The organism is Xanthomonas axonopodis, from assembly GCF_001304695.1.
In the GTDB taxonomy this organism is placed as follows: domain Bacteria; phylum Pseudomonadota; class Gammaproteobacteria; order Xanthomonadales; family Xanthomonadaceae; genus Xanthomonas; species Xanthomonas axonopodis.
On sequence record NZ_JFAQ01000054.1, the window covers coordinates 1 to 41,608 of the forward strand.

The 41,608-nt window shown below is 65.0% G+C and carries 27 protein-coding genes and 11 pseudogenes; 20 read left to right on the forward strand and 18 right to left on the reverse strand.

Features of this window, described 5'->3' with window-relative positions; all coding sequences use genetic code 11:
- Positions 1-267 (forward strand): annotated as a pseudogene (locus XAXN_RS20665) (integrase core domain-containing protein); the annotation flags it as partial.
- Positions 268-304: 37 nt separating this feature from the next.
- Here the strand turns inward: XAXN_RS20665 and XAXN_RS05630 are convergent.
- A pseudogene (locus XAXN_RS05630) lies at positions 305-1,104 on the reverse strand (Tle-like phospholipase domain-containing protein); the annotation flags it as partial.
- 36 nt (positions 1,105-1,140) lie between these two features.
- Positions 1,141-1,949, reverse strand: a pseudogene (locus XAXN_RS05635) (ankyrin repeat domain-containing protein).
- A gap of 202 nt (positions 1,950-2,151) precedes the next feature.
- Between XAXN_RS05635 and XAXN_RS05640 the strand changes: the two are divergent.
- Positions 2,152-2,856, forward strand: a complete 705-nt coding sequence (locus XAXN_RS05640; protein WP_054318829.1) for an HAD family hydrolase — start codon at positions 2,152-2,154, stop codon at positions 2,854-2,856.
- Positions 2,857-3,803: 947 nt separating this feature from the next.
- Here the strand turns inward: XAXN_RS05640 and XAXN_RS05645 are convergent.
- Both XAXN_RS05645 and XAXN_RS05650 read right to left on the reverse strand, forming a co-directional pair.
- On the reverse strand, positions 3,804-4,028 hold the full coding sequence (locus XAXN_RS05645; RefSeq protein WP_003488133.1) for a YbdD/YjiX family protein: 225 nt from the start codon (positions 4,026-4,028) through the stop codon (positions 3,804-3,806).
- Positions 4,029-6,101, reverse strand: a complete 2,073-nt coding sequence (locus XAXN_RS05650; protein WP_054318830.1) for a carbon starvation CstA family protein — start codon at positions 6,099-6,101, stop codon at positions 4,029-4,031.
- A 232-nt stretch (positions 6,102-6,333) separates the two neighbouring features.
- Here XAXN_RS05650 and XAXN_RS05655 point away from each other — a divergent pair, with 232 nt between their 5' ends.
- Both XAXN_RS05655 and XAXN_RS05660 read left to right on the forward strand, forming a co-directional pair.
- A complete protein-coding gene (locus XAXN_RS05655) occupies positions 6,334-7,191 on the forward strand; it encodes a pirin family protein (protein ID WP_054318831.1) in 858 nt (285 codons plus the stop codon).
- A 31-nt stretch (positions 7,192-7,222) separates the two neighbouring features.
- A pseudogene (locus XAXN_RS05660) lies at positions 7,223-7,644 on the forward strand (OsmC family protein).
- 404 nt (positions 7,645-8,048) lie between these two features.
- Here the strand turns inward: XAXN_RS05660 and XAXN_RS05665 are convergent.
- From XAXN_RS05665 to nfi, 3 genes and pseudogenes are all read right to left on the reverse strand, one after another.
- Complete coding sequence (locus XAXN_RS05665) at positions 8,049-8,510, reverse strand: hypothetical protein (protein ID WP_054318832.1); 462 nt, start codon at positions 8,508-8,510, stop codon at positions 8,049-8,051.
- 247 nt (positions 8,511-8,757) lie between these two features.
- Positions 8,758-9,641, reverse strand: a pseudogene (locus XAXN_RS05670) (pirin family protein).
- A gap of 148 nt (positions 9,642-9,789) precedes the next feature.
- On the reverse strand, positions 9,790-10,497 hold the full coding sequence (gene nfi, locus XAXN_RS05675; RefSeq protein WP_054318852.1) for a deoxyribonuclease V: 708 nt from the start codon (positions 10,495-10,497) through the stop codon (positions 9,790-9,792).
- 102 nt (positions 10,498-10,599) lie between these two features.
- Between nfi and gpmA the strand changes: the two genes are divergently transcribed.
- From gpmA to XAXN_RS05695, 4 genes and pseudogenes are all read left to right on the forward strand, one after another.
- The gene (gpmA, locus tag XAXN_RS05680) at positions 10,600-11,349 is read left to right on the forward strand and encodes a 2,3-diphosphoglycerate-dependent phosphoglycerate mutase (protein WP_054318833.1); all 750 of its coding nucleotides are present in this window, start codon (positions 10,600-10,602) and stop codon (positions 11,347-11,349) included.
- Between the two features lie 225 nt (positions 11,350-11,574).
- Positions 11,575-11,807, forward strand: a pseudogene (locus XAXN_RS05685) (hypothetical protein).
- Between the two features lie 278 nt (positions 11,808-12,085).
- Complete coding sequence (locus XAXN_RS05690; RefSeq protein WP_054318834.1) at positions 12,086-14,191, forward strand: M13 family metallopeptidase; 2,106 nt, start codon at positions 12,086-12,088, stop codon at positions 14,189-14,191.
- 225 nt (positions 14,192-14,416) lie between these two features.
- Positions 14,417-15,219 (forward strand): annotated as a pseudogene (locus XAXN_RS05695) (hypothetical protein).
- 238 nt (positions 15,220-15,457) lie between these two features.
- Here the strand turns inward: XAXN_RS05695 and XAXN_RS05705 are convergent.
- The 7 genes from XAXN_RS05705 to XAXN_RS05735 all read right to left on the reverse strand — a co-directional run bounded on the left by XAXN_RS05705 (position 15,458) and on the right by XAXN_RS05735 (position 23,809).
- Positions 15,458-16,585, reverse strand: coding sequence for a protein-glutamate methylesterase/protein-glutamine glutaminase (locus XAXN_RS05705; protein ID WP_054318837.1), 1,128 nt, complete (start codon positions 16,583-16,585; stop codon positions 15,458-15,460).
- A gap of 14 nt (positions 16,586-16,599) precedes the next feature.
- Positions 16,600-17,388: a CheR family methyltransferase gene (locus XAXN_RS05710; protein WP_054318838.1), complete on the reverse strand. Its 789-nt coding sequence runs from the start codon at positions 17,386-17,388 to the stop codon at positions 16,600-16,602.
- Between the two features lie 4 nt (positions 17,389-17,392).
- The gene (locus XAXN_RS05715) at positions 17,393-18,676 is read right to left on the reverse strand and encodes an EAL domain-containing response regulator (RefSeq protein WP_054318839.1); all 1,284 of its coding nucleotides are present in this window, start codon (positions 18,674-18,676) and stop codon (positions 17,393-17,395) included.
- Positions 18,677-18,702: 26 nt separating this feature from the next.
- On the reverse strand, positions 18,703-19,218 hold the full coding sequence (locus XAXN_RS05720; protein WP_042823086.1) for a chemotaxis protein CheW: 516 nt from the start codon (positions 19,216-19,218) through the stop codon (positions 18,703-18,705).
- A 10-nt stretch (positions 19,219-19,228) separates the two neighbouring features.
- Complete coding sequence (locus XAXN_RS05725; protein ID WP_054318840.1) at positions 19,229-21,385, reverse strand: methyl-accepting chemotaxis protein; 2,157 nt, start codon at positions 21,383-21,385, stop codon at positions 19,229-19,231.
- 66 nt (positions 21,386-21,451) lie between these two features.
- A complete protein-coding gene (locus XAXN_RS05730) occupies positions 21,452-23,461 on the reverse strand; it encodes a chemotaxis protein CheA (protein ID WP_054318841.1) in 2,010 nt (669 codons plus the stop codon).
- Between the two features lie 18 nt (positions 23,462-23,479).
- Entirely contained in the window at positions 23,480-23,809 is a 330-nt protein-coding gene (locus XAXN_RS05735) for an STAS domain-containing protein (RefSeq protein WP_003488096.1), read from the reverse strand.
- 554 nt (positions 23,810-24,363) lie between these two features.
- On the opposite strand from XAXN_RS05735, the pseudogene XAXN_RS05740 reads away from it, so the two are divergent.
- The 3 genes and pseudogenes from XAXN_RS05740 to XAXN_RS05745 all read left to right on the forward strand — a co-directional run.
- A pseudogene (locus XAXN_RS05740) lies at positions 24,364-24,699 on the forward strand (hypothetical protein); the annotation flags it as partial.
- The gene (locus tag XAXN_RS23595) at positions 24,674-24,814 is read left to right on the forward strand and encodes a hypothetical protein (protein WP_167694758.1); all 141 of its coding nucleotides are present in this window, start codon (positions 24,674-24,676) and stop codon (positions 24,812-24,814) included. The pseudogene XAXN_RS05740 and the gene XAXN_RS23595, both read left to right, overlap by 26 nt.
- Position 24,815: 1 nt before the next feature.
- A pseudogene (locus XAXN_RS05745) lies at positions 24,816-25,475 on the forward strand (hypothetical protein); the annotation flags it as partial.
- Positions 25,476-25,678: 203 nt separating this feature from the next.
- Here XAXN_RS05745 and mfd read toward each other — a convergent pair.
- The 3 genes from mfd to XAXN_RS05760 form a co-directional block, all read right to left on the reverse strand.
- The gene (gene mfd / locus XAXN_RS05750; RefSeq protein ID WP_054318843.1) at positions 25,679-29,143 is read right to left on the reverse strand and encodes a transcription-repair coupling factor; all 3,465 of its coding nucleotides are present in this window, start codon (positions 29,141-29,143) and stop codon (positions 25,679-25,681) included.
- Between the two features lie 567 nt (positions 29,144-29,710).
- On the reverse strand, positions 29,711-30,253 hold the full coding sequence (locus XAXN_RS05755; protein WP_054318844.1) for a GNAT family N-acetyltransferase: 543 nt from the start codon (positions 30,251-30,253) through the stop codon (positions 29,711-29,713).
- Positions 30,254-30,644: 391 nt separating this feature from the next.
- Positions 30,645-31,553 (reverse strand): 23S rRNA (adenine(2030)-N(6))-methyltransferase RlmJ, encoded by a 909-nt coding sequence (locus tag XAXN_RS05760; RefSeq protein WP_054318853.1) that lies wholly within the window; start codon positions 31,551-31,553, stop codon positions 30,645-30,647.
- 179 nt (positions 31,554-31,732) lie between these two features.
- Here XAXN_RS05760 and creB point away from each other — a divergent pair.
- Both creB and creC read left to right on the forward strand, forming a co-directional pair.
- Positions 31,733-32,438 (forward strand): annotated as a pseudogene (gene creB / locus XAXN_RS05765) (two-component system response regulator CreB).
- A 48-nt stretch (positions 32,439-32,486) separates the two neighbouring features.
- Positions 32,487-33,939, forward strand: a pseudogene (gene creC, locus XAXN_RS05770) (two-component system sensor histidine kinase CreC).
- A gap of 126 nt (positions 33,940-34,065) precedes the next feature.
- On the opposite strand, the gene XAXN_RS05780 reads toward creC, so the two are convergent.
- Positions 34,066-34,878, reverse strand: coding sequence for a C1 family peptidase (locus XAXN_RS05780; protein ID WP_054318845.1), 813 nt, complete (start codon positions 34,876-34,878; stop codon positions 34,066-34,068).
- A 390-nt stretch (positions 34,879-35,268) separates the two neighbouring features.
- Between XAXN_RS05780 and XAXN_RS05785 the strand changes: the two genes are divergently transcribed.
- The 7 genes from XAXN_RS05785 to XAXN_RS05815 all read left to right on the forward strand — a co-directional run bounded on the left by XAXN_RS05785 (position 35,269) and on the right by XAXN_RS05815 (position 41,593).
- Positions 35,269-36,405, forward strand: a complete 1,137-nt coding sequence (locus tag XAXN_RS05785) for an inner membrane CreD family protein (protein WP_054318846.1) — start codon at positions 35,269-35,271, stop codon at positions 36,403-36,405.
- Between the two features lie 7 nt (positions 36,406-36,412).
- Entirely contained in the window at positions 36,413-36,835 is a 423-nt protein-coding gene (locus XAXN_RS05790; RefSeq protein ID WP_054318847.1) for a hypothetical protein, read from the forward strand.
- Complete coding sequence (locus XAXN_RS05795) at positions 36,832-37,482, forward strand: GNAT family N-acetyltransferase (RefSeq protein ID WP_174515576.1); 651 nt, start codon at positions 36,832-36,834, stop codon at positions 37,480-37,482. The genes XAXN_RS05790 and XAXN_RS05795 overlap by 4 nt, the downstream gene beginning before the upstream one ends.
- A 123-nt stretch (positions 37,483-37,605) precedes the next feature.
- Positions 37,606-38,490 carry a carbon-nitrogen hydrolase family protein gene (locus XAXN_RS05800; RefSeq protein ID WP_054318848.1) on the forward strand — a complete coding sequence of 295 codons (885 nt, stop codon included), beginning with the start codon at positions 37,606-37,608 and terminating at the stop codon, positions 38,488-38,490.
- A 19-nt stretch (positions 38,491-38,509) separates the two neighbouring features.
- Positions 38,510-39,601, forward strand: a complete 1,092-nt coding sequence (locus tag XAXN_RS05805; protein ID WP_054318849.1) for a DUF3616 domain-containing protein — start codon at positions 38,510-38,512, stop codon at positions 39,599-39,601.
- A 68-nt stretch (positions 39,602-39,669) separates the two neighbouring features.
- On the forward strand, positions 39,670-41,073 hold the full coding sequence (gene gltX / locus XAXN_RS05810) for a glutamate--tRNA ligase (protein WP_054318850.1): 1,404 nt from the start codon (positions 39,670-39,672) through the stop codon (positions 41,071-41,073).
- 13 nt (positions 41,074-41,086) lie between these two features.
- Positions 41,087-41,593, forward strand: a complete 507-nt coding sequence (locus tag XAXN_RS05815) for a transcriptional repressor (RefSeq protein ID WP_054318851.1) — start codon at positions 41,087-41,089, stop codon at positions 41,591-41,593.
- Positions 41,594-41,608 lie beyond the last annotated feature (15 nt).

A 41,608-nucleotide genomic window follows, 5' to 3' on the forward strand; every position in this document is an offset into this window, starting at 1 on the left:
GAGTACATCAGCGGCGCGCTGTTAGCCTGGGCATAGCAGCGCGGCATCCGGATCGAGCACATCCAGCCGGGCAAGCCGCAGCAAAATGCCTACGTCGAACGCTATAACCGCACCGTCCGCTACGCGTGGCTGGCAACAACGTTGTTCGACACCATCGAGCAGGTTCAGGACAAAGCCACGCGCTGGCTATGGACGTACAACCATGAACGCCCCAACATGGCGCTCGGCGGCATCACCCCAGCAATGAAATTGGCGATGGCCGCGTAGCTCCACTTCTGGCGAACGCTAAAAGCGGGGGGATTACCCCGCGCGCCTGGTCCTGCAACTGCATGTCCTGCGCCTTCATCACCGAATCGATGCCGTGCAGATCCAGCCGATGCTTGAGCATCATGCCCGGCACCAGGCGCTGGTCGAACGACAACGGGTCCGGCTCGGGCAGTTCGACCTGATGACCGGCCGCATTGGGCATGGCCCACTTGAGCGGGATGCTGTCTTACTGCAGGTGGGTCAGGATTTCGTTCTTGACGTGGTAGCCGCGGATCAATTCGCTATTGGCGTAATCCTTGGTCGCCGATGCGTCCAGGCCTTGGCGCTCCAGCGTGCGGTCGTTGACGCCGGCGGCGTTATAGGTCACCGTCGGAATGTCGTTGACCATTGCCGATGCCGCGGCCAGACCGCCGCCCAGCGAATGCCCGCTGATCACCACCTGCTCGCCGAATGCCTGTTTGGCCTGGCTGCCAAGCTGGATCGCCGACGCGTATTGCGCATCGTCGAAGCCCAGGCCTTGGCCGATGTTGTGCTTCCAGTCCTTGCCTTCGTCGGTGCCGCAGAAGCCCAGCAGCAGAACGCGGCATCGAAGCCGCTTTTGGCGTCGTGCAGCAGGGCAGGGTTGATGCCTGCCTGCTGCAGTGCGCGGTCGTCCATGCGCGACCAGCCATTGGGCAGGGCGGCAAAGGTTTCGGCGCCGCCTTCGCGTCGTTGCGCGGCGGTGGCGTAGAGGTCTTGCAGCATCGCGGGGAACAGGCGGTCCTCCGGATGCGGGTGTTGCCCGCGCGTCGATTCTGCGAACGGGGTGCACGAAGAAGAGGATTCTGACGGGCTCATGCGCGGCTCCTTGCGTTCGTCATGCGAAAAGCGCGCTTAGCGGCTGCTCTCCACGGGAATGTTGTGGGCGTTCAACCACGCGCGCATCTCCGACCTGACCTGCTGGCCGCTGGCATTGAGCAGGCGATCCGGCGTGGTGAAGAAATACGCCTGGAAAGTCTTCTGCTGGGCATTGCGCACGGTGGGATCGACACCAGCCTTGAGCAAGGTGAGCACTGCAGGGCTAGCTGCACCACTTTGCGCTGTAAGGTGCAGCAGGCTGTTGCCGGTCTGGTCGACGCGCCGTACATGTGCACCGGCCTTGATCAGCAAATCGATCTGCGCATCGCGTTTGCTCTGCACCGCGCGAAACAGCGGAGTCCATCCCGCACGCGCGCTGACGACATCGATCGGCGTCTTGTGCTGCAACAGGATCTGCAGATACTCCGGGTCCTGCGCCATGGCGGCCATGTTCACGACTGTTTCCTGGTCCATGCCGGGCAATGACGGATCTGCGCCTGCATCCAGCAATGCCGAAGGCGCGCGGTTGTTCGTGCCAGATTGCCCATTCGAGCAAGGTGACGTTTTGATCGCCATGCGCGGCGAGATCGACGGTGGGGGCGAGCGCCTTGATCTGGGCAACATCACCGTGCGCAATGGCCTTGGCGATATCGGTCAGGGCGGGGTCGCGGAAGGCGACGGTGTGGCCCCGCAGCATAGCTGACATGGTGGTTTGCTCCTTGGCACCGGGCGAGGCGGTGCATGAGACCGCGAAAAACGAGGTCGCAAAAAACGAGCAGGGCGGGAAATCTCGGTTGCATCGAAATCTCCTTCTCCTGATCGCATTCCTGGTGACGCTGCGGCAAGTCCCGCCGCAGCGGGGCAGATCCTAACAGCTGCAAAAAACGCTTGCGGTAAGATTTCGTGACATGGATTTTCGTGACATGACGGCAGGGCGAGCCGCATGCTCGGGGCCGCCTGGCTTGGTAGCGCGCATGCTGCGAGGCAACGGTATTCATTACGCCAGCCTGTCGTCCCACAGCCGACGGTCACACCCGGGCCGGCATAATGGCGCTTTGCGAGCAGACGGGTGCAATGGCGTACGAGCTACTGATCAGTGACTGTGATGGCGTTCTTGTCGACAGCGAGATATTGGCCGACCGGGTAATGCGTGAGGCGCTGGTGTCTTTCGTGCCAAGCGAGCCGCTGGAACATCTGCTGGAAACCACCTTCGGCCAGACCACACGCGAGGTGTTGCGGCGGGTGGAAGAGCGCTTTGCGCTGCAGTTGCCGGAGACTCTGCTCGCGCAGATCCAGGCGCGCAGCGAGGCATTGATCCAGGCCCAGGTGCAGCCGATCACAGGGGTGCGCGAGGCGCTGGAGCAGATTCCGCTGCCGTTGGCGGTGGCCTCCAATAGCCGGCGCCACAATGTAATTGCGTCGGTGGAACGGGCCGGGCTCACCGCGCGTGCGGCGGGACGTATTTTCAGCGCCGACATGGTGGAGCGGCCCAAGCCGGCACCGGACGTGTATCTGCTGGCGGCACGCACCGCCGGCGTAGCACCGGAGCGTTGCCTGGTCATCGAAGACAGCCCCACCGGTGCGACGGCGGCCGTGACGGCCGGCATGCAGGTGCTCGGGTTTACCGGAGCAAGCCACATTCCACCGGGGCATGGCGACACCTTGCGCCGCATCGGTGTGCTCGAGGTGTTCGACGATATGCGGGATTTGCCTGCGTTGTTTGCGCGGCTGGCGCAAAAGCGGGCAGGGTAAGTCGACAGCGTGGTGAGGGGTGTACGGTGCTCGGGACACGCAGTGAACCCGTCCCGCAAGCATGGCGATGCCATCCAGCTCCGCTTCGACCACGCGTCATGCCGGCAGCTCGCCCGATGCGGCGACCTGGCGCAAGTAACGCGCAGCATCGTGGTAAGGACACCGCGTGGGAGACTTGTTCGGTTGTTATCTCGAAACACGCGTACAGACCAACTTGAGAAGGCCCTGCAGCCAACGCGCGGGCAGTGATTCTGCAATTGATCGATTGGACTTTCCGATCAGTTCAAGTAGTCGCGATTCGAGTCATGGCCCAATGTGGATGCAGTCAAAAGCCTGGGTCGTCGAGTGCGCGGTGCCCTCACCGCTTGCGGGACACGCCGTGAACCCGTCCATGGGGGCTCGATGGCCGCATCCATGCCGCCCACGGTCCCGCAATCGGCGAGGACTCCGCACTCGAGAGTTGACTGGCGGCTGACGAAAGCAGCTCGCAGCCGCCAATAGATTTCTACACGTGTCGATTGGGTTTTGCTGCAGATCGATTGGCCATCACATCCGACAGACGCCGCGACGAAAGCGCATGAGCCATCAAGTGATTCATTTTATCGAGCCGCACAATGCGCTGCTCGTACCGTGCACATCGACCAGCTCGATTGGTCCTTGCCCGCCCACAGTCGCGGGATCTTACGCGGCATGGATACCGCGTAAGAGCCTCCATGGATGGATTTACGGCGTGTCCCGCGATGGCGGGCGGGCAAGGGCCTTGCAGCACGAAATCAGGTCAGCTCCTCTGCAACTGATCGCAGTGCTTGATCACGGCAAGAAACGTTTTTATCAGTCGCTCCTAGCCTGCCCGGTGCCTTGGGTCGAGCCAACGCAACAGGGCGCGATTCGCATCGCGCCCTGTTGCGTTTTCAACTTCTCGATCAACCGATCAACCGATCACCAAATCAACAACACCGAAACCCACTCTTGCCGCCATAGCGCGCATCCTGGCGCTCGCGGAAGAAGGCGGGATAGTCCATCACCGGTTTGTCGGGATGCTTTTCCAGCATGTGGCGCACGTAGTTGTCGTAGTCGGGGATGCCGCAGCACAGCCGCGCGGTCTGGATCAGGCGCCGCCAGATGCGGCGATGCGCCTGATAGTGACTGGCAAGGACGAGTTGCGTGCCCAATTACAGGTCTGCCATCTGATGCGGCTGCAACGCCACGTACGGGGTTTCGCGGTCGGTGCGCTGCGGGCTGCGGCGTGCCACCACGATCGTCTTGATCGAATAGATCAGGATCGAGCCGACCACGAACAGGAACAGCACGGTCAGCCCGGTGTTGACGTAGGCATTGGTGACGATCTGCTGCATCTGCGGCACCGTCTTGGCCGGCGCGGTGATGGTGTTGCTGGAGATGGCCGCCTGGAACTTGTGCGCCTGCGCCAGGAAGCCCTGCGCCGGGTTGCTGTCGAAGATCTTGATCAACCCTGCATAGGTCGTGCACAGCAACAGCCACAGCGCCGGCACGATGGTGACCCACGCGTAGCGGTCGCGCTTCATCTTGAACAGCACCACCGTGCCCAGCATCAGCGCGATCCCGGCCAGCATCTGGTTGGAGATGCCGAACAGCGGCCACAGCGTCTGGATGCCGCCAAATGGATCGATCACCCCGGTGTAGAGCAGATAGCCCCATAGCGCCACGCAACCGGCGGTGGCGATGATGTTGGCGGTCCACGACTCGGTCTTCTTCAAGGCCGGGATGAAGTTGCCCAGCAGGTCCTGCAGCATGAAGCGGCCGGCGCGCGTGCCGGCGTCCACTGCGGTCAGGATGAACAGTGCTTCGAACAGGATGGCGAAGTGATACCAGAACGCCATGGTGTCTCCGCCCGGCAGCAACTGGTGCAGGATCTGCGCGATGCCAACGGCCAGGGTAGGTGCACCGCCGGCGCGCGCCAGGATGCTGTGCTCGCCGATATCGCGTGCGGTGGCCTCAAGCACCTGCGGTGTGATCGAAAAGCCCCACTCGCTGATCTTGGCAGCCACTGCGACGGTGTCGGTGCCGACCAGAGAGGCGGGGCTGTTCATGGCGAAGTAGATGCCCGGCTCGATGATCGACGCGGCCACCAGCGCCATGATCGCCACGAATGATTCCATCAGCATGCCGCCGTAGCCGATGTAGCGCATGTGGGCTTCGTTGGCCAGCAGCTTGGGCGTTGTGCCGGAAGCGATCAAGGCATGGAAGCCGGAGACCGCCCCGCAGGCAATGGTAATGAACAGGAACGGGAAGATGCCGCCTTTCCAGACCGGGCCATCGCCGGTGGAGGCGAACTGCGTGAGCGCCGGCATTTTCAGGTCCGGCATGACAATCAGGATGCCGATCGCCAGCGCCAGGATGGTGCCGATCTTGAGGAAGGTGGACAGGTAGTCGCGCGGCGCCAGCAGCAGCCACACCGGCAGCACCGAGGCGACGAAGCCGTAGCCGATCAGCATCCAGGTGATCGGCTTGGCGGTGAAGGTGAAGGCCGGGCCCCAGGTCGGGTCCGCCGCCACCTTGCCGCCCAGCCAGATCGCGCCCAGCAGCAGGATCAACCCCACCACCGAGATCTCGCCGATCTTGCCGACGCGGATGTAGCGCATGTACACGCCCATCATGATCGCGATGGGCATCGTGGCGATGACGGTGAACATGCCCCACGGGCTTTCCGCCAGCGCCTTGACCACCACCATCGCCAGCACCGCCAGGATGATGATCATGATCAGGAAGGCCCCGAACAGGGCGATGGTGCCGGGCACCTGGCCCATTTCCTCGCGCACCAGATCGCCCAGCGAGCGGCCGTTGCGACGGCTGGACAGGAACAGCACCACGAAGTCCTGCACCGCACCGGCGAACACCACGCCCACGACCAGCCACAGCAGGCCGGGCAGGTAGCCCATTTGCGCGGCGAGCACCGGTCCGACCAAGGGCCCGGCGCCGGCGATGGCAGCAAAGTGATGGCCGAACAGCACGTGCTTGTTGGTGGGCACGTAATCCAGGCCGTCGTTATTGGCGACCGCCGGGGTAGCGCGGGTGATGTCCAGCTGCATCACCTTGTCGGCGATGAACAGGCTGTAGAACCGGTACGCGATCAGATAGATCGATACCGCCGCCACCACGATCCACAACGCGTTGATGTGCTCGCCACGCCGCAGCGCGACGGTACCCAGGCAGAACGCGGCCAGCAGCGCCAATGCGCTCCAGGCCAGCTTCGAGACCCCTTTCATGCATGCCCCTCAGGAACGATTCGTTCAAGGGTCCACCCACGCCCGGCCGCGGTCAATGCCAGCCGGGCGCAAGTGGGTAAAACTTTGGTCGTAGGGTGCTGCGGTCACAGCTCGGTTAGGGATCCTGCCGCGCTGGCGGTTGTTTGGAACGATCGGTTGCAATGGTCGCGGTTGGGCGGCGGCCCGCGTGCACCCATCATTGGCGCTTCGCCACAGAGCACAGGGACAAGCGATGAGCACCACGACCACCACAGCGGCGCACGTGCTGCGCACCATTCGCGGCATGCCGACCTCCGACGGGGCCGGGGTCAGGCTGACCCGCGTCATCGGTACGCAGCAGCTGCCGGAGCTGGACCCGTTCCTGATGCTGGACGAATTCGGCACCGACAAGGCCGAAGACTATCTGGCCGGTTTCCCCAGCCACCCGCATCGCGGTTTCGAGACCGTGACCTACATGCTCGACGGGCGCATGCGCCACAAGGACAACCACGGCAACGAAGGCCTGCTGACCCCGGGCAGCGTGCAGTGGATGACTGCCGGGCGCGGGCTGATCCATTCGGAAATGCCAGAGCAGGAATCCGGGCGCATGCGTGGCTTTCAGTTATGGGTGAACCTGCCGGCGTGCGACAAGATGACCGACCCCAAGTACCAGGAGTACGCCCCCGACCACATCCCGGTGGCGCATCCGGCGCCCGGCGTGACGGTCAAGGTGATTGCCGGTGCGGTGGGCGAGGTGGTCGGGCCGATCGTGCAGCCCGCGACGAGCCCGGTGTACCTGGATATCGCGTTGGAACCGAACGTGGAATGGGAGTACCAGCTGCCCAGCGGACATAACGCGTTCGCGTATGCCTTCGAAGGAGAGCTGACGGTGGGCGAGAGCGACACCGCGCGCGTGTTGCCGGCGCAGCAGTTGGCCGTGTTGGGCGGTGGACAGCGGCTGCGCCTGCACGCCGGTGCCGACGGTGCGCAACTGATCCTGGTCGCGGGCCGCCCGCTCAACGAGCCGGTGATGCGGCATGGCCCGTTCGTGATGAACACCAAGCAGGAGCTGATGCAGGCGTTCGTCGATTTCCAGGAAGGCCGGTTTTGAACTGGCCCGCGTACGACAGCAGGAGCCAGCAATGAGTGAGCGGCCCGTCAGCATGCGCACCGGCACGGTGCCGTACACGGTCAGCATCCACGGTGGGCTGCACACCTGGAGAGGCGATAGGCAGCCGGCCAATGGTGGCAGCGACGCCGGGCCGGATCCGGAGTCGCAGGTGTTGGGCGCACTGGGAGCGTGCACCGCCATTACGGTGTCGATGGTGGCCGCGCGCAAGCAGTGGCCGCTGACGGCGGGGCAGGTGCATCTGCATTACACGCAGCGCGGCGCTGCCGGCAAGGCGATCACCCTGAAGGCGCGCTCGACGACGAGCAACGCGCACGGTTGATGGAGGTGGCCGACAAATGCCCGATCCATCGCCTGCTCACCGGCGAGGTGCGCATCGAGAGCCGGTTGCAGGCGAGTGGCGGCAGTGGAGACACGGCGATTCAACGCGACTGACGGACGCTTGCCGGCGGTCTTCGGGGTCGGTGGATGCGAGAGCGGAATCGGGATGGGCGATCGGTCCATCCCGATTCCGGGCGTACGCCGACGTGCGCCACGGCTCCAGCGTTCGCAACCGTGAGCATTCTCCAACACATCGTCTACGCACGTGGCGGCCGCCGGAATCAAGGCCGTTGAGCTGCTGTACGCATCCGGCGCGCTTGGTGCATGTGCAAGCCGCTTGGTCGTCGCCTCACGCGCGTCGGCGCGACACGCGTGGGGCACAAGCATCAGCGCGCAATGGTGATTCGCGGCGACAGGCCAGCCGCAAATATCGCCAGAATATCTGCAGTGCGCTGCGCAAACTCGCGCGCTGCAAGGCTGTTACAGCAGCGGTGCGCAGCGCTGTGACGCACGCTGCTTCAGCGCTGCAGCGCCAGGCTGGCTGGTTGCAGATCCATGTTCTGCACCATCGACTGCATCGAGGCGAGTTCTTCGGTGCTGGCACCATCGATCCACAGCTGCGCGTAGCGCTTCTTGCCCAGTTCGACCACGGTGACGCGGCGCGATTCCATCCCCGGCACGTTGCTGCTGCCGAGGTCGAGCTTGTACCAGTAGAAATCTTCTTGCTGGATCTGGCCCTTTTCGGCGCGGCGGTCGCGTGCCAGTGTCATCGCCGGGTCGCGGGTGGTCAGCATCACGCCGACCACTTGCCGGCCATCGGCAGTCATGGCCTTGCAGACCAGGTAGTCGGCACCGGCGAGCTCGTTCCACTGCAGGCCGGAGGCCGGTGGCAACGGTGGGCAGACCGGCGAGGTCTGGGCATGGGCGCTGGCAGCGGCCAGCAGCAAGCTCAGGCCAACAAGGCAGGATGCAGACTTCATACACGATTCCCCGGCATTGGATGACGATGCGGGCGCGCCGATTTCGTGCCGCTGCAGTGCCCTAAACTCCCCACTCAAGGACTGCCGTCTACGCAACGCGCTCCGTCTACAGGGTCATCACTACCATAGCTTTGCGAATCAGCTCAAGCGGTGTCGCATATGTGCGTGGCATCGTATGTGCAGCTTGGTACTTCCGTAACGAGACCTGGTGAGTGCACATGTCATTCCACTCGCACAGCGCACGGTTTCAAGGGTAATTAACCGGTGTTGGGGCCGGTGATTCGGGCAGCGGAATGAATTCCTTGTCGTCGCCGGGAATGCTGCCGAAGCGGCCTGCCTGCCAGTCCTCCTTGGTCTGCTCGATGCGTTCCTTGGAACTGGAAACGAAGTTCCACCACAGATGACGTGGCCCATCCAGCGGCTCGCCGCCAAGCAGCATCGCCTTGAGCGGGGTCTTGGCGCGCAAGCGGCCGCGGGCGCCGGCACGATCAGGTGGCGAGCTGGCACGTCGGCACCATCCAGCTGCGCTTGGCCTTCCAGGATGTACAGGGCGCGCTCGGCGTGCCCGGTGTCCAGATCGAGTTCTGCGTCGGGCGCCAGATCCTGCGCCACGTTGAGCGTGCCGCTGAACACCTGTACCGGCGATTCCTCGCCGTACGCGCGGCCGGCGATCACACGCAGCCACACGCCGTCGCGACGCTGCTGCGGCAGGCTGGCCACTGCGTGGTGATGGAACGCCGGCGCGGTTTCTTCGGCCGAGCGCGGCAAGGCGATCCAGGTCTGCATGCCGTGCAAGGCATGTTCGCGGGCGCGCTCCGGGCCGGGCGTGCGCTCGGAATGGGCGATGCCGCGGCCGGCGGTCATCCAGTTGACGTCGCCGGGGCGGATCACCTGATCCGAGCCCAGTGTATCGCGGTGACCGATTTCGCCGGCCCACAGGAACGTGACCGTGGCCAGGCCGATGTGCGGATGCGGGCGTACATCGATGCCGTGATCCGGCTCCAGCACGGCTGGGCCCATGTGGTCGACGAACACGAACGGGCCGACGCTGCGCGCCTGCAGGGTGGGCACGGCGCGGCGCACTTCCAGTCCGCCGATGTCATGGACGCGTGGAGCGATCAGGGTGGTCATGGCGGCGGCTCGCGACGAAGTGGGAGACAGAGATTGGCATGTGCGCGGCGCGGCGTGCGTAGGTTCGGCCGCGACGGAATGTTCTGTGCGTGGCGTGCGCATCAGCACGCGTTTTTACCTGCGCACTGCGCGGTGCGTCTTCCCGGCGCTAGAGCAGGCTGGCTTGCGTGGGCACATCGATCTCGCCGCGGCGCGAGGCCAGCCGGTCGGCCAGCCGCGTGGGCTCGGGCAGGCGATAGGTGCGTAACGTGCGCAGGGTCCAGTCGAGTGCGCCTTGCATCGACATGCGATGGCCGGGCGAGACAATCAAGGGATTGCAGCGCGGTTTGCTGCGCAGTGCCCAGCCGATCTGCACACCGCCCAGCAGGATCGGCGTGTGGTCACCGCGTTCGGGTCCAGGCTCGGCGAAGCTGCCGGCCAGGCGCTGCTTGGCGATGCCGATGCACGGCAGGCCGGTCACCACGCCGAAGTGCGCGGCGATGCCAAGCCTGCGCGGATGCGCGATGCCCTGGCCGTCGATGAACACCAGATCCGGCGTGCGCGACAGCAGCGCCAAGGCCTGCAGCAAGGCCGGCAATTCGCGAAAGCTGAGCAGGCCGGGGACATAGGGCATCGAGGTCGGCACGCGCGCGACGTGCGTTTCCAGTGGCAGCAGCGTCTGCGCATCCAGCAACACGGCGGCCGCGCGCGTGGTCTGGCCATCGTCTTCGAAACCGACATCGAACCCCGCAAGCACCTGCGGCGTTGCGCTCACAGCATCGTCGAGCACCACGCGCTGTGCCAGTTGCTGCTGCAACTGTCGCGATTGAATCACGCTGCCGTCCCAACCGGCGAAGACGGGGTCGTTGGTCTGCATCGCCACAGCATCGCGCGCGGCCCGTGGCGATCTCGTGCACGCCTGCGATGCACGCGCTGCCGCTACAATCGCAGGCTGATCGGCCCCAACCGGAGAACCGTAGTGACCCGCAAACTCGTACTGCTGCGCCATGGCCAGAGCCAATGGAATCTGGACAACTGTTTCACCGGCTGGGTGGATGTGGAACTCACCGAACAGGGCCGCCAGGAAGCTGTCGCGGCCGGCAAGCTGATGAAGGACGAAGGGCTGCAGTTCGATGTCGCCCATACCTCTGTGCTCAAGCGCGCCATCCACACGCTGCAGGGCGCGTTGAAGGAACTCGACCAGGACTGGTTGCCGGTGTCCAAGAGCTGGCGCCTCAACGAGCGCCACTACGGTGGTCTGCAGGGCCTGGACAAAGCCGAAACCGCGGCCAAGCACGGCGAGGAGCAGGTCAAGATCTGGCGCCGTTCCTACGACATCCCGCCGCCGGCAATGGACGTCAACGACCCGGGTCACCCGTGTCACGACCGTCGCTACGCCACGCTCGATCGCAATGCATTGCCTGGCACCGAGTCGTTGGCGACCACGTTGGTGCGCGTGTTGCCGTACTGGCACGACGCGATTGCGCCGCAGCTGAAGGCCGGCCAGACCGTGCTGGTGACCGCGCACGGCAATTCGTTGCGCGCGCTCTACAAGTACCTCAACGACGTCTCCAACGAGCAGATCCTGGAGCTCAACATCCCCACCGGCATCCCGTTGCTGTTCGAACTGGACGACAACCTGCAGGTGCGCAGCTTCCGTTACCTGGGCGACCCGGAAGCGGCCAAGCGTGCGGCCGAAGCGGTGGCCAACCAGGGCAAGGCGAAGTAATCGTCGCTGGCGGTTGCAGCGCTGCGTGCGGTGCACGCAGCGCTTGTTCCTTGCGCGGCACGCGGCTTCAAGCGGCTGCGTGCGGTGATGAATGAAAGCGGTGTGAGGGGCGGCCACCAGCAGGCCAAGCGCCATCAGCTACGCGCGACAGTAAACGGCAGTCATCTGACGGGCTCTGCGTTTGCCGGACATCGTGTCTGGCCTGCACCTCGGTGCGAAGCGCGCATCGCCGGTGCCGCCTTTGTCGTCTTGGCTGCTGGCGACATCTTTGGCGCGGGGCTGGCGCTGCTGATCTGCGTAATGGGGGTGCTGCTGCTGGGGTTTGGGGTCGTTGGGCCGGCGCGACACATGGACGCGTGGGCCGATGCGGCGTCGGGGCACGAGGTCGCCCTGGTGCTGATGGTGTTGGCGTATCCGGTGTATCTGTGTTGATGGCGCCGTTTTACGCGCGGCGTTGAGTGCATGCGACGGCGCGCGCTGCGCCGGCGTGCAGGTTGGGGTGGAAACAGCGCGCCGCGGTGTCGACGCGCACGTGGTGTACAGATGCAATGGACGTTCATACGGAACGGCATCGGACGTTTATGTTGCGGTGCCGCTGCACTGATGTGGTCTGGCCGGTTGCAGAGCGACTGACGAAGAGGCAAGCGCTTGCGATGCGCGGTTCTTCGCGAGCGCTTGCCAACCGGATGTCGACTTTTTTCGATCGCGCCTGCGCGGTCATGCCTTGGAGAATTCAATGAAGTTGCGCAAGTTAGCTCCGCTATCGCTCGCGGTCGCGATCGTGGTTGCACTGTCTGCGTGCGGCGCCTCCGACGACACCGCCAAGGTGGCGCCTGCCGCACCGCAGGCGGTACCGATCAAGGTGGACGTGTCCAAGCTCGATGCGCCGATCGTGGCGTTCAGCAGCGGCGATCTGGACCCGGGCATCGCTGCCTGTCAGGACCTCAACGGCTTCGTCAACGTCAAGTGGCTCAAGGCCAACCCGGTGCCGTCCGATCGCAGCAGCTGGGGCAGCTTTGAAGTGCTGGCCGAGCGCTCGCTGACCATCCAGCACGCGTTGGTGGAGCAACTGGCGCGCGGCAGCAATCTGTCGGCCGGGTCGGTGGATGCCAAGATCGCCGACCTGTGGCGGACCGGCTCGGATGAAGCGGCGATCGACAAAGCCGGCATGACGCCGCTGCAGCCGCAGTTGAAGGACATCGATGCATTGACCGATGCGCCGGCCATCGCTGCCTGGTTGCGCAACAGTTATGCGCAAGGCCAGGGATTCATGTTTTCGTTCGGTGCCAATGCCGATTACAAGAATGCCGAGCAGATGATCGCCTACGCAGGGCAGGGCGGCCTGGGCTTGCCCGAAAAGGGCTATTACACCGATCCGGCGCAGGCAAAGATCCGCGAGCAGTACGTGGCCTACATCGCGCGAATGCTGGAGCTGTCGGGCATCCCGGTGCCGCAGGCGGCCGCCCAGGCCAAGGCGGTGATGGCGTTCGAAACACGCCTGGCCAATGCGTCGTTGTCGCCTATCGAACTGCGCGACCCGGCCAAGCGCTACAACCCGGTCGATGTGGCCGGCGCCAACGCCATCACGCCGCACTTCGACTGGAAGGCGTTCTTCGCGGCGCTCAAGGTGCCGGCCGGCACCTTCTCGCTGAGCCAGCCTGGCTATTTCGCCGAGCTCGATGCGATGCTGGCCGATACGCCGGTCGATACCTGGAAGGCGTATCTGCGCTTCCATACGGTGGACGAAGCGGCGTCGTATCTGGCCAAGCCGTTCGAGCAGGCCAATTTCGATTTCTACGCAAAAACCCTGCGCGGCCAGCAGGACATGCTGCCGCGCTGGAAGCGCACCTTGAATGCAGTCAACGAGGCGATGGGCGAGGCCCTGGGCCAGCTGTACGTGCAATCTGCATTCCCGGCCGAATCGAAGGAGCAGATGCAGCAACTGGTACAAAACCTGTCGGCGGCGCTCAAGGCGCGGCTGGAAAAGCTCGACTGGATGAGCGCGGACACCAAACAGCGTGTACTGGAAAAATGGGCCAGCTTTACCCCCAAGATCGGCTACCCGGACCAGTGGCGCGATTGGTCGGGCCTGGAGACGCGTGGTGAGGGCTTTCTTGCCAACATGCAGGCCGCACAGGCATTCAACTACCGCTACATGCTGGACAAGATCGGCAAGCCGGTCGACAAGCGCGAGTGGCACATGACGCCGCAGACGGTGAATGCGTACTACAACGCCACGCGCAACGAGATCGTGTTTCCGGCCGCGATCCTGCAGCCGCCGTTCTTCGACCCCAAGGCCGATCCGGCCTTGAATTACGGTGGCATCGGTGCGGTGATCGGGCACGAAATGATGCACGGCTACGACGATTCCGGCAGCCAGTTCGATGCCAAGGGCAACTTCGATAGCTGGTGGACCGATGCCGACCGCAAGCTGTTCACCGAACGCACCGATCAGCTGGTGGCGCAGTTCGATGGCTATGAAGCGATCAAGGGTGTGCACGTCAAAGGCAAGCTGACGCTGGGCGAGAACATCGGCGATCTCGGCGGTCTGACCGTGGCGTACGACGCCTTGCAAATGGCATTGCAGGAGCAGCCGGCCGCCAATAAGCAGATCGATGGCTATTCGCAGGACCAGCGGTTCTTCATGAACTGGGCCACGGTCTGGCGCCGCAACTTCACCGATGGCGAATTGCGCGTGCGTCTGAACACCGACCCGCACGCACCGGCGAATTTCCGCGCCAACGGTGCGCCGTCGAACATGTCGGCGTTTGCGCAGGCCTTCCAGTGCAAGCCAGGCGATGCGATGGTGCGTGGCGACAAGGAGCGCGTGACCATCTGGTAAGCCCGTGGGCGCGCGCGCTGGTGCTTCGCCAGCTCGCGCGCCACACCGCTGATGAGGCCGTAATTCACGGCGTTGCCTTGTGCGGCACGCAGTGCTCCGATTGCTCGTTTCCACGACGCCCGCCTGTTTCTTGCCGGAATTGTCGAGGTTGCTTGTGGCGGCGTCTGCACACCGGTCTGCCCGCGTGGGCTCTACACTGCCGCGCTGCGAATCGCGGAATCGGCAGTGACAAAGCGCAAATTTTTCAAATGGTTCGGCATCGCGCTGCTGGTGCTGGTGCTGGCCAGCGCGTTATCGCTGTACGGCTACGGGCGCTTTGCCGACCGCCAACGCGGGCCGGTCAGTTACGTGCTGCCTGCCACGGCGGTGGCGACGCCCATCGACAAGGTGGTGGCGCCATTGCAACAGGCGCACGCCGATCAGACCGGCATGGTGATCCTGCCGGACAACGTCGATGCGTTCGCGGTGCGTGCGCTCACCGCGCGTGCGGCCGGGCGCAGCCTGGATCTGCAGTACTACATCTGGCACGCCGATTTCACCGGCAACCTGCTGCAAAACGAATTGCTGCGCGCGGCCGATCCCGGCGTACGCGTGCGGTTGCTGCTGGACGACATGAATATCCATGGCAGCGATTCGGTGCTGGCCGCCCTGGATAGCCACCCACTGATCGAGATTCGCCTGTTCAACCCCACGCGCGCGCGAAGGCACCTTGATGCGCGGCGTGGAGATGGTGCTGCGGATGTTCAGCATCAATCGCCGCATGCATAACAAGGCCTGCGATGAACCTCAATACCGAAATGGGTCTGCTGTTCAACGACCGCGTGGTCACCGCAGAACTGGAGCGGCTCTACAACCACAAGGTCATTGCGCCGGTGAGTTACCGCGTGACCCTAGACCAGGGCGAGCTGCGTTGGCACGACGATGCCGCGCAGCCGCCCGAGGTGTGGTCGCATGAAACGGCCGCGAGCGTCTGGCGGCGTGGTGCAGCAGCGCTGATGGGCTGGTTGCCGTTGGAGTCGCAGCTTTAGCGGGCTGGTTAGCGTGTTGCCCTCATCCGCCCTTCGGGCACCTTCTCCCGCCGGCGGGAGAAGGGAAGATGGCGGTTTTTCGTGGATGGGAGAATGCGCGCATCGGTCCTGCGCAGACGCAATGGCTCCGTTGGAGCAGGCGCAATGGCTGTGTCCAGCAGATGCACAGGCTCTGTCGCGCACAAGACGCGGTGGTTCTGTCAGATTTGTTTGGCGCGCGACGTGGACGTCTGTCGCGTTATTGCAGCTGCGTCACGATCTCGCGCGCCATCGCCCCCAACGGCAGGATGCGATCGGCGCCGCCGCGCTTGATCGCTTCCTTGGGCATGCCGAACACGATGCTGGTGTGTTCGTCCTGCGCCACCGTGCGTGCGCCGGCCTGGCGCATTTCCAGCAGGCCGGCCGCGCCATCGTCGCCCATGCCGGTCATGATGATGCCCAGCGCGTTGCTGCCGGCCGCGCGCGCGGCCGAGCGGAACAGCACATCGACCGACGGGCGATGGCGGTTCACCGGTGGGCCCTCCAGCACTTCGACGAAATACTGCGCGCCGCTGCGACGCAGCAGCAGATGTTTGCCGCCCGGTGCGATCAATGCACGGCCCGGCATCACGCGGTCGTTGTTGGCGGCTTCCTTGACGGCGATCTGGCACAAGCCATTCAGGCGTGCGGCGAAGGCCGCGGTGAACTTCTCGGGCATGTGCTGCACGATCACGATGCCCGGGCAGACGCGTGGCAGTGCCGTGAGTACTTCTTCCAGGGCCTGGGTGCCGCCGGTGGAGGTACCGATGGCGACGATGCGTTCGGTGGTCTGCGCCAGCGCCCGCCCGCTTTGCGCCGGCAGAATGACATCGGCGGTGTGCTTGACTTCCGCTTCCAGCGGCGCGGCAGTCACGCGCGCGGCCAGCCGCTTGACGTTGGCGCGCGCGGCGCTGCGCACGGTCGCCACCAGCTCGTCGGCAGAGTCGGTGAGAAACTGCTTCAGACCCAAGCGGGGTTTGGTCACCACTGCCACCGCGCCGGCGGCCAGCGCATCCATGGTGACGCGCGCGCCTTTCTCGGTGAGCGTGGAGCAGATCACCACCGGCGTGGGCCGCTCGCTCATGATCTTGCGCAGAAAAGTGATGCCGTCCATGCGCGGCATTTCCACGTCCAGCACGATCACATCCGGCCAGTGCTGGCGCATTTTTTCGATGGCCAGCAGCGGGTCGGCGGCAGTGGCGATGACTTCGATGCCGGGCGCATCGTTGAGCACGCCCACCAGCACCTGGCGCACCACTGCCGAATCGTCGACCACCATGGCCTTGATGGTCGTGGGGCTGGCGGCGGGGCGATGGAGCGCTGTGGACACGGTGAATCCTTGGGTCATGCCTTGCGGAAAATCTAGGGTGCCACCTGGACCAGATCGATGTCGAGTTCGCTCAGGCTTTCCGAATGGCCGATGCAGAAGTGCCCGCCCGACTTGAGGTTGGACAGCACGCGCAGGATCACTTCGCGCTTGGTCTGGCCGTTAAAATAGATCATGACATTGCGCAGGAAGATCACATCGAAGCTACCCAGTGCCGGCAACGCAGTATTGAGATTGGCGTGTACGAACTGCACGCGCTCGTGCAGGCGTCGCTCCACCAGCAAGGTGCCGTCGTACTCGCCCTGGCCACGCAGGCAATAGCGTTTGAGATAGGCCTGCGGGATGCCGTCGATACGTTGCAGCGCGTAATGGCCGGTGCGGGCCTTGGTCAGAACGCGCGTGTTGATGTCGCTGCCCACCACTTCGAACGGGCGGCCCTGCAGGGTGTCGTCCAGCACCATCGCCATGCTGTAGGCTTCTTCGCCGCTGGAACTGGCAGCGCTCCAGCAGCGGAACGGCAGCCCGCCGCGGTGTTCCCCGGCCAGCTTGCGCAGCAGCTCGAAATGCTTGGGCTCGCGGAAGAAGTAGGTTTCGTTGGTGGTGAGCAGGTCGATGGCCGTCTGGATTTCCCTGCGGTCCTGGCGGCTTTCCAACAGCTGCAGATACTGCGTGTAGCTGCTGAATTGATGTTCGCGCAGACGCTTGCCCAGGCGGCCGCACAGCATCGCCTTCTTGCCGGAGGAAATGGTGATGCCGGCCGCTTCGAAGATGAAGCGCTGAAAGCGTCCGAACTCCTGTTCGGTGATGGCGGTGGCGGTGCTCATCGGCTCAGGCCACGTCCGCATCGCTGTGAAACGTGCTGTCGCTCAGGCGTGCAATGCGCACGGCGTGTTCGCGCCACCACTCCGACAGCATCGGCCCGGGCATCGGCGAGGCCATCAGATAGCCTTGTGCCAGATCGCAGCCAAGTTCGCGCAGCAGCCGCCAGTCGTCGGGCGTTTCCACGCCTTCGGCCACGGCAGTGAGCTCAAGCCGATGCGCCAGTTCCAGCGTCGATTCGAGCACGGTGCGCTGGCTACGGCTGCGATGCGCGGCATGCACGAAGCTGCGGTCCAGCTTGAGTTCGGTGAAGGGAATGCTGGCCAGGCGCTGCAGCGAGGAGAAGCCGGTGCCGTAGTCGTCGATGGACAGGCCGAACCCGTGCAGGCGCAAACGCGCCAGCATGCTCAGCGCATTGGCCGGCTCCACGATGGCGCTTTCGGTGAGCTCCAGCACCAGGTCGGCCGGGCTCAAGCCGTTCTCGCCCAGCTTGGCGCACAGCTCTTCGAGAAAGTGGTCTTCACCCAACAGCCGGGGCGAAAGGTTCAAGGCCAGGCTCAGGTCGAAGCCTTCGGCACGCCAGTCCACCAATTGCGCGATGGCCTTGTCGATGACCTGCTGCGTCAGCGCGTGAATCAAGCCTTCGCGTTCGGCCAGCGGAATGAAACGGTCAGGGCCGATCATGTCGCCTTGCGGGCGGCGCCAACGTGCGAGCGCTTCCACGCCACGTAACCGGCCGTCCTTCAGATCGAGCTTGGGTTGGTAGGCCACGCGAATCTCGCCGCGGCGCATGGCACGGTCCAGCCGCGAGGCAGCGGCGCCACCGCTGGACATCAGCGGCGAGATCGCCACCGGTGGGAACGCCGGGGCGTCGGCGGCCGGCTCCGGTTCGCACTCCAGCACGGTGGCCAGATCTTGCAGGTTCATCGGCTTTTCGATGCCGCCGAGCACGCGCACGCCGGCACTGCGGCTGAGTTGCATCACCGCATCGATCAAGGCACCGCCACGTTGCGACACCACCACCACCGGCACGCTGTATTTGCTGCGCGCCAGGGCGTCGAGCAACTGCACGCCGTCCATGCCCGGCATTTCCAGATCCACCAGCAACAACGATGGCGCCTGAGCGCGCGTCAGCCACTCCAGTGCCGCATTTCCGTCGACGGCACCGTCGACCACGCTTGCGCCGAGCTGGCGACACAGCGCCATGGCGTGTTCGCGCTGGACCACGCTGTCGTCCACGACCAGGACCGGGCCGGCCAGCGTGCAATTGCAGGAGAGAAGGGCGGGGCGCATGGGAGTCCTTGAGTGCATGCGTGAGGTCAGTCCGCCAGCTCGGCGGCCGGCAGCTGGGCAAGCGTGTCGTTGCCCAGCACGGCATCGGCATCGAGCAGGATCACGAAGCGCTCGCCGATCTTGCCCATGGCGTGGATGAAGTCACGCGCGATGCCGGCGCCGAAGCTGGGCGTGTCGACGATGTCGGAGGGCGCAATGTCCAGCACTTCGCTGACCGCATCCACCAAGAGCCCGAGCACTTGATGCAGCTCACCATGCGCGATCTCCACGATCACGATGCAGCTGCGCTTGGTGATCGTGCTGGCGTTGCGGCCGAAACGTTGCTGCAGGTCGACCACCGGCACCACTGCACCGCGCAGATTGATCACCCCGCGCAACGCTGGCGGCATCATCGGCACATCGGTCGGCACGCGGTATTCGATGATTTCCTTGATGCCCAGGATGCCCAGGCCGAACATCTCCCGGCCCAGCAGAAAGGTCAGGTATTGCTGTGGTGCCGTCGATGAGGGCACCTCGTGGTTGGTTGCAGGGCGCGCTTGCATCGTCGGCTCCTCAGAAGCTGGCGAATTGCGATTCGTCGATCGCATCGGCGGTGGCGGCCACGGCACTGAGCTGGCGTACGCTGGTGCGTCGCGGCGGCGCGCTGCTCACAACGGCAGGCGCATGCGCTGCGATTCTGCGTGGTGCCCGCCTGCTGCTGCCCGACGTGGCGCCACGGCCGCCGTTGCCCAGCCGGAAGAAGCCCATCAGCTGCTGCAGCTGTTCGGCCTGCGCGCTCATCTCTTCCGAGGTGGCGGCCAGTTCTTCGGCATTGGCGGCGGCCGATTGGGTGGTCTGGTTCAACTGGCCCACGGCGGTATTGATCTGGCTGACACCGGCGGTCTGTTCTTCGGAAGCGGCGGCGATTTCCTGCACCAGGTCAGAGGTGCGGCGGATCGAAGGCACCATCTCGCCGAGCACGCGGCCGGCGCTTTCGACCAGTTCCACGCTGGAGCCGGCCACTTCGCCGATTTCCTGCGCAGCGATCTGGCTGCGCTCGGCCAGCTTGCGCACTTCGGCGGCGACCACGGCAAAGCCCTTGCCGTGTTCGCCGGCACGCGCCGCTTCGATGGCGGCATTGAGCGCCAGCAGGTTGGTCTGATACGCGATGTCGTCGATGATGCCGATTTTCTTGGCGATCTCCTTCATCGCCACCACGGTGGCGCGCACGGTATCGCCGCCGTCGGCCGCTTCGCTGGCGGCCTTGGCCGCCATGCTGTCGGTGACGCGCGCGTTTTCGGTGTTCTGTGCGATGGAGGCGGTCATCTGCTCCAGCGAGGCGCTGGTTTCTTCCACGCCGGCCGCCTGTTCGCTGGCGGCCTGGGCCAGCGCCTGAGCGGTGGCGCTGACCTCTTCCGATGCACTGGCCAGGTTTTCGGCATTGCGGTTGACCTCGTCGACGATCTCGGTGAGGCGGCTCATGGTGGTGTTGACGTAGCGCTGCATGTCGGCGAATGCGCCTTCGTAGCGGCCTTCCACGGTGTGGGTGAGGTCGCCTTCGGCCATCGCGCCCATGACCTGGATCACTTCGGAAATGCTGCGCAGGTTGCCGCGCGCGCGCTCCACGGTGTCGTTGATGAAGGCCTTCTTGCCCGGCAGCTGCGCCAGCGGTGCGTCGAAGTTGCCGCGGCCGAATTCGGCCACCACGCCCATCGCCAGCTTCTTGACCGCGATATGCGCACCCACCATCTGGTTGATGCCCAGCGCCATGCTGCGGAAGTCGCCATCGAAGCGGCTGCTGTCGATGACCACATCGATGTCGCCGGCTTCATGTTCGGCCGACATGTGGTTGATCTCGGCGATCAGGCCGGTGAGGTTGCCGCGCACCTGTTCGATGGTGTCGTTGATGAAGCGCTTCTTGCCCGGCAGCAACGGCAGCTGTGCGGTGAAGTTGCCGCGGCCGAATTCGCTGACGCAGGCAATCGCCTGTTTCTTGACCGCGATATGGCTGGCCACCATCGCGTTGATGCTTTCGGCCATGCGACGGAAATCGCCGGTGAAGCGCTGGGTGTCGATGACCACATCGATATCGCCGGCATCGTGCTCGGCCGACATGCGATTGACCTCGGCGACCATGCCGGTGAGGTTGCCGCGGATCTGGTCCACCACCTCGTTGAGGAAGGCCTTCTTGCCCGGCAGGCGCTCGAGTTCGGCGGCAAAATTGCCCCGGCCGAACTCTGCGACGCATGTCATCGCTTGCTTGTTCACGGCGATATGGCTGGCGACCATGCGGTTGATGCCATCGCCCATGGTGCGGAAATCGCCATCGAAGCGCGCCACATCGATGCGCGCGTCGATCTGCCCGGCATCGTGTTCGCGAGAAACGCGGTTGATTTCCTCGTTGACGTGGCGGATGCCGCTCTGCACCTTGCGCAGCCCGCGCAGGACATCGCTGGCCTGGTCGTCGCGCACTTGCGGCAGCGCCACGTCGAAGTTACCGCGCGAGAACGCGTCCAGCGTGGTGGTGGCCATCTCCAGCGACGCGCTGGCGATACGGATTGCCCAGACCAGCAAGGCGCCGCTGATCAATGCTGCAACGATGCTGGTACCCAGCAAGGCCGCGTGCGAGAGCGTCAGCGCCACGCCGGCGACGACCACGACAACGGGCAGGGCGATTGCAAGCGCGGCGGTGAACCACAACTGCGTAGCGATCGGGAGACGGTGTGACATGACGATAGCTTCCTGGGGTCAGGTAACGACAAACGACGGTGCGTACGGGAGTGATGGCGCGGGCGTTCAGGCCGCCAACGCATCCTGGTTGGGATGCAACTGCTGAATCAGGCTGGGCACATCCAAAATCAGTGCGACATCGCCGCTTCCCAGAATGCTCGAGCCGCTGATGCCTTTGACCTGCGCAAAGACCTTGGACAGCGGCTTGATCACCGTCTGCCATTCGCCGAGCAGGGTGTCCACCACCAGGCCAAAACGCTGCGCGCCCTGGCGGATCACCACGATGCTTTCGCGCGCCGGCGTCTTGCCGCCCAGCGCGAACAGTTTGCGCAGGCGCACGTAGGGCAACACGCTGCCGCGCAGGTCGATGTAGTCGCTGGCGTAGTCGGGGATGAACTCCACGCACTCTTCGACCACATCCAGCGGCACCACGAAGACCGATTTGCCCACGCCGACCTGGAAGCCGTTGATGATGGCCAGCGTCAGCGGCAGGCGCACCGAGATGGTGGTGCCCACGCCGGCGGCGCTGTCGATGTCGACCGTGCCGCGCAGTGCGGTGATGTTGCGCTTGACCACGTCCATGCCCACGCCGCGCCCGGACAGATTGGTGACCTTTTCCGCAGTGGAAAACCCCGGTTCGAAGATCATCGCGAAGACGTCGCGGTCGCTGAGTTGGCGGCCTGGTTCGATCAGGCCACGTTCGAGCGCCTTGGCCAGGATGCGGTCGCGGTTCAAGCCGCCACCGTCGTCGGTGATCTGGATGACGATGCTGCCGGAGTCGTGATATGCGTTGAGCCCGACGGTGCCGCGCGCAGGCTTGCCGCGCGCCACCCGCACGTCTGCCGGCTCGATGCCGTGGTCCATCGCATTGCGCACCAGATGGGTGAGCGGGTCGCCGATCTTTTCCACCACCGACTTGTCCAATTCGGTGTCTTCGCCGGCCACCACCAGCGCGATGTCCTTGCCGAGTTCGCGGGCCACGTCGTGCACCACGCGCTGGAAGCGGCTGAAGGTGCCGCCGATCTTGACCATGCGCAGCTGCAACGCGCTTTCGCGCACGTCTTCGACCAGGCCAGCCAGGATCGAGGCCGATTCCAGCAACTGCGCATCGCCGGTGCGTTGCGCATTGGCACTGGTGCTGGACACGGCGATGATGAGTTCGCCGACCAGATCGATCATGCGATCGAGCTTGTCGGCGTCCACGCGGATGGAGCGCGCGTCGGCGCTGCGCGCGGCAGCGTCCGGCGCGGCACGGCCTGGGGCCGAAGCGGCGCTGGGGACTGCAGCAAGCGACTTGTTCGGCGCGGGGCTGGCTGCCATCTCGACGGTGAGCAATTCAGCGGCATCCGATGGCGCCGGAACCGACACGATCTCCAGATCGCAATCGTCGCGGACGAATTCGAACACCTCTTCGATGGCGGCGCGGTCGGCATCGCTGCGCAGCAGGATCTGAAAACCAAGGTAGTTGGCTTCCGGGTCGAGGTCGTCGAATGCCGGCAGCTGGCTGATGTCGGTGTTGATCGATTCGACCGAGCCCAGGCTGCGCAGGTTGCGAATCAGCTTGAGCGGCGAATTGCCGAAGCGCAGCGCGTCGGCAAACAGTTTCAGGGTGATGCGCCAGTAACCGCTCTGCTTTTCCGGTGCGCCTTGCGCAACGGCGGCTGCAGTGACGCCGCAGGCGCTGCGTTGCAGATACGTCTGCAATTGCGCCAGCAGCGGCTCGGCTTCGGCGGCCAGCGCGACCGGGTCGGCGTGGCTCGGGTCTGCGGCGGTTTCCACCAGGGCATGGATATGGTCGCAGCACACCAGCAGCAGCCCGATCAGTTCCGAGCTCAAGCTCAGCGCTTGGTCGCGGACCAGATCCAGCACGCTTTCGACCACATGGGTGAAGCCGACCAGCTGCGGCAGGTCGAACAGGCCACCTGAGCCCTTGATGGTGTGCGCGGCGCGGAAGATGGCATTGACCGCATCCGGCGACGGTTCGCCCCGCTCGGCTTCGAGCAGATGCCGTTCCATGTCTTCGAGCAGGTCCCGGCTCTCGGCCAGGAAGGTCTGCATCAGCTGGTTCATGTCCATGCGCGCGTCACCAGTCCGTTAGTGAATTCGTTCGCCCAGGCCTGCAACCGCATGCGGGTACAGGGCCTCGAGCAGGCCGAGCAGTTCGATGACATCGACCACGGCGCGGCTGGAATCGGTCAGCGAAAACGGGCGGCCATCGGCCTGGATCGCCTGCTTGGTGGCCAGCAACAATTGCAGGCCGGTGGTATCGATCTCGCTGACGGCGGCCAGATCCAGATGCAATCCACCCGGATGCAGCAAGGCCGGCTGCAGCAACGGCTTGAGCTCGGCGGCGCGGCGAATGGTCATCTCACCCTCCAGGGCAAGTGTCAGCGGCGCGGGTAGATCGGACAGTGGCGTGTTCATCGGTGCCTCAAGCGGTGCGATGGCGCACGGGTGCGCGCCATGGCTTGGGAAGGTCGCGACGGCGCGGGTGTGTGTGAGCAACGCTGCACACGGCCATGCCGGTCTATGCAGGTATCGGCGCCTCTTGGAAATATTTAGGCAAAATTCAGCGCGATGACGGATTTGCGAAGCCCGTCACCGCCTGCGGATTAATTGCTCAGCTTTGTCGGAAGCAAGCTCAGGGAGACTGTTCGGGCCTGTCTTGTTGGACAGTTCGCCCCGTTCCGGCACGGCGTGGCAGGTGACGCTCCTACTTGCTCGCGCGCGTAAGGCGCCGGCAGGCTCTTTGTCTGCGCCGGATGCGTGGCGCGATGGCTGCCATAGACCGGCCAGCGCGATCAGGCAGGGGGCTCGCCTGCCTGGTCGCTCTTCACACGGATGGTCGCGCTCGGTGCGGTCGCCGCTTGCGGGCGCCGCAGTGCCTCAGCCCGGTCACAATGCCGCCAACAGGCCGCGTGCCGCATTGAAACGGTCGGCGCCTTCGGGCATCGGCAGTTTGATGCGCAGTTTGTCAGGGCCATCCATCGCAGCAGAGGCAAACGCACGCCATCGACTCCAAGAACGACGTGGCGATCGATGAAGCCTTGAAGCGGATTGCCAGCAGCGCCAGCACGCATGCCCTGATCCAGCGCGGCCGTGAACACCTGGAAGCCAAGGCCATGCAGGAAGCGCAGGAACAGGTCGGCGTACGCCAGGCGTTGGCAATGGACATGCCGGCAGAAGTGCAAACCAGCCGCGGCCCGGTGATGGTGATGACGCTGCCGCAGTTTGCTCATGGACCGATGATGCAGGGCGGGCCGCAGGGTGGCGACGGTGGAGGCGACGGTGGAGGCGATGGAGGAGGCGCATGAGGCGCAGGAGGCGCAGGAGGCGCAGGAGGCGCAGGAGGCGCAGGAGGCGCAGGAGGCGCAGGAGGCGGAGGAGGCGGTTGAATCGGCCGCTCGTGCAGCGCATCGACTTTTTTGAGAGGAACAACACAATGGATTTACAGGGCAGAGTTGTCTTCGCCGACGCTGATGCCGCGGTGAAGGCATCCAATCAGGCATTGCAGGAAGCGATCGATGTCCTGGCCACCTTGATTGCCGTGCAACAGCGAGCAGAGCACAGCCTGGAAGATCTGGTCCGGCACCAGCTGCAGCTATTACAGAGCGCGGTCAACGGCGCCGATCAACGTATCAACCGGGTGGTGGAGAACGCGCTCCCACGTCTGACGCAATTGAGCAATCAGGCGTTGACGCAAACGCTGGAACCGGCCGCTGCTCGGTTCACCAAGAAGATGGTCGATGCAGGGCAGACGCTGGAGCATGCCACCTATCGGTATGCGCAAGCACAGCACAGCCTGGAAGCAACGGCGACGCGACGCATGTGGATCGGATTGGCTGCGATGGCCGTCGGGGCAATCATGTGCCTTGCGGCGGTAGGCTACGCAGTCAAGGCAGCCCAACCCATTCTGGCCGACGCCAAGCAGCGCCGCGCGGAGATCGCCTATCTGGACCGCGTAGCCCGCGCAAATATCGTTCCCTGCGACGAAAACAGGCTGTGCGCCGAGTTAGAGAAGAAAGGGCGGCGATATGGTGATCGCGGTCAGTATCGTGAAATCACGCTTCGCAAATCTACTTCGCAGTAAATGCCGACGAAGATATCCGATTCCAGCGAGGTCGGATCAATCTGCATCTGGATCGTCTCTTCGATGGTGGGCCCGGGTTCCTCCATGCGGACTGCGTGCTGTTGCGCCAACCGCCAGCGCTTGCGTGACCCCCAGGCGAGTGATTTCTCAATCGTTGGACCGGCTGCGCACGTGCAGCCGTAGTTGCAGACGTGACTGCGGCTCTACCCCGGTGCCAGCGCCGCCAACAGGCCGCGTGCCGCATTGAAACGGTCGGCGCCTTCGGGCATCGGCAGCTTGATGCGCAGTTTGTCGGGGCCATCCATGGTGTAGATCTTCGGCTGTTTCTGGATCATCTGGATGATGGTCATCAGGTCGATCGCCGGCTTGGCCTCGAACACCAGCCGCCCGCCGTTTTCGCCCAGATCCAGCTTGCGCACGCCCAACGCATTGGCCTGCAGCTTGAGCTCGGCAATGGCGAACAGGTGCTTGACCGGATCCGGCAACAGGCCGAAGCGGTCGATCATCTCCACCTGCAGTTCGCGCAGCGCATCGGGGTCGCGGGCGCTGGAAATGCGCTTGTACAAGGTCAGGCGCGTGTGCACGTCGGGCAGATAATCCTCGGGAATCAGCGAGGCCACGTGCAGTTCGACGTCGGCGCCGCGCACTTCCTCGCCGGCATCCAGGTCGGGCAGCTTGCCCTGGCGGATGCTGCGCACCGCGCGCTCGAGCAGTTCGGTATAGAGGCTGAAGCCGACCTCGGCCATCTGGCCGCTCTGGTCTTCGCCGAGCAACTCACCGGCGCCGCGGATTTCCAGGTCGTGCGTGGCCAGCGTAAAGCCCGCACCGAGCTCGTCCATCGAGGCAATCGCTTCCAGGCGCTTCTCGGCATCGGAGGTCATCGAGCGGCGATCCGGCACCACCAGGTACGCATAGGCGCGGTGATGCGAGCGACCGACGCGGCCGCGCAACTGATGCAACTGTGCCAGGCCAAAACGGTCGGCGCGGTTGATGATGATGGTGTTGGCGTTGGGAATGTCGATGCCCGATTCGATGATCGTGGTCGACAGCAGCACATTGAAGCGCTGCTTCTGGAACTCCAGCATCACCCGTTCCAGCTCACGCTCGGGCATCTGCCCATGCGCGATGCCGATGCGCGCTTCCGGCACCAGCTCCGAAAGATCGCGCTGCATGCGGACAATGCTTTCCACATCGTTATGCAGGAAATACAGCTGACCACCGCGACTGAGTTCGCGCTGGAAGGCTTCGCGCAGCAGCGTGTTGTCCCACGCGGTGATGAAGGTCTGCACCGCCAGGCGGTTCGGCGGCGGGGTTGCGATGATCGACAGGTCGCGCAGGCCGGCCATGGCCATGTTGAGCGTGCGCGGGATGGGCGTGGCGGTGAGCGTGAGCAGATGCACGTTGGCACGCATCGCCTTGAGCGCTTCTTTTTGCCGCACGCCGAAGCGCTGTTCCTCGTCGACCACGACCAGCCCGAGATCCTTGAACTTCACGTCCGGCTGCAGCAGCCGGTGCGTGCCGATGATCACGTCGATCTCGCCGCTGGCCACCTTTTCCAGTTCGGCCTTGATTTCCTTGGTGCTCTTGAAGCGCGAGAGCACTTCCACCTTCATCGGGTAATCCGCGAAGCGGTCGCGGAAATTGCGGTAATGCTGTTCGGCCAGCAGTGTGGTCGGCACCAGTACGGCCACCTGCTTGCCGGCGCTGGCGGCGGCGAACGCTGCACGCACTGCCACTTCGGTCTTGCCGAAACCGACGTCGCCGCACACCACACGGTCCATCGGCTGGCTGCTACCCAAATCGCGCAGCGTCGCATCGATGGCGGCAAGCTGGTCGCCGGTTTCTTCGAACGGAAATCCAGCCGCGAACGGCTCGTACATCGCCCGGTCCACCTGCAACGCCAGACCCGCGCGCGCGCGGCGGCGCGCCTGGATCTCCAGCAATTCGGCAGCGACGTCGCGGACCTTTTCGGCCGCCTTGCGCTTGGCACGGGTCCATTGCTCGCCGCCCAACGAATGCAACGGCGCGGTTTCCGCCGAGGCGCCGGAGTAGCGGCTGATCAGGTGCAGCTGCGCCACCGGCACATACAGCCGGTCGCCTTTGGCGTATTCGATTTCCAGAAATTCGCCAGGCATGCCACCGGCATCGAGCACGATCAGGCCGCGGTAGCGGCCCACTCCGTGATCCTCGTGCACGATCGGCGCGCCTTCGGACAGCTCGCCCAGGTCGCGGATGATCGCTTCCGGCTCGCGTCCGACCCGACGTGTGCGGCGCGGCTGATTGGCCCGCTCCGGGAACAGCTGGCGCTCGGTCAACAGCGCAATCTGCGGCTGATCCAGCGCAAAGCCGTCTTCCAGCGGCGCCACGGTGATGCCAAAACGCAGCGTGCCCGCCAGGAACGCCGGCACATCGGCGACCAGCCCCGGTTTCAACTGCGCGGCGGCCAGCACTTCCATCAAGGCTTCGCGGCGGCCGGCCGAATCTGCAGCGACCAGCACGCGGCCCGGATAATGGCTCAGGAACGTCGCCAGTGCCTGACCGGCCGGCGCGTCTTTTGCAGCCACCGGCAGCGGCGGCAACGGTTGGTCGCCGAGCGGGGCGGCCTCATCGATGCGCGCATGATCGCTGGCCCACACTTCGATGCGCGCCAGCTTGTTGAGCCGCTCACGCAGCGCATCCGGTGATTGGTACAGCTCGTCCGGCGGCAGCAGCGGGCGTTCCACATCGTGGCGGCGCTGTTCGTAGCGGTTCTGCGCCTGGGTCCAGAATGCGTCGGCGGCATTGGACACGCCGGTCGCAATCACCGGCAGCACGCGCTTGTCAAGGTAATCGAACAATGTCGCGGTCTTGGCGAAGAACATCGGCAGGTAATACTCGATGCCCGATGGCGCCAGCCCGGATTTCAGGTCCTGGTACAGCGCGCTGCGCCGGGTATCCACGTCGAAGCGTTCGCGCAGGCAGGCCAGCACGCGTTCCACGCTGGCATCGTCCATCGGCACTTCGCGGCCCGGCAGCATCTTGACCGCGTCCACCTTGTCCAGCGAGCGCTGAGATTCCGGGTCGAACACGCGGATCGAATCGATGTCCTCGTCCAGCAGCTCGACGCGCAAGGGCGTGTCCGCGCCCATCGGGAACACGTCCAGCAGGCCGCCGCGCATCGCGAAATCGCCCGGGTCCATCACCTGCGGCACATTGCGGTAGCCGGCGCTGTCCAGGCGGCGCTTTTCCGCATCCAGATCCAGACGCTGGCCAACGGTGAGATCGAAGCTGCCGCCGACGATGTAGCTCAGCGGCGCCAACTGCTGCAGCAAGGTCTGCACCGGCACGATCACCACGCCGCGGGTCAGGCCGGGCAGGCGGTGCAGGGCGGCCAGCCGCTGGCTGATGATTTCCGGGTGCGGGCTGAACTGGTCGTAGGGTAGGGTTTCCCAATCGGGAAACGGCACCACCGGCAGCGCAGCGTGCTCGCCGAGCAAGGCATGCAGATCGGCTTCGATCTGATGCGCGCTCTGGTTATCGCGTGCGATGACCAGGAGCGGGCCGGCATGCGCTTCGGTTGCCCGCGCAATCGACCATGCCAGCGCAGTCGGAGAGGACGGAGCGCGCCAGTAGGCGCGGAGCTGGCCGGACTTGGGCAGCGGCGGGGAGGGGAAGGTAGGCGACGGCATCAGCCCACAATTTTATCAGAGCCCCTGCTGCAGCCGGTCCATCTGGTGTGAAAGGAGAACGCCGGGCGGTCCAGCGTGGGCGCTTGCGGGGCGCGCGTCGTGCGGAGTCTGGAAGGCCCAATTCCGGGCTGCTGGTCGAGTGCGCGGCGTCCTCACCGCTTGCAGGACACGCCGCAAGTACGTCCGTGTAGGCTCGATGGCGGCATCCATGCCGCCAACGGTCCCGCAATCGGCGAGGACACCGCACCAGACAGTTGGCTGCGGGGCAATTGAAAGCAGGGCATTGCGTGGTCGGTGGCCGCTACCGCGGATAGCTTCGTTCTGAAACTTGAGAGGTCACCGCCAGGGCGAGGGCGAGGGCGAAGCCAACGATTGACCGACTTGGAAAGCGTCTGTGCGGCTCTCGTGTGCACCGCCCCACTCGACAGGTCCCGCTTTACGCGCAGTGCATGCCGCAGAAGAGCTCCCAAGGCCATACCCGGGGCGTGTCCCGCGACCGCGGGCAGGCAAAGATCCGCATCAAACCAACAGCCAAAGCGCTTTTAACGAATCCCCAATCCCAGCAACTCAAGCATCCAGCTCCAATACCATCCGCACCAGCTCCGGCGACTCCGGATGCGCCTGCGGCTTGAAGCCCAGCGATTCGGCCAACTGCAGCATCGGCACATTGCTTTGCAGCACATCGCCGAACAGGCAGTCCAGGTACTTGCGCCGTGCCCACTTGACCAGCTTGCGCATCAGCTGCCGCCCAAGCCCCTGGCCGGCGACGAAGCTGCTGACCAGGATGGTGTATTCGGCCTGGCGGGTGCCCGGTACCAGCGCGGCGCGCGCGACCGCGCCCACCAGCGCTTCGCCGGGCGGCATTTGCTCGGCGGCGACCAGCACAATCTCGCTCTTGGGGTTGGGATGGGTCAGGCGCTGCACCATATCGGTGGTGATTTCGGTGGAGGAGCGCACAAAGCGGGCGCGAATTTCCTCCGGTCCCAACAGGTTGAAAGCTCCCTGCAGCGGCGGACCATCCTCCGGACGGATCGGGCGAAGCAGAAGGGTGCGGCCATTGGGCAGGCTGAAGTTTTCATGCCAGGGAGGCATGCGATTGCGAATGGCCATGACCGGTGTTCCTTAAAGATCGGAAGATTCTGGCACCAGCCCGACGCGCAACCGTGAATGAATCCGGTGTGCCGCCGGGGGCCGACAGGAGATGGCAGTGCTTCTCACACAACTGTAACGAGCGGAGCCGTGAGCCGGTCGTGAGCGTGATGGGGCGCGCACTGTGGCAGCCGAGTGGAAGCAACGGGGCTGCCAGAAGGCGGTTGTCACCCGGCCTGGCCTTCCTGGGACATGTGCATCCGGTGCAGCGGCCGCTTGTCTGCGCTGCGCTGAAGGTGTTCGCGGCAACTGCTGTGTCGCCGACGCGGCGCGCATGGCGCGGGCCATTACAGCGGTGCAACGACAACGCCTGCATACCCACCGTGATGAGTAGGCACACGCGTCTGCCGGCTCAGCCGTCCTGGCGCAGCCACTCCAGCCGGGTCGAGGCGCCGGGCTCGCCGAGATGCTGCTTGAGCACCGGCAACGCCGGCGCCAGCATCTGGTCGAATTGCCAGGGCGCGTTGACGATCAGCAGCCCGCTGCCGGTCAGGCGCAGCGGTGAGTCGTCCGGGCGCACCTGCAGCTCGGCGACCAGCACCGACTTGGCCGGCAGCGCGGCGGCCTTGCGCATGAAGGGCTGCAGGCTGCGGCGCAGCTTGATCGGATACCACACCATGCAGATCGCCTGCGGCCAGCGCGCCAGCGCCTCGCGCACGCTATGGATGATCTGCGGGTATTCGGCGTTCTGCGCTTCGTAGGGCGGGTCGATCAGCATCAGCCCGCGGCCGATCTTGGTTTCGCCAGCCCGCGGCGGCAGGAAGGCGCGGATTGCCGCATACCCGTCGCCGGCGTGCACGCGCACCCGGCTGTCCCTGGCGAACAAGGCCTTGAGCGCCTCGGCTTCGTCGGGCTGCAGTTCGCAAAATGCCATGCGGTCCTGCTCGCGCAGTGCTTGCGCAGCCAGCAACGGCGAGCCGGGGTAATGGTTGATCTGGATGCCGGCGGTAGGGCGCGCCGGCTTCTGGCCGGGCGTGGCCGGGCGGGCGACGGTGTGGTTGTCGGCCTGCACCGCGCGCAGATAGCGCTCGACCACCTCGGGCAAGCTGGCCTTAGCCATCAGCCGCATCACGCCGGCATCGGCCTCGTTGGTCTTGCGGCTCTCTTCGCCACCGAGTTGGTAGCGGCCGCGCCCGGCGTGGGTATCGAGCACGAAGAGCGGGGTGTCCTTGCGCTTGAGGCTGTCGATCAAGGCAAGCAGGGCGATGTGCTTAAGCACGTCGGCATGGTTGCCGGCATGGAAGGCGTGGCGATAGTTCATCGCGGCAGTGTAGAGGCTGCGGCGCGATTTGTTGCTGCCCATTCCGGGCGACGCGGTGCAAGCGCGCGGTGGCGACAGCCAGATGCCGCGTGATACCGCGAGCAGCATGGGGTGTGCGTCCTGTCTTGCCACGCCATGCGTGGCCCACCTCCACCTGTAGGCCGTACCCGCATGCCGGTATGCTGCGCGGCATGTCCGAGTCTGCCGCCCGCGTGCTCGTCGTCGAAGACGAAGCAGCCATTGCCGATACGGTGCTCTACGCGCTGCGCAGCGAGGGCTATGCGCCCGAGCATTGCCTGCTGGGCCGCGATGTGCTGACGCGTCTACGCGCCGATCCTGCCGATGTGGTGGTCCTCGACGTGGGCCTGCCGGACATCAACGGGTTCGAGGTGTGCCGCACGTTGCGCAGTTTCAGCGAGGTGCCGGTGATCTTTCTGACCGCGCGCAACGACGAGATCGACCGCGTGCTTGGCCTGGAGCTGGGTGCCGACGATTACATGGCCAAGCCGTTCTCGCCGCGCGAGCTGGTGGCGCGCGTGCGTGCGCGCCTGCGTCGACGCCATGCGGACGCGCAGGCCGAATCGGGCTGGCAGCCACACGGTGCCTTTGCGATCGACCGCGAGGGCAGCCGCATCCGCTATGGCCAGACCCTGCTGCCACTGACACGCTACGAATACGCGCTGCTGGCAGCGTTGTTGCAGCGTCCCGGTGCGATCCTGAGCCGCGCGCAGCTGATGGACCGCGGCTGGGGATGCCAGCGCCGACAGCGCAGACCGCACCGTCGACACCCACATCAAGACGCTACGCAGCAAGCTGCGCCTGGCCGGCGTGCCGGCCGACCCGATCCGCACCCACCGTGGCCTTGGTTACGCGTTGGAAGTGTAGGTATGCGCTGGCACGCACGTGGCGACCTGAGCGAGGCTGCGCGCTGACATGCGGCTCGGTCTCAAGCTGTTTCTGGATTTCTTCCTGATCGTGGGCCTGGCCGCGTTTTTCGTGATGCACGTGTTCGTCAACGAGGTCAAGCCAGGCGTGCGCCAGGCGATGGAATCCACGCTGGTGGATGCGGCCAATGTGCTGGCGGAAATCGCCAGCAGCGAACTGGCTGCCGGCACGCTTGCCGATGGCAGCTTCGCGCGCAACGTGGCAAGGGCGCAGCAGCGCGACCCAAAGGCGTGGGTGTGGCGCTTCCGCAAGAACAACGTGGATTACCGCGTCACCGTCACCGATGCGCGCGGGGTGGTGGTGTTCGATTCGCTGGGCCGCGATGTGGGCCGCGACAACTCGCGCTGGAATGATTTCTACCGCACCCTGCGCGGCGAATACGGCGCGCGTTCCAGCCCGGAAATCGATGGCGACCCCACTGCAACAGTGATGCATGTGGCCGCGCCGATCTACGCGCCGGACGACTCCAAGAAACTGATCGGCGTGCTGACCGTGGCGCAGCCCAACCGCAGCATCGACCCGTTTATCGAAGCCAGCCAGCGCAATATCCTGCAGCGCGGCGCCTGGTTGATCGGCATCTCTGCACTGATCGGCATCTTGATGACCTGGTGGCTGATGCGCGGCATTGGCCGGCTCAATCGCTATGCGCAGGCGGTGAGCGCCGGCATTCCGGTGCCGCCGCCCCAACCGCGTGGCGATGAAATCGGCGATCTGGGACAGGCGCTGGAGAGCATGCGCCGCAAGCTGGAAGGCAAGGGCGTACGTGGAGCAGTACGTGCAGTCGCTGACGCATGAGATGAAAAGCCCGCTGGCGGCGATTCGCGGTGCCTCGGAGTTGTCGACCGAGTCACTGCCGGAGGCCGACCGCCAGCATTTCGTTGCCACCATCTGTGTACAGGAACACCGGCTCACCGAAACCATCGACAAGCTGCTGGCACTGGCCGAGGTGGAGCAGCACGGCTGGCTGCAGAAGCGCGAGCGCATCGGTGTTGGCGGGCTGCTGCAGGCTGCCGCGGACGCGGTGGCGCTGCGGCGTGCAGCGGCTGCGGGCGTAACCGTGGAGGTGGATGCAGGAGCCGGGATCTCAGGCGATCAGCACGTACTCGGCGATGGTTTTCTGCCGAGACAGGCACTGATCAATCTGCTCGAAAACGCCATCGCGTTTTCGAAGCACGACAGCCATGTGCGCCTGCGCGCGCTGCTGCGCGATGGACATTGGGAGTTTGTGGTCGAAGACCGTGGCAGTGACGTGCTGGATTACGCGCTTGGGCGCGTCTTCGAGCGTTTCTGTTCGCTGGCACGCCCGCAGACCGGTCAGCGCAGCTCCGGCCTTGGCTTGCCGTTCGTGCGCGAGGTTGCGCGCCTGCATGGCGGGGACGTGACGCTGGGCAATCGTCACGGTGGCGGTGCGCGTGCAGTGTTGCGCCTGCCGATCGGCTGAGTCGCTGCAGGCAGTTGTCGCGGTTGGCTGGCGCCGGTGGCCAGTGTGCGTTCAAGGCTGCGGCATGCGCCAGAGCACATGCCGCGCCCGCATCAATCGCAGCGCACGGCGTGCGGCCGCGCTGTCCTAGTGCACCACGTCGGCGACGATCACATCCTTGGCGACCACCGACCAGGACAGTTTGCCGAAGCCCTTGTTGCCCCATTGGGTGCCCCAGCTGTTTTCCACGATCAGCCCTTGGCTGTCGTAGCCCAGCGCGATGACGCCATGCCCGCCGCGAATCGCCGTTTTGGTGTCGTAATCGACCTGATTCTTGGGAGTCAGCTCGTCAAAGCCCTGGCGCACATTGAAGCCGATCGCCACCGGCGTGGAGGAGGCAAGGGCGAGCTTGATCTGTTCGATCAAGGCGCGTCCGCCATTGCCTTTACCCGAATACAGCACGGTGTAGTGGCGATACGGCGTCGGGTTCTTGGCAGCGTTGGCCTTGTCGGCGGCAGTGGGTTGGTGTTTCCAGTCGTAGTTGCCCCACGAATAGTGCTGCTCGGTGTCGATGCCCTGCGCAAGCGCGATCTCCAGCGGCGCTTCCATGGTGGAGCCTTCATCCTCGCCGCCGTTGACCTGGCTGTACAGGTACATCGGGGCAAAGCGCGTCTGGGCCTGTTTGTTGGCGTTGGCATACCAACCGGTCAGGGTGTGAGCGATCGCCCATGACGCGCATGATCCGACCTGGCCTTGGTCGCCCGGCGTGATTGCCCATGCAGTCAGGTCGACACTGGCAGGCAGCGGTTTGCTGACGCTTTCGGTACCGAACAACGGGGTGACTGGCTGCATCAGCGACGAAGGCTTCAGGCCCATGCCGTGCACTGCCGCCTGCGTGGTAGCGGCGGTCAGGCTCAGGGCGGCGAGCAGGCAAAGGGCGAGCGAACGTTGCGTGTTCATGAAAGACAGCTCCAGGCAAGAGAGGAATGCAGTCGTGCGCAGTGACCAAACCGCCGCCGAGTAGGCATGCGGCTCAAGCCCTCATCGAAGAACAGCGAACCGGAAGCCGCGATCAGATAAAAAGGAAGATTCGGGGCTGCGCACCTGCCCACGCATCGTTACGCGTAAATGACGATGCCTGCGGCGGCAAGGCGAAGTGCTGCCGATCAAACGGAAGCTTGTTTTGGGCGCGTGTTGCACTTTGGAGTTTCAAAGACCGTATTTCGTCAGTGCGTCACAGTGCCGGTTGCCGCATAGCCGGTCGCCCATTTCACATTCGCTTCAAATTCGCCTCAAACCGCCGACACCGGCGCAGCGCACCCTGGCCATCTCTCAAGCTGAGGATGGCCGATGAAATCCCTGACACTGTTATTGCGGTTCGCCACCATCGGTGGGCTGATCCTACTGTTGCTGATTCCGCTGCTCCTGATCCGTGGCGCGGTGCAGGACCGCGCGCGCTACCGCGACGAGGCGGTGGAGCGGGTGGCGCAGAGCAAGGCCGGCGAGCAGCAGTTCATCGCGCCGGTGCGGGTGCTGCCGTATACCGAAGAGGTGCAGGTCACCGAGCCGGACGAGCAGGGCAACCAGCGCAAGGTCTGGCGCAAGCGCGGAGGTACGCTGCTGCAAACGCCGCGTCGCCTGACACTCAGTGGCGAAATGGTGCCCTCGGTGCGCGAGGTGGGCCTGTATCGGGTGCAGGTGTATTCCTGGAAGGCCACCTTGCATGCTGAGTACGACCCCTTCGACTACGCGGCCGCGCCAAGCCGTGTGTATGGCCAGCCGTACCTGGCAATCGGTATTTCCGACGTGCGCGGTTTGGTGGGCACGCCGCGCCTGCAGGTCGATGGCCGCACGCTGGCGCTGGAGAGCGGCGCAGGCGCACTGGCCGACCGTTCGGCGGGCATCCATGCCCAATTGGGGCCGCTGGCCGACCAGGTCGCCGGCCGGCTGCAGGACGGCAACGTGGTGGACATGCAGCTCGTGCTGGACGGCACGCGTCGGCTGGCCATCGCGCCGATCGCCGACAACAACGACATCGCCCTGCGCTCGGCCTGGCAGCACCCGTCCTTCGGCGGCCGCTTCCTGCCGACTGCACCGAGCATCGGGCCGAAGGGCTTCGATGCGAGCTGGTCGCTGTCGTCGCTGGCCAACGGTGCGCAGACGCAGTTGCAATCCAGCCATGCGGCGTTGGATATGTTGGAAGTGCGCCGTTCCGAACACATCGCATTCTGGCAGGCCTATCTGGTGTCGGCGGCGGCGTGTATCGGCCTGCAGTTCTTCTACCTGTCCGGTGTGTTGCGCAGTTGGGTGCGTGCGGCCGGCTTTTCGGTGATGCTCACCGCCTTGTACGCGGTGCTCTACAGCCTGTTGATTTCCGAAGACAACGCGCTGCTGATGGGGGCGTTGCTGTTGTTAGGCATCCTGGCCAGCATCATGTGGGTCACCCGCAAGCTCGATTGGGACGGGCTTGGCAATAGCCTGCGCTGAGGCCGGCATGCTGGCGTATGCACAGTTGCACCGGTGCGCGCAGCGTTTGCTGCCCGCCGGCATCGACACGGTGGCGCTGCTTCCCGCAGCGCTGCCGCATTCTTGGGAACGCTCGGCGCTGTTGGCCTTGCCCTTGAACCGCGACAGGCGCCACGGGGCGGTGGGCCTGCGGATCCACGCATGCACCGTGCAGCAATTGCGCATTGGCGGGCATGCCTTCTTGCAGGCGGCAGCGCAGCAGCACACCCGCACCGGCAACGCATGGGCACCCAGCGATGGGCCGTGGCAACGACTGCGCAATGGCAGCCACTGGGCACGCAGCACCGATGCGCTGCTCGGGGTACTGCTGGCCATCGACGAGGCGGCGGTGTGGTTGTTGTGGCAGCAGCCGCAGACCCGCGTTTCGAACCATGGTCATTGGCTGCGTTGAAGCATGCCATTGCAGCCACGCCCGGCTGGCTTACCATGGCCGGCATGACTGGCTCCTCGTTGATGGTGGAAACGGTGCGCGGCACGCAGGTGCTGCCGTATCTGGATGCGGTGGCGCAGCTGCGTATCAGCGTGTTCGCCGCCTGGCCGTATCTGTACCAAGGCGATGCCGCGTACGAGCGCGACTATCTGGCGGCCTATGCGGCATCGCCAGACAGCGTCTTCGTGCTGGCGCGCGATGGCGATGCGGTGATCGGTGCATCTACCGGCTTGCCGCTGCTCGACGATAGCGACGCGTTCCACGCACCGTTCCGTGCCGCAGGCATCGATCCGGCCAGCGTGTTCTATTTCGGCGAATCGGTGTTGCTGCCAGCGTATCGCGGGCGGGGGATCGGTCATGCATTTTTCGACCGGCGCGAAGCGCATGCACGCGCGCTGGGCCGCTTCGCACTGACCGTGTTCTGTTCGGTGGAACGTGCCCCGGACGACCCACGCAAGCCAGCCGATTACCGCGGCAGCGAGGCGTTCTGGCGCAAACGTGGCTACGCCCCGCAGCCGGGCATGCACGTGCACCTGCAGTGGGCAGAGTTGCAACACGGCGAGATCGATCACCGCTTGGCTGTGTGGACACGTGCGTTGCCGCAGTGAGCGCGGCTGCCGCCCGACAGCGACTGACAAGCATCGCGAGCAGTCTGCAAGGTCGCTGCACACTGCGTCGCCAGGCGCTCTGATTGCTTCGCCGCTTCGATCCAACAACCCAAAGGCCACCTGATGAAAATTGCCGTCGCCAAATACCCCATCGGCAAGCCTGTCGATTTCGCCGCGTTTGCCGCGCGTCAATCGGCCCTGGTCGCCGAAGCCGCCGCAGCCGGTGCACGGGTGGTGGTGCTGCCCGAGTATCTGTCGCTGGAGCTGGGCGCAACGTTCGGCACGCATATTTCTGCCGGCCTGCCCGAATCGCTGGTGGCTATCCAGGCGCTGCGTGGGCAATGGCTGGCGCTGTTTGCGGGGTTGGCGCGGGAACATCGGCTGCATCTGATTGCCGGCAGTTTTCTGCTGGATCCGGGCCATGGCCGCTACCGCAATCGCAGCGACTGGTTCACGCCCGAGGGCCTGCATGGCTGGCAGGACAAGCTGCAGCTCACCGGCTTCGAAAAAGCCACCGGCCTGATCGAGCCGGGCGACGCGCTGAAGGTGTTCGAGCTCGACGGCATTCGCGCAGCGATTGCGATCTGCTACGACAGCGAGTTCCCGCTGCCGGTGCGCGCGCAATACGAGGCCGGTGCGCGGTTGTTGATCGTGCCCAGTTGCACCGATACCGCCGCCGGCGCCATGCGCGTGCGCATCGGCTGCCTGGCGCGCGCGCTTGAAAATCGCGTGTTCGTCGCCCAATCGGTGACCGCGGGCCAAGCGCCGTGGAGTCCGGCGCTGGACATCAACACCGGCGAAGCGGCGGTGTTTGCGCCGATGGATGTCGGCTTTCCCGCCGATGGCGTGCTGGCGCAGACGCAAGGCCAGACAGTGTGGGCACTGGCCGAGTTGGACTTCGCTGCGTTCGAGGCCAGTCGCGCGCAGGCACAGGTGGCCAACGACCGCGATTGGTCGGGGCAGTTGGCGCCCGAGGTGACGCGTGCCAAGCTGGTTGCATTCGGTTGATCCCTTGCCCCAGGTACCCATGGCCAAGAAAACCCTGATTCCGCATAGCGTCCGGCTGGAATTCGCGCCCGGTGCGCTGGTGCACAGCAATCTGTCCGGCGCCGCCTTCACCGACGATTGGCTGTGGGTGGCCGGCGACGAAGCCTGCGCGGTGGACCGGCTGCGCAAGCTCGACCCCGTACAGCGGCAGACGCTGCGCTTCGGCGAAGGGCAGAGCTTCCCGCTGGCGGACCTGCTGGATCTGCCGGGCGAGGACGGCGAGGAGGCCGACCTGGAAGGCATGGGGCTGTCGGACGGATTCTTGTGGGTCGTCGGCTCGCACGGCAGCAAACGCAAGAACGCCAAGCGCGGCCGCGACGACGCCGACAACGCCAAACGCCTGACCAAGTTGAAGCTCGATGCCAATCGCCGGCTGCTGGCCTGCCTGCCGATCGAATATGCGCAAGACGGCACCCCGCAGTTGGTGCGCGAAGCAGCCGACGGCCGCCGGGCGCTGCGGCTCAAGGGCGACGCCAAGCACAACCAGCTCACCGACCTGCTGGCCGACGACCCGCATTTCGGCCCGTTCCTGAAGATCCCCGGCAAGGACAACGGCTTCGATATCGAAGGCATCGTGGTCGATGGCCAACGCTTGCTCTTGGGCCTGCGTGGGCCGGTGCTGCGTGGCTGGACGGCATTGCTGGAGATCCAGGTGGAAGCCCACGGCGACCACCTGCGCCTGGTCCCGCTGGACGAAGACGGCATCCTGCTGCGCAAGCATTTTCTGCAGTTGGGTGGGCTGGGCATCCGCGACCTGCATTATTCCGGCGACGATCTATATCTGCTGGCCGGGCCGACGATGGTCTTGAACGGCGAAATCCGCCTGTTCAAATGGCCGGATGCGCGCACCTTGCTGGCCGCCAATCGCGCGTCGGTGCGCTTTCAGCACGACCTGCTGGAATCGGCAGTCCTGCCGCATGGCAAGGACTGCGACCGCGCCGAGGCCATCTGCAACCTGCCCAGGCAACTGGCCGGCAAGATTCCCACCTGGCTGGTGCTGTACGACGCGCCGGGCACGGCCCGCAGCGACGGTGATTGCGTGGTGTACGGCGACCTGCTGCGCAACCGCTGAGCCAGGGGCCGGGCAAGGCCACGCTGCGCAAGGTAAAATCGGGCGACTCCCGTTTTGCAGAGCGCTCCATGACCTGCCGCACCCGTTTCGCCCCCAGCCCCACCGGTTACCTGCACATCGGCGGCGCACGCACCGCTCTGTATTGCTGGCTGGAGGCACGCCACCGCGGCGGGCAGTTCGTGCTGCGCATCGAAGACACCGACCGCGAGCGCAGCACCCAGGAAGCGATCGACGCCATCCTGGAAGCGATGGAGTGGCTGGGCCTGGGTTACGACGAAGGCCCGATCTACCAGACCCAGCGCATTGCCCGCTATCAAGAGGTTGCCGAACAATTGCTCGCGCAAGGCAAGGCGTATTACGCCTACGAAACCCGCGAAGAACTCGACGCGATGCGCGAGGCCGCCATGGCCAGGCAGGAAAAGCCGCGCTACAACGGCGCCGCCCGCGAGCAGAACCTGCCGTATCGCGACGACCCCAATCGTGTCATCCGCTTCAAGAATCCCATCGGCGGCACGGTGGTGTTCGACGACCTGATCAAGGGCCGTATCGAGATCGCCAACAGCGAGCTCGACGACATGGTGATCTTCCGCCCGGATGGGTTTCCCACCTACAACTTTGCGGTGGTGGTGGACGACTGGGACATGGGCATCACCGAGGTCATCCGCGGCGACGACCACATCAACAACACACCGCGCCAGATCAATATCTATGAGGCCCTCGGCGCGCCGGTACCCAAGTTCGCGCACATGCCGATGATCCTGGACGAGCAGGGCGCCAAGCTGTCCAAGCGCACCGGCGCGGCCGACGTCATGCAGTACAAGGACGCCGGCTATCTGCCGCATGCGTTGATCAATTACCTGGCGCGCCTGGGTTGGTCGCATGGCGACCAGGAGCTGTTCACCCAGCAGGAATTGCTGGACCTGTTCGACGTCAAGGACGTCAATTCCAAGGCCGCGCGCCTGGACATGGCCAAGCTCGGCTGGGTCAATCAGCATTATCTGAAGACCGACGACCCGGCCAGCATCGCCCCGCAGCTGGAGTACCAGCTTGCCAAGCTCGGGGTGGACATCGCTGCCGGCCCGGCCGCCGCCGATGTGGTGGTGGCGTTGCGCGAGCGCGTGCAGACCTTGAAGGAAATGGCCGAAAAAGCCGTGGTCTGGTATCAGCCGCTGGAAACCTATGACGAAGCGGCGGTGATGAAACACCTCAAGCTTGGCGCCGAGGTGCCGCTGGGCAAGGCCCGCGAGTTGTTGGCTGCGGTGGATACGTGGAGCGTGGAGAGCGTTTCGGCTGCGCTGCACGACGCTGCTGCCGCGCTGGAACTGGGCATGGGCAAGGTCGCCCAGCCGCTGCGCGTGGCCATCACCGGCACCCAGGTCAGCCCGGACATTTCGCAAACGGTGTACCTGGCCGGACGCGAGGGTGCCTTGAAACGCATCGATGCGGCACTCATCAAGATTGGAGCGGCCTGACGCCGGAGCCTGTATGACCAAGCACACCCACGCAAAAGACCTCGCCTGTACCGCACCGCATCACCACGTCGACGACGCCAACGGCTTCGTGCGCGCGGTGGAGCGTGCCTGCAGCGAACGCGGCCTGCGGCTGACGCCGATCCGCGCCAACGTGCTGCGGCTGATCGCCGATGCCGGCAAGCCGGTCAAGGCCTACGAACTGCTGGACTGGGTGCGCGAAGGCAAGGGCGGGGGCGCCGATGCACCGCCCACGGTGTACCGCGCGCTGGATTTCCTGATGGCCAACGGCTTCGTGCACAAGCTCGAATCGGTCAATGCCTTCGTCGCCTGCCACCACCCCAACAGCGCCCAGCACTCGGTGCCGTTCCTGATCTGCGACCGCTGCCATAGCGCCGTCGAGCTGGAAGATCGCGAGGTTGTGTCGCAGTTGGAAGTCCGCGCCAAGGCACTGGGGTTCCAGCCGCAGGCGCAGACGCTGGAAGTACACGGGCTCTGCGCCAGGTGTGCCGCAGCCGGCTAGGTGTTTGATCCCATG

Bases quoted from the DNA above. Each gene is read 5' to 3' on its own strand.
- XAXN_RS05730 (WP_054318841.1), bottom strand. From the start codon at position 23,461: ATGGACATGAACCAGCTGATGCAGACCTTCCTGGCCGAGAGCCGGGAC.
- XAXN_RS05705 (WP_054318837.1), bottom strand. From the start codon at position 16,585: ATGACCCAAGGATTCACCGTGTCCACAGCGCTCCATCGCCCCGCCGCC.
- XAXN_RS05650 (WP_054318830.1), bottom strand. From the start codon at position 6,101: ATGAAAGGGGTCTCGAAGCTGGCCTGGAGCGCATTGGCGCTGCTGGCC.
- XAXN_RS05710 (WP_054318838.1), bottom strand. From the start codon at position 17,388: ATGAGCACCGCCACCGCCATCACCGAACAGGAGTTCGGACGCTTTCAG.
- XAXN_RS05655 (WP_054318831.1), top strand. From the start codon at position 6,334: ATGAGCACCACGACCACCACAGCGGCGCACGTGCTGCGCACCATTCGC.
- XAXN_RS05725 (WP_054318840.1), bottom strand. From the start codon at position 21,385: ATGTCACACCGTCTCCCGATCGCTACGCAGTTGTGGTTCACCGCCGCG.
- XAXN_RS05780 (WP_054318845.1), bottom strand. From the start codon at position 34,878: ATGAACACGCAACGTTCGCTCGCCCTTTGCCTGCTCGCCGCCCTGAGC.
- XAXN_RS05790 (WP_054318847.1), top strand. From the start codon at position 36,413: ATGCTGGCGTATGCACAGTTGCACCGGTGCGCGCAGCGTTTGCTGCCC.
- XAXN_RS05805 (WP_054318849.1), top strand. From the start codon at position 38,510: ATGGCCAAGAAAACCCTGATTCCGCATAGCGTCCGGCTGGAATTCGCG.
- XAXN_RS05665 (WP_054318832.1), bottom strand. From the start codon at position 8,510: ATGAAGTCTGCATCCTGCCTTGTTGGCCTGAGCTTGCTGCTGGCCGCT.
- XAXN_RS05640 (WP_054318829.1), top strand. From the start codon at position 2,152: ATGGCGCTTTGCGAGCAGACGGGTGCAATGGCGTACGAGCTACTGATC.
- XAXN_RS05715 (WP_054318839.1), bottom strand. From the start codon at position 18,676: ATGCGCCCCGCCCTTCTCTCCTGCAATTGCACGCTGGCCGGCCCGGTC.
- XAXN_RS05800 (WP_054318848.1), top strand. From the start codon at position 37,606: ATGAAAATTGCCGTCGCCAAATACCCCATCGGCAAGCCTGTCGATTTC.
- XAXN_RS05760 (WP_054318853.1), bottom strand. From the start codon at position 31,553: ATGAACTATCGCCACGCCTTCCATGCCGGCAACCATGCCGACGTGCTT.
- XAXN_RS05815 (WP_054318851.1), top strand. From the start codon at position 41,087: ATGACCAAGCACACCCACGCAAAAGACCTCGCCTGTACCGCACCGCAT.
- mfd (WP_054318843.1), bottom strand. From the start codon at position 29,143: ATGCCGTCGCCTACCTTCCCCTCCCCGCCGCTGCCCAAGTCCGGCCAG.
- XAXN_RS05785 (WP_054318846.1), top strand. From the start codon at position 35,269: ATGAAATCCCTGACACTGTTATTGCGGTTCGCCACCATCGGTGGGCTG.
- XAXN_RS05690 (WP_054318834.1), top strand. From the start codon at position 12,086: ATGAAGTTGCGCAAGTTAGCTCCGCTATCGCTCGCGGTCGCGATCGTG.
- XAXN_RS05720 (WP_042823086.1), bottom strand. From the start codon at position 19,218: ATGCAAGCGCGCCCTGCAACCAACCACGAGGTGCCCTCATCGACGGCA.
- nfi (WP_054318852.1), bottom strand. From the start codon at position 10,497: ATGCAGACCAACGACCCCGTCTTCGCCGGTTGGGACGGCAGCGTGATT.
- XAXN_RS05735 (WP_003488096.1), bottom strand. From the start codon at position 23,809: ATGAACACGCCACTGTCCGATCTACCCGCGCCGCTGACACTTGCCCTG.
- gltX (WP_054318850.1), top strand. From the start codon at position 39,670: ATGACCTGCCGCACCCGTTTCGCCCCCAGCCCCACCGGTTACCTGCAC.
- XAXN_RS05755 (WP_054318844.1), bottom strand. From the start codon at position 30,253: ATGGCCATTCGCAATCGCATGCCTCCCTGGCATGAAAACTTCAGCCTG.